At 63.2% G+C, this 56,873-nt stretch carries 51 protein-coding genes (2 of these 51 only partly in view); 26 read left to right on the forward strand and 25 right to left on the reverse strand.

Going from position 1 to position 56,873, the window contains the following annotated elements:
- From AB6809_RS12625 to AB6809_RS12640, 4 genes are all read right to left on the reverse strand, one after another.
- Nucleotides 1-1,338: the 5' portion of an arylsulfatase gene (locus AB6809_RS12625; RefSeq protein WP_371026769.1), read on the reverse strand. It extends 633 nt beyond the left edge of the window; only the first 1,338 of its 1,971 coding nucleotides appear in the window; the start codon lies at nucleotides 1,336-1,338; its stop codon lies off the left edge, out of view.
- Between the two features lie 132 nt (nucleotides 1,339-1,470).
- Nucleotides 1,471-1,902, reverse strand: a complete 432-nt coding sequence (locus AB6809_RS12630) for a hypothetical protein (protein WP_192699208.1) — start codon at nucleotides 1,900-1,902, stop codon at nucleotides 1,471-1,473.
- A gap of 276 nt (nucleotides 1,903-2,178) precedes the next feature.
- Nucleotides 2,179-3,306, reverse strand: a complete 1,128-nt coding sequence (locus AB6809_RS12635) for a porin (protein WP_192699209.1) — start codon at nucleotides 3,304-3,306, stop codon at nucleotides 2,179-2,181.
- Nucleotides 3,307-3,409: 103 nt separating this feature from the next.
- Nucleotides 3,410-4,081, reverse strand: a complete 672-nt coding sequence (locus AB6809_RS12640; RefSeq protein ID WP_192699210.1) for a response regulator — start codon at nucleotides 4,079-4,081, stop codon at nucleotides 3,410-3,412.
- 505 nt (nucleotides 4,082-4,586) lie between these two features.
- Between AB6809_RS12640 and AB6809_RS12645 the strand changes: the two genes are divergently transcribed.
- The 3 genes from AB6809_RS12645 (at nucleotide 4,587) to AB6809_RS12655 (ending at nucleotide 6,940) form a co-directional block, all read left to right on the forward strand.
- The gene (locus AB6809_RS12645; RefSeq protein WP_371026770.1) at nucleotides 4,587-5,618 is read left to right on the forward strand and encodes a fatty acid desaturase; all 1,032 of its coding nucleotides are present in this window, start codon (nucleotides 4,587-4,589) and stop codon (nucleotides 5,616-5,618) included.
- Nucleotides 5,619-5,697: 79 nt separating this feature from the next.
- Nucleotides 5,698-6,339 carry a TetR/AcrR family transcriptional regulator gene (locus AB6809_RS12650; RefSeq protein WP_371026771.1) on the forward strand — a complete coding sequence of 214 codons (642 nt, stop codon included), beginning with the start codon at nucleotides 5,698-5,700 and terminating at the stop codon, nucleotides 6,337-6,339.
- A gap of 205 nt (nucleotides 6,340-6,544) precedes the next feature.
- Entirely contained in the window at nucleotides 6,545-6,940 is a 396-nt protein-coding gene (locus AB6809_RS12655; protein ID WP_006046645.1) for a VOC family protein, read from the forward strand.
- 34 nt (nucleotides 6,941-6,974) lie between these two features.
- On the opposite strand, the gene AB6809_RS12660 is transcribed toward AB6809_RS12655, so the two are convergent.
- The gene (locus tag AB6809_RS12660; protein ID WP_371026772.1) at nucleotides 6,975-7,667 is read right to left on the reverse strand and encodes an SDR family NAD(P)-dependent oxidoreductase; all 693 of its coding nucleotides are present in this window, start codon (nucleotides 7,665-7,667) and stop codon (nucleotides 6,975-6,977) included.
- Between the two features lie 132 nt (nucleotides 7,668-7,799).
- On the opposite strand from AB6809_RS12660, the gene AB6809_RS12665 reads away from it, so the two are divergent.
- Nucleotides 7,800-8,729, forward strand: coding sequence for a LysR family transcriptional regulator (locus AB6809_RS12665; protein WP_371026773.1), 930 nt, complete (start codon nucleotides 7,800-7,802; stop codon nucleotides 8,727-8,729).
- A 48-nt stretch (nucleotides 8,730-8,777) separates the two neighbouring features.
- On the opposite strand, the gene AB6809_RS12670 is transcribed toward AB6809_RS12665, so the two are convergent.
- Nucleotides 8,778-9,956 (reverse strand): diguanylate cyclase domain-containing protein, encoded by a 1,179-nt coding sequence (locus AB6809_RS12670; RefSeq protein WP_371026774.1) that lies wholly within the window; start codon nucleotides 9,954-9,956, stop codon nucleotides 8,778-8,780.
- 329 nt (nucleotides 9,957-10,285) lie between these two features.
- Between AB6809_RS12670 and AB6809_RS12675 the strand changes: the two genes are divergently transcribed.
- Nucleotides 10,286-11,488 (forward strand): hypothetical protein, encoded by a 1,203-nt coding sequence (locus tag AB6809_RS12675; RefSeq protein WP_006046641.1) that lies wholly within the window; start codon nucleotides 10,286-10,288, stop codon nucleotides 11,486-11,488.
- 54 nt (nucleotides 11,489-11,542) lie between these two features.
- Here the strand turns inward: AB6809_RS12675 and AB6809_RS12680 are convergent, their stop codons facing one another.
- From AB6809_RS12680 to mhpT, 3 genes are read right to left on the reverse strand one after another with little or no spacing between them, the layout of a single operon-like run.
- On the reverse strand, nucleotides 11,543-13,249 hold the full coding sequence (locus AB6809_RS12680; protein ID WP_371026775.1) for a tannase/feruloyl esterase family alpha/beta hydrolase: 1,707 nt from the start codon (nucleotides 13,247-13,249) through the stop codon (nucleotides 11,543-11,545).
- A gap of 10 nt (nucleotides 13,250-13,259) precedes the next feature.
- Nucleotides 13,260-14,402, reverse strand: a complete 1,143-nt coding sequence (locus AB6809_RS12685; protein ID WP_029965926.1) for a porin — start codon at nucleotides 14,400-14,402, stop codon at nucleotides 13,260-13,262.
- A 57-nt stretch (nucleotides 14,403-14,459) separates the two neighbouring features.
- A complete protein-coding gene (gene mhpT / locus AB6809_RS12690) occupies nucleotides 14,460-15,701 on the reverse strand; it encodes a 3-(3-hydroxy-phenyl)propionate transporter MhpT (protein WP_006046638.1) in 1,242 nt (413 codons plus the stop codon).
- A gap of 443 nt (nucleotides 15,702-16,144) precedes the next feature.
- On the opposite strand from mhpT, the gene AB6809_RS12695 reads away from it, so the two are divergent.
- The 3 genes from AB6809_RS12695 (at nucleotide 16,145) to AB6809_RS12705 (ending at nucleotide 20,495) form a co-directional block, all read left to right on the forward strand.
- A complete protein-coding gene (locus AB6809_RS12695; protein ID WP_006046637.1) occupies nucleotides 16,145-16,981 on the forward strand; it encodes a p-hydroxycinnamoyl CoA hydratase/lyase in 837 nt (278 codons plus the stop codon).
- A 95-nt stretch (nucleotides 16,982-17,076) separates the two neighbouring features.
- Nucleotides 17,077-18,528: an aldehyde dehydrogenase gene (locus tag AB6809_RS12700; RefSeq protein WP_371026835.1), complete on the forward strand. Its 1,452-nt coding sequence runs from the start codon at nucleotides 17,077-17,079 to the stop codon at nucleotides 18,526-18,528.
- Between the two features lie 77 nt (nucleotides 18,529-18,605).
- A complete protein-coding gene (locus AB6809_RS12705) occupies nucleotides 18,606-20,495 on the forward strand; it encodes a feruloyl-CoA synthase (protein ID WP_371026776.1) in 1,890 nt (629 codons plus the stop codon).
- Nucleotides 20,496-20,570: 75 nt separating this feature from the next.
- Here the strand turns inward: AB6809_RS12705 and AB6809_RS12710 are convergent, their stop codons facing one another.
- A complete protein-coding gene (locus tag AB6809_RS12710) occupies nucleotides 20,571-21,260 on the reverse strand; it encodes a hydrolase (RefSeq protein ID WP_371026777.1) in 690 nt (229 codons plus the stop codon).
- Nucleotides 21,261-21,694: 434 nt separating this feature from the next.
- Between AB6809_RS12710 and AB6809_RS12715 the strand changes: the two genes are divergently transcribed.
- The 4 genes from AB6809_RS12715 to AB6809_RS12730 all read left to right on the forward strand — a co-directional run bounded on the left by AB6809_RS12715 (nucleotide 21,695) and on the right by AB6809_RS12730 (nucleotide 27,799).
- Complete coding sequence (locus AB6809_RS12715) at nucleotides 21,695-23,950, forward strand: ATP-binding protein (protein WP_371026778.1); 2,256 nt, start codon at nucleotides 21,695-21,697, stop codon at nucleotides 23,948-23,950.
- Between the two features lie 317 nt (nucleotides 23,951-24,267).
- The gene (locus AB6809_RS12720; RefSeq protein ID WP_371026779.1) at nucleotides 24,268-25,284 is read left to right on the forward strand and encodes an ATP-grasp fold amidoligase family protein; all 1,017 of its coding nucleotides are present in this window, start codon (nucleotides 24,268-24,270) and stop codon (nucleotides 25,282-25,284) included.
- Nucleotides 25,285-25,519: 235 nt separating this feature from the next.
- Nucleotides 25,520-26,521, forward strand: coding sequence for a glycosyltransferase family A protein (locus AB6809_RS12725; protein ID WP_006046631.1), 1,002 nt, complete (start codon nucleotides 25,520-25,522; stop codon nucleotides 26,519-26,521).
- A 54-nt stretch (nucleotides 26,522-26,575) separates the two neighbouring features.
- Entirely contained in the window at nucleotides 26,576-27,799 is a 1,224-nt protein-coding gene (locus AB6809_RS12730) for an acyltransferase family protein (RefSeq protein WP_114158024.1), read from the forward strand.
- 18 nt (nucleotides 27,800-27,817) lie between these two features.
- On the opposite strand, the gene AB6809_RS12735 is transcribed toward AB6809_RS12730, so the two are convergent.
- On the reverse strand, nucleotides 27,818-28,669 hold the full coding sequence (locus tag AB6809_RS12735; protein WP_107707483.1) for an alpha/beta fold hydrolase: 852 nt from the start codon (nucleotides 28,667-28,669) through the stop codon (nucleotides 27,818-27,820).
- Nucleotides 28,670-28,793: 124 nt separating this feature from the next.
- Between AB6809_RS12735 and AB6809_RS12740 the strand changes: the two genes are divergently transcribed.
- Entirely contained in the window at nucleotides 28,794-29,615 is an 822-nt protein-coding gene (locus AB6809_RS12740; RefSeq protein ID WP_307260939.1) for a LysR substrate-binding domain-containing protein, read from the forward strand.
- A gap of 68 nt (nucleotides 29,616-29,683) precedes the next feature.
- Entirely contained in the window at nucleotides 29,684-30,604 is a 921-nt protein-coding gene (locus AB6809_RS12745; RefSeq protein WP_371026780.1) for a DUF4922 domain-containing protein, read from the forward strand.
- Nucleotides 30,605-30,643: 39 nt separating this feature from the next.
- On the opposite strand, the gene AB6809_RS12750 is transcribed toward AB6809_RS12745, so the two are convergent.
- Both AB6809_RS12750 and AB6809_RS12755 read right to left on the reverse strand, forming a co-directional pair.
- Nucleotides 30,644-31,885: an NAD(P)/FAD-dependent oxidoreductase gene (locus AB6809_RS12750; RefSeq protein ID WP_371026781.1), complete on the reverse strand. Its 1,242-nt coding sequence runs from the start codon at nucleotides 31,883-31,885 to the stop codon at nucleotides 30,644-30,646.
- Nucleotides 31,886-31,913: 28 nt separating this feature from the next.
- Entirely contained in the window at nucleotides 31,914-32,714 is an 801-nt protein-coding gene (locus tag AB6809_RS12755) for an ABC transporter substrate-binding protein (protein ID WP_006046625.1), read from the reverse strand.
- 238 nt (nucleotides 32,715-32,952) lie between these two features.
- Between AB6809_RS12755 and AB6809_RS12760 the strand changes: the two genes are divergently transcribed.
- Together AB6809_RS12760 and AB6809_RS12765 are read left to right on the forward strand one after the other, a co-directional pair.
- On the forward strand, nucleotides 32,953-33,921 hold the full coding sequence (locus AB6809_RS12760; protein WP_107707486.1) for an ornithine cyclodeaminase family protein: 969 nt from the start codon (nucleotides 32,953-32,955) through the stop codon (nucleotides 33,919-33,921).
- A 106-nt stretch (nucleotides 33,922-34,027) separates the two neighbouring features.
- A complete protein-coding gene (locus tag AB6809_RS12765; RefSeq protein WP_006046623.1) occupies nucleotides 34,028-34,672 on the forward strand; it encodes a transcriptional regulator in 645 nt (214 codons plus the stop codon).
- Between the two features lie 18 nt (nucleotides 34,673-34,690).
- Here the strand turns inward: AB6809_RS12765 and AB6809_RS12770 are convergent, their stop codons facing one another.
- The 11 genes from AB6809_RS12770 to AB6809_RS12820 all read right to left on the reverse strand — a co-directional run bounded on the left by AB6809_RS12770 (nucleotide 34,691) and on the right by AB6809_RS12820 (nucleotide 45,342).
- Nucleotides 34,691-35,686 (reverse strand): MxaL protein, encoded by a 996-nt coding sequence (locus AB6809_RS12770; RefSeq protein WP_371026782.1) that lies wholly within the window; start codon nucleotides 35,684-35,686, stop codon nucleotides 34,691-34,693.
- A gap of 44 nt (nucleotides 35,687-35,730) precedes the next feature.
- Nucleotides 35,731-36,306, reverse strand: coding sequence for a tetratricopeptide repeat protein (locus tag AB6809_RS12775; protein WP_371026783.1), 576 nt, complete (start codon nucleotides 36,304-36,306; stop codon nucleotides 35,731-35,733).
- On the reverse strand, nucleotides 36,303-37,292 hold the full coding sequence (locus AB6809_RS12780; protein WP_029965954.1) for a VWA domain-containing protein: 990 nt from the start codon (nucleotides 37,290-37,292) through the stop codon (nucleotides 36,303-36,305). The genes AB6809_RS12775 and AB6809_RS12780 overlap by 4 nt, the downstream gene beginning before the upstream one ends.
- Nucleotides 37,289-38,224: a calcium incorporation protein MxaA gene (locus tag AB6809_RS12785; protein WP_371026784.1), complete on the reverse strand. Its 936-nt coding sequence runs from the start codon at nucleotides 38,222-38,224 to the stop codon at nucleotides 37,289-37,291. Before AB6809_RS12785 ends, AB6809_RS12780 begins: the two co-directional genes overlap by 4 nt.
- Nucleotides 38,221-39,090: a DUF58 domain-containing protein gene (locus AB6809_RS12790; protein ID WP_044020005.1), complete on the reverse strand. Its 870-nt coding sequence runs from the start codon at nucleotides 39,088-39,090 to the stop codon at nucleotides 38,221-38,223. The genes AB6809_RS12785 and AB6809_RS12790 overlap by 4 nt, the downstream gene beginning before the upstream one ends.
- A gap of 3 nt (nucleotides 39,091-39,093) precedes the next feature.
- A complete protein-coding gene (locus AB6809_RS12795) occupies nucleotides 39,094-40,113 on the reverse strand; it encodes a MoxR family ATPase (RefSeq protein WP_107707491.1) in 1,020 nt (339 codons plus the stop codon).
- A 53-nt stretch (nucleotides 40,114-40,166) separates the two neighbouring features.
- A complete protein-coding gene (locus AB6809_RS12800; RefSeq protein WP_029965957.1) occupies nucleotides 40,167-41,153 on the reverse strand; it encodes a LysR family transcriptional regulator in 987 nt (328 codons plus the stop codon).
- A 12-nt stretch (nucleotides 41,154-41,165) separates the two neighbouring features.
- Entirely contained in the window at nucleotides 41,166-41,933 is a 768-nt protein-coding gene (locus tag AB6809_RS12805) for a hypothetical protein (RefSeq protein WP_051153870.1), read from the reverse strand.
- Between the two features lie 122 nt (nucleotides 41,934-42,055).
- Nucleotides 42,056-42,967, reverse strand: a complete 912-nt coding sequence (locus AB6809_RS12810) for a substrate-binding domain-containing protein (protein ID WP_006046614.1) — start codon at nucleotides 42,965-42,967, stop codon at nucleotides 42,056-42,058.
- A 28-nt stretch (nucleotides 42,968-42,995) separates the two neighbouring features.
- On the reverse strand, nucleotides 42,996-43,415 hold the full coding sequence (locus AB6809_RS12815) for a c-type cytochrome (protein WP_006046613.1): 420 nt from the start codon (nucleotides 43,413-43,415) through the stop codon (nucleotides 42,996-42,998).
- Between the two features lie 106 nt (nucleotides 43,416-43,521).
- Entirely contained in the window at nucleotides 43,522-45,342 is a 1,821-nt protein-coding gene (locus AB6809_RS12820; RefSeq protein ID WP_006046612.1) for a methanol/ethanol family PQQ-dependent dehydrogenase, read from the reverse strand.
- Nucleotides 45,343-45,866: 524 nt separating this feature from the next.
- Here AB6809_RS12820 and AB6809_RS12825 point away from each other — a divergent pair.
- The 9 genes from AB6809_RS12825 to AB6809_RS12865 all read left to right on the forward strand — a co-directional run bounded on the left by AB6809_RS12825 (nucleotide 45,867) and on the right by AB6809_RS12865 (nucleotide 54,319).
- Nucleotides 45,867-46,283, forward strand: a complete 417-nt coding sequence (locus AB6809_RS12825) for a 4a-hydroxytetrahydrobiopterin dehydratase (protein ID WP_006046611.1) — start codon at nucleotides 45,867-45,869, stop codon at nucleotides 46,281-46,283.
- A 192-nt stretch (nucleotides 46,284-46,475) separates the two neighbouring features.
- A complete protein-coding gene (locus AB6809_RS12830) occupies nucleotides 46,476-47,504 on the forward strand; it encodes a beta-ribofuranosylaminobenzene 5'-phosphate synthase family protein (RefSeq protein ID WP_053859322.1) in 1,029 nt (342 codons plus the stop codon).
- A 285-nt stretch (nucleotides 47,505-47,789) separates the two neighbouring features.
- Nucleotides 47,790-48,731 carry an NAD(P)-dependent methylenetetrahydromethanopterin dehydrogenase gene (locus AB6809_RS12835; protein WP_006046609.1) on the forward strand — a complete coding sequence of 314 codons (942 nt, stop codon included), beginning with the start codon at nucleotides 47,790-47,792 and terminating at the stop codon, nucleotides 48,729-48,731.
- Nucleotides 48,732-48,830: 99 nt separating this feature from the next.
- Entirely contained in the window at nucleotides 48,831-50,060 is a 1,230-nt protein-coding gene (locus tag AB6809_RS12840) for an ATP-grasp domain-containing protein (RefSeq protein WP_371026785.1), read from the forward strand.
- The gene (mch, locus tag AB6809_RS12845; protein ID WP_371026786.1) at nucleotides 50,023-51,060 is read left to right on the forward strand and encodes a methenyltetrahydromethanopterin cyclohydrolase; all 1,038 of its coding nucleotides are present in this window, start codon (nucleotides 50,023-50,025) and stop codon (nucleotides 51,058-51,060) included. Before AB6809_RS12840 ends, mch begins: the two co-directional genes overlap by 38 nt.
- Complete coding sequence (locus AB6809_RS12850; protein WP_371026787.1) at nucleotides 51,057-52,133, forward strand: RimK family alpha-L-glutamate ligase; 1,077 nt, start codon at nucleotides 51,057-51,059, stop codon at nucleotides 52,131-52,133. The genes mch and AB6809_RS12850 overlap by 4 nt, the downstream gene beginning before the upstream one ends.
- Nucleotides 52,117-53,160 (forward strand): triphosphoribosyl-dephospho-CoA synthase, encoded by a 1,044-nt coding sequence (locus tag AB6809_RS12855; protein WP_371026788.1) that lies wholly within the window; start codon nucleotides 52,117-52,119, stop codon nucleotides 53,158-53,160. Before AB6809_RS12850 ends, AB6809_RS12855 begins: the two co-directional genes overlap by 17 nt.
- A gap of 146 nt (nucleotides 53,161-53,306) precedes the next feature.
- Complete coding sequence (gene fae, locus AB6809_RS12860; RefSeq protein ID WP_006046604.1) at nucleotides 53,307-53,816, forward strand: formaldehyde-activating enzyme; 510 nt, start codon at nucleotides 53,307-53,309, stop codon at nucleotides 53,814-53,816.
- A gap of 95 nt (nucleotides 53,817-53,911) precedes the next feature.
- Nucleotides 53,912-54,319: a hypothetical protein gene (locus AB6809_RS12865; protein ID WP_006046603.1), complete on the forward strand. Its 408-nt coding sequence runs from the start codon at nucleotides 53,912-53,914 to the stop codon at nucleotides 54,317-54,319.
- Between the two features lie 88 nt (nucleotides 54,320-54,407).
- Here the strand turns inward: AB6809_RS12865 and AB6809_RS12870 are convergent, their stop codons facing one another.
- Nucleotides 54,408-54,968, reverse strand: a complete 561-nt coding sequence (locus AB6809_RS12870) for a dihydroneopterin aldolase (RefSeq protein ID WP_053859326.1) — start codon at nucleotides 54,966-54,968, stop codon at nucleotides 54,408-54,410.
- A gap of 412 nt (nucleotides 54,969-55,380) precedes the next feature.
- On the opposite strand from AB6809_RS12870, the gene AB6809_RS12875 reads away from it, so the two are divergent.
- Nucleotides 55,381-56,873, forward strand: partial view of a sigma-54-dependent Fis family transcriptional regulator gene (locus AB6809_RS12875; protein WP_371026789.1) — the 5' portion only. 646 nt of this gene lie beyond the right edge of the window; only the first 1,493 of its 2,139 coding nucleotides appear in the window; it begins with the start codon at nucleotides 55,381-55,383; its stop codon lies beyond the right edge, outside the window.

Below are 56,873 nucleotides of genomic sequence, written 5' to 3' on the forward strand. Positions count from 1 at the left end.
GTCGGTGCCGAGCGTCGAATAGACGGGCTCCGCGGCATTCGCCGTATCGGTCGCGCGCGGGTCCGCGCCGGAGTCGATCGGCCAGCCTTCGGCGCCGTTATCCGACTGGAACATGATGAACGTGTTGTCGTATTCGCCGATGTCTTTCAAATGCTGGATCAACAGACCGATGTTGTGGTCGAGGTTCTCGACCATGCCGGCATAGATCTCCATGTAGCGCGCCTGCGCTTTCTTTTCATCCGCGGAAAGGCTTGCCCATGACTTGTTCACAAAGCCCGGACCATAGTCGGAATACCCTTGCGCTGCACTATGAACGGCGCTCACGTATTTCGCGTTGGTGGTGCCGTTATTCGCGCTGGCCGGCGTCGCCGTCAGCGTTTCTGCGGCGCCCGCGTAGGGATTAAAGTCGGCGGGAATAATGCCGAGTGCTTTTTGCCGAGCGATGCGCGCCGCGCGAATGACGTCGTAGCCGGCATCGTACTTACCGGCATAGTTGTGCAGGTACGGTTCCGGCACCTGCAAAGGCCAATGCGGCGACGTGTACGCGGCATAAGCAAAAAACGGCTTGCCGTCTTTTCTATTTGAATCGATGTAGGAAATAAGCCTTTGCGTATAGAAGTCCGTCGAATAGAACACGGCCGGATTGCCGCCCGCGCCGCCGGGCTGACCCGGCTGTCCGGGCTGCACGTACTGCCCGTCTTCCGTATAGTTCTTCGAGCCCGCGGGCTCGTGCGCGAAGTGATTGGTCGCCGCGCCGCCGAGCAGCGCATAGCTATGCTCGAAGCCCCATTGGTCGGGCGTCTGTCCGCTGCCCGTTGCACTGCCGGCAATGCCCGAGCCGATATGCCACTTGCCCGCCATGTACGTGTGATAGCCCGCGTCCTTCAGCAGTTGCGCGACCGATAACGCGCGGTCGTTCAGATAGCCTTCGTAGCCTGGCAGACCTTTGCGTTCATCGGTCGGCACGCCCATGGTGCCTTCGCCGACCAGATGGTGATCGGTGCCTGAAATAAGCATCGCACGCGTGATCGCGCAAACGGTGCCCGTATGATGGTTCGTGAGAATGCGTCCGGATTGCACGAGCGCATCGAGATTCAGCGTATTGATTTCGCCGCCGAACGCGTGAATATCCGAGTAGCCCAGGTCGTCAGCCATGATGTACAGGATGTTCGGGCGCTTCGCGGCGACAGGCGCGGAGACCGGCGGCGGGGGAGACACACCGTCCGAACACGCAGAGAGCGCGATGACGCTGGCAATGACACCGGCAATGGCCGCACCGACTGCCCGCAGCCTGGGAACGGTTGGGAACGTGGATCGCTGCGACCTGGAACTCTGCATTGTTATATGACCGTGGTTGTCCGAGCCCGAAATGGTAGCAACCGGCCATTTGCCGCCCAACCAAGGTTTACTGAAAAGCAAGCGAGTTTCCGTGCTAAGGGATTGCCGCGTGTTTCGCGGCCTGGCGCGCGATCAATGATAGGTCGTCGTGGACGACTGCAGTTTCGTCAACACGCCGCGCTGAAAACGGAACCAGCCTTGCGAGCCTTGCATCACGACCTCGTCGCCTTGCCAGAACACGCGCTTGACCGTCATGCGTACACCGACGCGCTGCACCTGCGGCGGACGACGCCGGAAGTCGTACAGCACCGGGCCGGAGTCGGTTTGCACAAGCATGCGCGTGAGCGTGTCGTTTGCGCTGCTTACGTCGTCGAAATGCGCGAGAGTATTTGCGGCAAAGCGATCGAGAACTTCTCTATCAAGCAGTACGGTGAAATCGCGGCCGTCGTGCGCGAATTGCAGTTTTCCAGCGGGTGTATCGAGCGGGCCTGGGTCGTTGCTTTGTGCATGAGCAGCGGTGGCGAGAGAGACGGCCGCTAATGCGGCGACGAACAGTCGTTTCATGTTGTCTTTTAGTTAGGCAAGATGTGCGGACGGTGGAGTGTGAGTCGCGATTTGTTTATTCGCTTACCACCGCCATCATACCTTTCTGAAAGACCACGCCTGTTTACGCGATCGATGCGTGTCGACGTTTCTTCATCTCTTCATGCGAAGGGCAAAGGAAGCGGCGAACGGACTTATCCGCCGCTTCGTGCTTCCTGCTTCGTGCTTCCTGCTTCGTGCTTCCTGCTTCGTGCTTCGTGCTTCCTGCTTCGTGCTTCCTGCTTCCTGCTTCGTGCATCAAAAGCGAGTGCGGACACCTGTCGTCAATTCAAGCTGATTCGACGCACCGAACGTGCTGCCGACCGTATAGCCGCCATGCAGCTTCATGTAGTCGCCGGCAAGGTACACCTCGGTACGCTTGGACAGGTGATAGAACCCGGACCAGTAGAGCGTCTCCTTGTAGCCGTTGTGCAGACCGGAAGTCGGATCGAACGCGCCAATGTTCGCGTTCGGAATATTGCCGTCGGCGTTATACGCTGCATTCTTCACGCGCATCTGCTGATAGCCGAGTTCGTAATCGAACGGGCCTTTCGGCGCCAGCTTGAGCGATACGGTCCACGCGTTGTCCTGACGCTGACCGAGCGCGCCCTGGTTGCCCAGGTAGCGGAAATAGCCGGCGTTGGCGCGCAGAATTCCAAATGTATAGTTACCACCAACAGAATACGACTGGTTCGTGATGCCGGCGCGATTCACATGGCTATAGAACGCGGACACGTTGAATGGTCCGCCGTTGTAACCCAGTGCCGCCTGATAATTGGAGTTCGAGCCGAAACTCGTCGAATTGCCGAACGCGTAGCCGGCGCTCGCGAAGATGCCGTTATTGAAGAGTTTTTTCCACGCAACGCCGTTGTTATAGCGCGTACCCGTCGCGCTGCCCGCATAAAAGATCATCTGCTTGAAGTTGTTGGCATTCGTCCAGCCGCCCTCCTCGGTAGTCAGGCGCGCACTGCCGTAAGGGTCGCCATAAATGGCGGCTGCATCGCGAGCAATGGTGTTCTGAAAACCCGCCGTGATCTTGCCGAAGCTATCGTTCTCGATACCGACCCACGCGTCGCGGTCGAAGATCTGACCCGGATCTTCCATCTCGCCGTTAGCTACCACGTATTCGCTTTCGAGCCGGAAGATGATCTTGGAACCGCCGCCAATATCTTCCGCGCCCTTCAAGCCCCAACGGCTGCCGCTGAACCACGGCTCGCCATCGATACCCATGCCGATGACGTGCGCGCCGTTCGCATTGGCATGCGACTGATAGGTCGGCACGCTCAGGTCCATCAATCCATAAAGCTGCACGCTGGACTGAGCGTGAGCGCCGGTTGCCCCGCAAGCACCGGCTGCGACCGCGAGAGTCAGGTATCGTTTCTTCAAGTTCGTCTCCTCAAGTTGCTGCGTTGAAAATCTGATTGTTCTGGTCGTGATTTGGATAACTAAGCAGATTCGCCGATGCTTCGGGTTACGGCGCTTGCGACTATTAGAAATGCTTCGCGCGGAGAATGTAGCCGAGGCCTCGCAGCGTCATGATTTGCGCGCTCGACCTGGCGAGATGCTTGCGCAAACGGTGAATGTAGATGTCGATGGCGTCCGCGCTTGGCTCATCGTCCAGGCTGAAAACGCTTTCCATCAGCACGGACTTCGACACTGTCTTGCCTTGCCTCAGCATCAATGTTTCGAGGACGGTATGCTCGCGGCGCCGCAGCGCGAGGCGCTCGTCGTTGTGAAAGAACTCCCTTGTATCGGAGATGTATTGCAAGTCGCCACAGGTGAGGCACGACGACATGCCACCCGATTGCCGGCGAATCAGCGCCTTGATACGCGCGACGAGCTCGCGCACATCGAATGGCTTGACCACGTAGTCGTCGGCGCCTGCGTTGAAGCAATCCACTTTGTCGTCGGTCGAACCATGCGCGGTCAGCATGATGACCGGCACCGTGTCGCCGCGGCGGCGCAATCTTGCGAGCACTTCTTTGCCGTCCATTCGCGGCAGCCGAAGATCGAGCACGACGACGTCGTAGTGTTGCGTCGTCAGCATGGTGTCCGCGCACTCGCCGTTAGGAACGCAATCCACCGCGAAATTAGCGAGGCGCAGAAGATTGACGGTCCAGTGTGCAAGCTCGCTGTTGTCTTCAACCAGTAGTAGCTTCATCGGACCTTCCATTGATTAGTCGACCAGAAGGCGCTCGCCATGCCACGTGAGTTTCTTTCAGAAAGTCGCGCTCCCGCGTCACGCAGACAGCATGCTGTAAGCGGACGACTGCTTGCATCCTGTGGTGCCGGTTCTCAACGTAGCCTCGTCGTACTGCTTCGCTCCGCCTCGTTGCGATCACGCCGCGATTATGGGAGGACAAATCCTTCTCTCCGCTTTCATGGCGACCCGTTTTCCTTAGGGGAAATCCATGATGCATAGTGAAGCAATTGCACAATTCACGGTTGCGCGGCGACTTTTTTGAACCGTTGGGCCGGTCGTCGAACGACGTTTCTTAAGATTCCTTAAGGGTGAAGTCGCGGGTAGAAAGACGCGGCGTGAGTCGTTAATCGGCAGAACGGTTCTTTCGCAGCCGTAGCGCAATGCAATCCCGAACAAATTGGTTCCGGCGTCGTCTATTGGCCTTTAGCATCGGGTCTAAACTTGCATCCGATCGATTCAGCCGATGGCGATTTACCTCGACGACACCCAGCGCAACGCAATCGCCAGGCTCTCAACGAGCCGCGCCTGGCGCACACAATGGCCGACATGGGCGCTGATCGTCGCGATCTACGGCGGATGGTTCGGCATCGCGACCCACGCTCGCGTGCTCGGCTTGCCGCTCACCACCGCGCTGCTTGCTCTCGTGAGCGCGTGGTATATGTCGTTGCAACATGAATTGCTCCACGGCCACCCCACGCGCTCGGCACGGCTGAATGCACTGCTTGGCTTCGCGCCGCTGGCGGTATGGTTTCCGTACCGCGTCTATCGCGACTCGCATCTTCAGCATCACGACGATCCACAACTGACGAAGCCAGGGCACGACCCGGAAAGCTATTTCGTCGACGGTGAAGTGTGGGAACGCGCCGGCTGGGCAATGCGCGCGCTTCTCACGTGCCGCAACACGCTGGCCGGTCGCCTGCTGTTGGGACCGGCTTTCGCCATTGCCGCAACCGGCGTTGATGCGCTGCGCAAAATCAAACGCGGCGATTGGCGCGATGTGCCCGCGTGGCTTGCGCACTTCGCCGCGCTCGCCGCGCTAACCGCGTGGCTGCAATACGTTTGCTCGATTCCGGCGTGGGTGTTCATTCTCGGCGTCGGCTATGGGGCACTGTCGCTTGGCTCGCTTCGCTCGTTCCGCGAGCATCGCGCGGCACACGAGAGCGCACACCGCACGGTTATCAATGAAGCAGGCCTGTTCTGGCGGCTGCTTTATCTGAACAACAATTTCCATCTCGTCCACCATGACTTGCCGCACGTTCCGTGGTTCGCGCTGAGGGCGGTCTATGAGGCGTCCCGCGAGCAGTACATCGAGCGGTCGGGAGGATTTCTGGTCGCGGGTTATGGCGAATGGGTAAGGCGCTACGCGTTCGTCCCGGCTGAGAACCCGGTGCATGACCGGCCGCGCGGGTTTGCGCCTGCATTCAAGGAACCTGCGATGTATGCAGGGAAGGCGCTGCTCATCGCTGCATCGCGCGATGAATCCGATAACCGTTAGCTGCCGGAACCGAAAATAGTCCCGCTTTTCGTGGCGCGGTAGAATCCGAGCTAACGCTCGCTTCCTGCCATGCCGCACCATGAAAACGACCAGACGTCCCTCGTTAAAACCGCGCAAGCTTCCCCAGCAATCGCGCGCGCAACAAACCGTGGCGACGATACTCGAAGCCGCGGCGCTCGTTCTCGAAACCAAAGGCTCAGACGGCCTCAACACCAATCTGGTCGCGCAGCGCGCCGGTGTCAGCGTGGGCACGCTGTATCAGTACTTCCCGAACAAGGACGCGCTCATTGTCGCGCTGAGCAAACGCGAGCTCGCCGTGTTCCTTGCGGAAGCCGAAGGCGCGTTGCACGAGCCCACGGGCCAGAGCGCATTGAAGCACCTGATTACCGTCTCGGTACGCCAGCAACTGCGTCGTCCGGCGCTTGCACGCGTGCTCGATTTCGAGGAAGACCGCCCCGCCATTGCCAAAGAACTGGCCAGGTCCAAAGCAGCATTTCGCGCGGTCATCGAGCAGATTCTGGCGCGCGACGACATCCCGCCGCAGCCCGACATGCAGATTGCCACGGATGATCTCGTCGCCATCGTTCGCGCGATCGTGGACGGCGCCGGAGAGCGCGGCGAAACGGACCGCGCAGCGCTGGAAAGGCGCGTTGGGCGCGCGTTATGGGGCTACCTGGGCATCGTGGATAACCCTCTTCCGAAGCCGCGGAGCCGCAAATAGAGCGTGGACAAAATACGAGTACTCGCTCAGCTTGCCATCCCCTCTTCGCGCGAAAGCCTTTGCCCGCGGCGGACTAAGCGCTGCTAACACCCGCTCTCGAATGCGAGTTTCAAAACTGAGCGCTTGCTCGCAAAATAGGTTCTGTGAAGCGCGGCAACGTTCGCGCGCTTCACCGCACCCATTAACGTTTTCTGCGAGTTCGACTATGAATCTTCACAAAGAAGCCAAGCTGAACCACCTGAGCTTTCCCACTAACGACGTCGCCGAAACGGCCGCCTTCTTCGAAAAGTACCTGGGCTGCGAGGTCGCCGCTGCCGGCGAGCATCGCCTGCTCAAGCGCGACGGCTTCGACATCGTGCTCGAGCACGTCAGCGAAGAGACGCCTGTCTGGCCCAAAAACTTCCACTTCGGTCTCGAAGTCGCCACCCTGAAGGATCTTCACACGCTTCACGACGAGTTCCTGAAGGGCGGCGTTCAGATGGAAACAGGCGTCTTCAACAACACACGCGGGTCGCGGTTCTTCTGCCGCGCACCCGGCGGCGTGCTCATCGAGATCAATACTCGCGAGGACATGCAGGAGCAATGGCGCAAGCTGTTCTAGCGTGAATGCGAAGACACGCGCAATCGTCTGGCTTTCACCACGGCACCACTCGCCCGAGATAATCGAGGTAATGCAAACCCGCGCGGCCCTCGTAAGCCTCCATCGTATTGAGCAGATTCGGAATGCTCTCTTCGATACTCAGGCGCGCTTCAGGGCCGCCCATGTCCGTGCGTACCCAACCCGGCGCCATCAGCAGCAGGGTTCGCGGATCATTGGCATGGCGCGCTGCAAAGCTACGCATGAACATGTTCAGCGCGGCCTTGCTGCCGCGGTAAACCTCGTAGTTGCCGTTCACGTTGTTGGTTACGCTGCCCTGGCCCGAAGACATCACACCGATGGTGCCGCCCGGTTCAACCCGATCGTGCAAGCGCTCGATCACCCGCATCGGACTGAGCGAGTTGGTCACCATCACGCGCACGAATTCCTCGGTCGATACGTCCGCGATCGTTTCGCGATCGTCGTTCTTGACGCCGGCATTCACGAAGAGCATATCGAGTCGACGGCCTGCAAGGCGCGCGCGCAAATCCGCAATCTGCTCAGGCACGGTTATATCGAGCGTTTCGATTTCGAGTGCGCCTTGAAGATCGCGAAGCTTCTGCATTGACTGCGCGCGGCCGGTGGCAATCACGCGCCAGCCGCGTTTCAAATATTCGGCGGTCATCGCGAGGCCGAGACCGCGCGATGCACCGATAAGAAGAACCGTCTTTTGCCGATTGATGGTTTCCACAATCATCTCCTCGTCGTTAAGCAATTCGATCGGGAAAATATAATCGCTCGTGACGACTGCCGGAAGGCGCGACAGATGCATTCATAACCTGCGGCAAACGCCTCGTCCCGCACGCAAATGTTACGATCGGACATGCCCGAAATCGACCTCAATCTATTGATTGCGCTTGAAACGCTGCTCGACGATGGAAGCGTGGCCGGCGCTGCCCGCCGCCTGGGCCTGAGTGCCTCGGCAATGAGTCGAACGCTTGCGCGGCTTCGTGCCACGACTGGCGATCCGCTGTTGGTGCGCGCGGGGCGCGAGATGGTGTTGACGCCGTATGCCGAGGCGATTCGCGAACGCACGCGAAGTGCTCTTTATGAAGCACGCGCCGTTCTTCGTCCGTCGCATACTGAACCCGACTTGTCGACGTTGCGGCAGACCTTCACCATTCGCGCCAACGACGGTTTCGTCGAAGCCTTCGGCTCGCCGCTCATCGCCGCGGCAACAAAAATTGCGCCGCACGTCCGCTTGCGTTTTGCATCGAAGCCGGAGAAGAACGCGAACCCGCTGCGAGACGGTTCCGCTGACCTCGAAATCGGCGTGCTCGGCAAGATGGGTCCGGAAGTGCGCTTACAGGCGCTATTCCGCGATCGTTTCATGGGCGTAGTCAGGAAAGGCCATCCGCTCGAACGGGACGGCGAGATTACCGCTGAACGGTATGTCGCGTTCGGCCACGTCGTGGCGTCGCGACGCGCAAACGCAAGCGGTCCTGTCGACGACGCGTTGGCGCTCCTCGGCCTCGAACGCACCATTGTCGCGGTGGTGCCGGGCTTTCCCGCCGCGCTCGCCGTGGCGCGCACGTCCGATCTCGTCGCGCTCGTACCGGCTTCATTCGTCGGCGCTCACACGGCATGCCGCGAAGGCGCTGCAAGCGCCGACATCCACGCGTTCGAACTTCCGGTCGCGACGCAGCAGATCACCGTCTCGCAGATGTGGCATCCGCGTGTCGAAGTGGACCCGGTTCATCGTTGGCTGAGGCAACTGGTGTTGTCGGTATGTCGCCAACAGGTGCCGTTGTAAAGCGGCCGATTGCGGGTCGACGGCGCCCGGAACACCACACGCAACACGTCATCTTGCAACCGTAAGATGCACCACCTTCCCCGCCTCTTCCACCCGATTCCCACCCAGCGACTTCGCGCGATAAAGCGCCCCGTCCGCAGCGGACAGCAGTTCGGCAAGCGGCTGACCCGCGTGCGTCGAATGCGCGAGGCCGATGCTGACCGTCGCCCGGACTTCCGCGCCGTTCACGCGATGCGAGACCGTCTGCGCGAAGCACTCGACAATCGCCTCGCCCACCGCTTTCCCGCGCGCTTCGTCATGGCCTGGCAACAGCGCGGCGAACTCTTCTCCGCCGATGCGCGCCAACACGGCATCGTGGCCCACCACGCGGCGGGCCACTTCAGCAAACGACCGAAGCACTTCGTCGCCGGCATGGTGACCGTAGCGGTCGTTGAGCTTCTTGAAGTGATCGAGGTCGAGCGCAAGCAGCGACAAGGGCCGGTTCTTGCTGCCCTCGCCGAGAACGCGTTCGCCTTCCTCGAAGAACCATCTGCGATTGCCAAGACGCGTCAGAAAATCGGTTTGCGATTCCTGCAGGAGCCGGCCATGCGTTTCCTCGCGGATGAGCTTGAGTAGAGTCATCGGCAGAACGACCGAATAGAGCACGCCTTCATACATGGTTATCGCGCTCGCGATCAGCAACAGGTCATTGCCGTACCGCGCGACGAGCCACGGCAGGGCGAGCGCCCGCATCGCATAAGTGAGCGCGTGAATGCCCGTCACGGCGACGGCGATATAGCGCGATTGCAGCGCTTTGAAGTCGTCGCTTCGGAGTAGTTCGCGCGACGTCATGCCGCTCGCGAGCGCGATCGGGATCGCGCTAACGTAGGCCCAGACCGTGCTCTCCCAATGCGCGCCGCTCGCCATCCAGACGAGCGCCATCACGACGACCAGTCCGAAAGACGCGGCTCGATATTGCCGTCCGTTCAGCAACGCGACACCGTGCAGCACCAGCAAATAGCCCGTCAAAATGACCAGATTGCTCAGCGCGGAACCCCACGGGCCGGGCACGTCGCGACGAAACACGGCCGCCGCGCAACCGATTGCGAGCGTCGCATAGGCGGCTGCCAGTACTCTCAACTCCGTGCTGCGCTTCGGATGACTGCGGTGCTCCCAGAGCGTCATTCCGGAACTGGCGAAAAGCGTTCCGATGATCAGGAGATAGAGGGTAAGAAGATCGACATGCATCGCTGACGGAAGGGTTCAACGCCAGCAGATTGCGGCGGCTGCGGCATTTTACCGTGCCGCCGCATTCCCCGATGCAGGTGAGCTAAATGACGCCCGGTTTCTCCCGACACGCCAAAATGCGACATAAAAAGTCGCAAAACGTTGTTATTCAATCCGTTTATTCCGCAAATGCATCTGCTAACCTCAAACTGCCGATTTGTATGAGCGGGCGCCTGTGCGCCAGCTTCGCCATTCCGTTGCAGCCGGTCTGCGCAGCGAGGGGCATGCCGCGCAGTTAACGCGGCGTCTGCTTCCACGTATTCAATTTCAACCAAGGCATGGAGCACGCAATGTTGGAACGGCTGTATTCACGATCCGCCCTGATTGGCGCCTTACTGATTCTTGCCGGCTGCGGCGGTGGAGGCGGCGGCGGAGCCTCGAACCCAGGAGCCAACGGTGCGGGCGCCGCGGCACCCGCGCCCGCTGCATCGGGCACGAACGCGACGACACCCACGCTGGCCGCCGCGACGCCCGTGATCGACGGCACCACGCTTGGCGACGCGAACTGGCCGACAGGCTCCACGTCTTCGGGCGGAACCGGGCAGCCGGTTAGCGGGCTTAACTGCGCGGTGCGCAGCACGGCTTACACGTACACGCATCTGTCCATCTATCAGAATGGCCGCCTGCTCGCGGTGCCTGCCAACATCGGCACGGTCGGTCCGACGATGGCCGCGCAAACGGGTTGCGCGTATCCGCTGCATACCGTCGATGCAAGCGGCAAGATCCATATGGATACGACGACCGGCGCGTCGTACACGCTCGGTCAGTTCTTTGCGATCTGGGGCGAAACGCTGGGCGCATCGAGCGTCGCCGGGCTGAGCGGATCGCCGGTTACGATCTATGTGAACGACGGCGGCACGCTGTCGAAATACACGGGCGATCCTGCGAGCCTCGTGCTTCCGCCACATGGCGAAGTCACCGTGATGGTCGGCACGCCGCTGACGCAGATTCCCACTTACACATGGACCGATCCGCCGCCGTTCGATCCGAAGCCGATCACGTTGGCCTACGGCGGTGTGGTCGGCACGACGTTCTGGCCGAACGGCAATACGTCGACGGGCGGCACCGGCGCAGCGGTCGACGGATTGATCTGTGCCGCGGGCATGGCCGAGCTGTATCACGTGCACGCGCATCTCGCGATCATCAAGGACGGTCAATGGCTCGCGCTGCCGGCCAACGTGGGCATTCTTTCGCAGTGCAACTACGAGATGCATACGCACGACCAGACCGGCATCATCCATATCGAAACGCCGACGCTTAAGACCTTCACGCTCGGTCAGTTCTTCGACATCTGGGGGCAGCCGCTTTCCAGCACGAATGTCGCGGGCATCACGGGGGACGTGGTGGCGTATATCAACGACAACGGCGATTCGCGCCGCTATATGGGCGACCTGCGCAACATCGAATTGACTTCGCTGCGCGACGTCACGCTGCAGATCGGCACGCCGCCGATAAGCACACTCGCGACTTATTCGTGGTACGAGCCGCAGTGATGTGACGGTATTTCTGTGTGAACGCGGCGCCGACGCCGGCGCCGCGTTCACACATCAACTACACGAAAAGCTGGCTGCTGAATTCACATCCCCGCTCTTGTAGCGCGCGACCTTCGGATAAGGACACAGCGGCCGCGTGCGGCCCGCGCCCCAATTCGCAGGCACTTCGCTGTTCGGCAACGCGTTGCTCGCATCGCGCGCGGTCGCGATCACGCTATCGGGCGCCTTGCCCTGCTCTACCCACGCGATCATCGGCGTCAGCATGTCGAACTGGTCGGCGGCGGGACCACCCGAACAATGGTTCATTCCGGCGACGGTATAAAGCCGCGCGAAACTGCTCGCATCGCCGCCATTGGCCGCCATCAAGCGTTGATACCAGTCGGTCGTATCGTTCGATGAGAACACGGGGTCGCTCGTGCCGTGATACACCATCAGCTTCGCGCCGCGTCGCTTGAGTGCACCGAGGTTCGTTTCATCCGGCGGCGTCATGAACGACCACGACGATTCCGAGTAAGCGCCGCTCGTCGCGAAGATTTTCGGTGCGTCGGTATCCATGCTGAAGTTCAGCGCATAAGCCGACAACTGCGCGAGCAACGACGCGCTTTGCGGCGGCGTCGTAAATGTGAACGCAGCCGCGGCGGGATCGAGCGTGATCGAATTGGTCTGCTTCCACTGCGCCCAGCCTGCGCCGCTCACGCCGACATCGTACGGAAAGCTCGCGTAAAGCGCCGTGCCCGCGCTGTTGCGCGCGCCGGAGAACACATTGCCGATTGCATCCTTCTGCGCGGTGGTCAGGCATGTGCCGTCGCGCACGTCGCCCGAGCAGGTCGGCACGTCCGCAGCGAGGCTGAAGTTCGCCTGGCATGCCTTAATATCCTGCACCATGCCGTCCGCGGCGCCATCGAGCGCATCGCACTTCGCGATGATTCGCGAGGCCACCAGTTGCCGTTCCGCAGCGGTAAAGCCGGTCTTGATGTCGGGCAGGCCATTCGCGGTCGTTGCGGTCGCAACCTTGGCGAGTTGCTGCGCGCCCCACATTTCGCCGATAGCCGCCTTCGGCAAATGAAAGCCCGGATCGCCGGAAATGATGCCGTCGTATTCCGCCGACGACCTCGCCGCCGCCACCATCGCGTGACGCCCGCCGTTCGAGCAGCCTTCGAAATAGCTGCGATCCGGCGCCTTGCCGTACGCGGTGCGAATCGCCTGCTTGGCCATCGGCGTGAGCGTGGCGACCGCGTTATAACCGTAGTCGATGCGCGCTTGCGGATCGAGGCCGAACAGCGGATTCTGCGACGACGAGTGGCCGGCGTCCGAGCTGATCACGGCGAATCCCATGTTCAGCGCGTCGTTGAGCGGACCGCCTCCGCCGATCTCGCCCGTCGCCGTCACGATGTTGCCGTCGAGCCCGCCGTTGGCCTGATAGAAGAAGCGCCCATTCCATGCAACGGGCAGACGCATTTCGAAGCCGATCGCATACGTTTTTCCGTCGACGGCACTCACGCGCTGATTCATCTGCCCTTGCACGAGGCAATGTTCGGCAATCGGTTTGCCCGCCACCTTCAGTGTTCCAGCGGGTACGTCCTGCACGGAACTGAAGGTGGTGTTCGCGAACGACAACTTGCTGGCCAACGCCGCGCAATTGCCGACGAGCGCCGCGGGTGTCGCCGCGCTCAGACGCGGCAACGTCGACGTGTCGTCCGTCGAGCCGCCGCATGCACTCAACGCGGCGGAAACACATACCGCAATCACAGACTTTCTCATTCGATGTCTCCTAGAATGCGTGCTTGATGCCGAGCATCACGCCGGTTTGTCCGATGCCCGCCGCGGGCGTGGTGCCGCCACCGCCGCCGCTTACCGAATAGCGCGCCTTCGCGCTATTCGCGAGATACGCCGCTTGCGCGTACACCGACGAGCGCTTGCTCAGCAGATACGTGGTGCGCAACGTGCCCATCGTCGCGCGCGAATCGTGCGCACTGTTGATGATGCGGAACACTTCTCCATCGACGACAAACGCGGGCGTCACGAAGTACGACGCGCCCACGAAGAAAAGATCGGAGCGCACGTTCGGCACCGCCGGCGAATCCGTTACCACGCGACGGCCCAGCCAGCCCGCGCCGACTTTCGCGCCTGCGTATTGCGCGTAGGCGCTGACATGCGTGCGCGCGTCCTTGTCCGCGCCGTTGGAGAGCACTGTGGGCGGCACGCCGTCGAAGAAATTCGCCTGTCCACTCGCACCGCCGCGCTGCTCCTCATACGATGCCGCGACGCCGAAGTACTGCGCGTCGTACTTGAGCATCACCGACCAGTCGCGACATTCCGTTGGGTGCCCGGCGACCGAGCCCGCGCATGTGCCCTGCCCCGGCGAATTGCCGGTGCCCGCCGAATCGCGGCCGAACGAGTAGCCCGCGCCGAGCGTAAAGCCCTTGTACGTGCCCATGTAAGTGACCGAATTGTCGGCGCGCGCATTCGGCACATAAGCGTCGAGCGAACCCATGCCGTAGATGTCCGGTCCGATAATGTCCGCGCCTTGCAGCGCGAGATACGTCATCGTGTATTGCCGGCCGAATGCAAGCGTTCCATAAGGCGCCTTGAGGCCGACGAAAGCCTGTCGTCCGAACAACCGGCCGCCCTGTCCCGAACTGCCGTCGCGAACGTTGAAGCCGCTTTCGAGTGTAAACACGGCGCTATAGCCGCCGCCCAGATCTTCGACGCCGCGCAGGCCCCAGCGTGACGGCAGCTCGCCCGTCACGGCAGGCATGCGAAACACGTGACCGCCCGCGGCGTTCGCATGCGATACGTATTCGATGCCCGTATCGACGATGCCGTAGAACGTGACGCTCGACTGCGCGAACGCCGTCGTGCTGAGCGCACAAAGCGCGCTCGATACCAGAAGCCGGGTCGTGGTTGTTTGCATCGCGATTGTCTCCAAACGTAGTGTTGTTATTTCAATGTCGATACTCAGGATGGCTTATCAGTCCGCCGCACGCGGCCGGCGAATCAGCAACAACGCCGCTGCCGCCGCAATCAACGTGACGGGAATGCTTGCACCGATGACCGTCGACGAACTGCGGCCCATCGCAAGCAGTTGGCCTGCGGCGAGCGGCCCGACGACCGAACCCACGCGGCCCACGGCCACCGCTGCGCCGACGCCGGTGCCGCGCATTGCCGTCGGATAGAACGCGGCGGAAAGCGCATACAGCACCGATTGCCCGCCAATCACGAACATCCCCGCGCAGAACGCGGACACGGTCAGCGCCGCAAAGCTGGGCGCGATCGACAACGCCGCGAGCGACGCGATGATGCCGACGTACATACCGGACACAACAACGCCGCCGCGCAGACGATCCATCAACATGCCGATGAAGAGCGCGCCGAGTCCGCCGCCGATGTTGAAAAAGATCTGCACGTAGCCCACTTCGGCGCGAGCGAGTCCGCGCGCCGCCATCAGCGAGGGCAGCCAGTTGAGCAGGAAGTACAGGACAATTAGCGTGCAGAAGTAGCTGACCCAGATTTGCAGCGTGGAAAGCCCGCGGTTCGCGCCGAACAGCACTTCGCCGATAGGCGCCGGTTTTGCGTTCATGCCGTGCGACGCGCGCTGGAATGCGCTCGATTCGGGCAGGCAGGCCAGCAGCAGCGGCACCAGAATCAATGGCCCCGCGCCGCCGACATAGAAGATATGACGCCACTCCGTATCGCCGATACTCACGATGCCGACGATCGAAGCGATCACTCCGCCAAACGGAATGCCGCAATACATCACGCTGACCGCCGTGTTGCGCGACTTCGGCGACACCGCTTCCGACGACAACGCGATCAGGTTCGGCAGCGCGCCGCCAAGACCGATGCCCGTCAACACGCGCACGAACACCAGCATGCCGAAGCTGCTGACGAGCGCCGTCGCGATCGACAACAAGCCGAACAGACACGCGCATAGAATCAGGATGCGTTTGCGGCCGATACGGTCCGCGAGCCGTCCGCCGAGCATCGCGCCAGGCAACAGTCCGAAGGTGCCGGCACTGAACGCGAGCCCCATTTGCGCGACGCTCAGGCCGAATTCGCGCGCCATGCGCGGCGCCGCGACGCCCACCGATTGGAGGTCGAGTCCTTCGAGCAGGGCAACCGCAAAACAAAGGCTCAATGTCACGACGGCGCCGGTTCGCGCGGCGGGCTGCGTGATGCCGTCTGCCGGCAAGGCTGTTCGGGTGGATTTCATGTCTGTCTCCTTTCGACCGGAGCCGACGCGCGAGCGTCTTACCGCGGTCTCATGCAAGTTGATTGCTGCTTGTTATGTCGATGTCCGCCGATCTTCAACGTCGTATGTATCAGGCCACCTGAGATTCAGAGCGAAGAAAAGCGCGTTCGGGAGAACGCGCAGAAGTTCGCTGCGATCGAGCATATTAAATATCAGGCACCCTGACAAAACAAGAACCGCGTCTTTGGTGAATACCCCAGGTATCGAGCGCAATGACGAAACGCAACGGCAGCGCCAAGGGTTTTCCCCGATCACATAGCGATTGTGTCGCAGGCCGCTTGATACTAGACTTGTATCAGGTTACCTGATACGAAACGCCGCTTCGGACGCAAGCGGAAACGCTATCGGGTACTCGCACATCACGACACACATTGATACGCGCAAAAAGCGCTGGAGCTACGAACATGGCAAGTTATGAGGGTCGCTGGAAAACGGTCGACGTAAAGGTCCAGGAAGGCATTGCATGGGTGATGTTCAATCGTCCCGAGAAGCGCAATGCAATGAGCCCCACGCTCAACAGCGAAATGGTGCAGGTTCTGGAAACGCTGGAACTGGACGCCGATGCAAAAGTACTCGTGCTGACCGGCGCGGGCGATGCATGGACGGCCGGCATGGACCTGAAGGAGTACTTCCGCGAAGTCGACGCGGGCCCGGAAATCCTTCAGGAAAAGATTCGTCGCGACGCCTGTCAATGGCAATGGAAACTCTTGCGCATGTACTCGAAGCCGACCATCGCGATGGTCAACGGCTGGTGTTTCGGCGGCGGCTTCTCGCCGCTCGTCGCGTGCGATCTCGCGATCGCAGCCGATGAAGCGGTGTTCGGCCTCTCCGAAATCAACTGGGGCATTCCGCCGGGCAATCTGGTGAGCAAGGCGATGGCGGATACGGTCGGACATCGGCAGGCGCTCTACTACATCATGACCGGCGATACGTTTGACGGAGCGCAAGCCGCGGCAATGGGCCTCGTCAACAAGAGCGTGCCGCGCGAGCAGTTGCGCGCGGAGACGGTCGCGTTGGCGGGCAAGCTGCTCGAAAAGAACCCGGTCGTTCTGCGCGCCGCGAAGCATGGCTTCAAGCGTTCGCGCGAACTGACCTGGGAGCAGAATGAAGACTATCTGTACGCGAAGCTCGACCAGGCGCAATTGCGCGATCCGGAAAAAGGCCGCGAGGAAGGACTGCGGCAGTTCCTCGATCAGAAGTCGATCAAGCCGGGGCTTCAGGCATACAAGCGCAGCGAATGAAACGTGAATGAAGCGTGAATGAAGCTAGTCTGCGTGCCGGCGCTTTCGACGCGCACGGCACGCAAAGCAGGAACAACATGAAGGAGACAGCCATCGTGAACGAAGTAAGCATGTTGATCGGCGGCAAGGACTATCCGGCGTCGAACGGCGCGACGTTCGAGCGCATTAACCCCGTCACCGGCGAGGTGGCTTCGCGTGCGCCGGCCGCGACGCTCGCCGATGCGGACGCCGCAGTTGACGCCGCCGCGGCCGCGTTTCCCGCGTGGTCCGCATTGCGGCCCACCGAGCGCCGCGCGCGTCTGCTAAAAGCCGCTGACATCATGGACGCGCGAGCCGGCGCATTCATCGAATGCGGCATGGCGGAAACGGGCGCGATGGCGAACTGGTACGGCTTCAATGTGCATCTCGCGGCCAACATGCTGCGCGAAGCGGCCGCCATGACCACGCAAATCGACGGCAGCGTGATTCCCACCGACACGCCCGACAACATCGCGTTGGCCGTTCGCCAGCCGTGCGGCGTGGTGCTCGGCATCGCGCCGTGGAATGCGCCGGTGATTCTCGGCACGCGCGCGCTCGCCATGCCGCTCGCGTGCGGCAATACGGTCGTGCTGAAGGCGTCGGAAGCCTGCCCGGCCGTGCACAGAATGATCGGCAGCGTGCTGCATGAAGCGGGCCTTGGAGACGGCGTCGTCAATGTCGTGACGAACGCGCCGGAAGATGCAGCCGCCATCGTCGAACGTCTGATTGCGCATCCTGCCGTGCGGCGCGTGAACTTTACCGGCTCGACTCACGTGGGCCGCATCATCGCGATGCATGCCGCCAAGCATTTGAAGCCCGCGTTGCTCGAACTCGGCGGCAAAGCGCCCGTGCTCGTGCTGGACGATGCGGATCTCGACGCGGCCGTGGATGCGATCGCATTCGGCGCGTTCTTCAATCAGGGGCAAATCTGCATGTCGACCGAACGCGTGATCGCGCATCGCAGCGTGGCGGATGCGCTCGTCGGCAAGCTGGCCGAAAAGACCCGCCAACTCGTTGCGGATGCACCGACCGCTCACGGCGCAGTGCTCGGCGCGATGGTCAGCGCTCAGGCTGCGCAACGCGCAACGGCATTGGTCGACGATGCGCGCGAGCATGGCGCGACGATACTCGGCGGCGGCGCATTGAGCGGCGCGATCATGCAACCCACCATCGTCGATCGCGTGAGCCCGGCCATGAAGCTATACGCCGAGGAATCGTTCGCGCCGGTCGTGACGGTGCTGCGCGTGGACAGCGACGACGAAGCCGTGCAACGGGCGAACGACAGCGAGTTCGGTTTGTCGGCGGCCGTTTTCAGCCGCGATATTGCGCGTGCAATGAGCGTCGCCAAACGCGTCGAGTCGGGCATTTGCCACATCAACGGGCCGACTGTGCACGACGAAGCGCAGATGCCGTTCGGCGGCGTGAAGGGCAGCGGCTATGGATGTTTTGGCAGCAAGGCGTCGATTGCGGAGTTCACCGACCTGCGCTGGATTACGATTCAGACAGGCCCGCGCCACTATCCGATCTGACACGCACGCCGTGTATCGGCATCATTCGAATCCGCGTTCTTCGCAACAGACGAAAGACGGCAGGAAGGAGACAATCAGTGAATTTGCAGCCGACGCAATCCAGTGTCGACAATGAAACCTCCGTGCGTTATCGCGACGTGCGGATCGGATCGGCGCCCGCACGCGTTCGCCGGGAGGCAGACGTCTGGTACATGGAGTCGACCGCGCAACCCGGCGCGTACCCGAAGCGTCTGACCGACCGGCTCGCGAGCGGCGCGCAACAGCATCCCGATCGCTGGCTCGTCGCGCGCCGCGGCGCGGACGGCGCATGGCGCGGCATCAGCTATGCGCAGATGCTCGAGCACGCGCGCGCAATCGGCCAGGCGCTGCTCGATCGCAAGCTGTCGGCTGAGCGGCCCGTCGCGATTCTCTCGGGCAACGATCTCGAACACATGATGATCGCGCTCGGCGCAATGTGGGCCGGCGTGCCGTACGCCCCTATTTCGCCGGCCTATTCGCTCGTTTCCAGCGATTACGGCAAGCTGCGCCACGCGCTCGAACTGCTCACGCCCGGCCTCGTGTTCGCGACGGACGCCACTGCGTTTGCCGCCGCGATCGACACAACCTTGCCCGCCGATGTCGAAGTCGTTGCGGCCACCGGTTCGTGCGGGCGCGCGATAACGAATCTCTCCACGCTGCTCGACACTGCGCCCACAACGGTCGATGCCGCGCATGAAGCCATCGCCGCGGACAGCATCGCCAAGTTTCTCTTCACGTCCGGCTCGACGATGTTGCCGAAGGCGGTGCCGACCACGCATCGCATGCTGTGCAGCAATCAGCAGATGCTGCTCGAAACATTTCCGCAATTCGCCGACGAGCCGCCCGTGCTGGTCGACTGGCTGCCGTGGAATCACACCTTCGGCGGCAGTCATAACGCGGGCATCGCGCTCTATAACGGCGGCACGCTTTATATCGACGACGGCAAACCCGTCGGCAAGAAATTCGACGAGACGCTGCGCAATCTTCGTGAGATTGCGCCGACAATCTACTTCAATGTGCCGAAAGGCTGGGAGGAATTGACGAGCGCGCTCGAAAACGACGCAACACTGCGCGAGACGTTTTTCTCACGCGTGAAGGTGTATTTCTTCGCGGGAGCCGGACTTTCGCAGGCAGCGTGGGATCGTTTGCAGCAGGTCACGGAGCGCCATTGCGGCGAGCGCATTCGCATCATGGCGGGCCTCGGCATGACGGAAACGTCGCCGTCGTGCCTCTTCACCACGCTCCCTGCGATGTGCGCGGGCTATGTCGGCGTGCCCGCGCCCGGTTGCGAAGTGAAACTCGTGCCCGTGGCGGGCAAGCTCGAAGCGCGCTTTCGCGGACCGCATGTGATGCGCGGCTATTGGCGCATGGACAGCGCGGCCACTGCGAAATCGTTCGACGAAGAAGGCTATTACTGCAGCGGCGACGCGCTCAAATTCGTGGACCCGCAGCAGCCGGAACTGGGTCTGATGTTCGATGGCCGCATCGCCGAAGACTTCAAGCTGAGCTCGGGCACGTTCGTTAGCGTGGGGCCGATGCGGGCGCGCGTTATCTCAGCCGGCGCTCCGTATGTGCAAGACGTGGTCGTGACAGGACTCAATTGCGACGATGTCGGCATGCTGGTGTTCCCGCGACTCGACGATTGCCGGCGGCTCGCGCAACTGCCTGAATCGGCGAGTGCATCCGAGATCGTGAATGCGCCTGCCGTGCGGCAGTTCTTCACGGAACTGCTAGAGCGGCTCAATCGCGAATCGACGGGCGGCGCAACCACGATCGCGCGATTGCGTCTGCTCCACGTCGCGCCATCGCTCGATCTCGGCGAAATCACCGACAAAGGCTCGATCAACCAGCGCGCAGTGCTCACGCATCGCGCCGAGCTCGTGCAGGCGTTGCATGATTCCGTTCGGCGCGATCCGGACGCGATATACGCGCCGCACGTCTGGGTGTAAAACCAAATGACGCGGCGCGCGGGCTACGAGGCCGTAAGAGCCCCGAGGGCCGCGAATCGCGGCCCATTCGCTTACTTACTTGCGTGCCGGCACGGGCGCGAGCACCTCATGCGTTCCGGCCGCGCGCTGCGCCGCCTTGTGGACCATCGTGTACGCGTAGTCGACGCCCATACCGTACGCGCCCGAGTGCTCCTTGACGATGCCCATGACCGCGTCGTACGTCTCTTTGTGCGCCCAGTCGCGCTGCCATTCGAGCAGCACCTGTTGCCACGTCACCGGCACCACGCCGGCCTGAATCATGCGCTGCATCGAATATTCGTGCGCTTCTTTCGACGTGCCACCCGATGCGTCCGCAACCATATAGATCTCGTAGTCGCCTTCGTCCATCGCGCACAGCGAGAAGGTGTTGTTGCAGACTTCCGTCCACAGGCCCGCGACCACGACTTTCTTGCGGCCATTTGCGGCGAGCGAGTCACGCACTTTCCGGTCGTCCCACGAATTCATCGACGTGCGCTCAAGCACCTTGTGGCCCGGGAATACATCCAGCAACTCGGGGTACGTATAGCCCGAAAAGCTCTCCGATTCCACCGTCGTGATGGTGGTCGGAATATTGAACACGCGCGCGGCCTTCGCGAGGCCCACTACGTTGTTCTTCAGCACCTGACGGTCGATCGACTGGACGCCGAAAGCCATCTGCGGCTGCTGGTCGATGAAGATGATCTGCGAGTTCGCAGGCGTGAGGACTTGGAGTTTCGGATTAGCCATGGTTTTGTAGATCCTGAAGGTCGAAAAGGGGTCTGCTGACAGGTCGACTGACGGGTTGACTGTCAGCGGGAACGCGCGCCGCACTTGCTTCTGCTGCGAGGAACTGCAATGCAGTCTATCGGCGGCCCTCTGCGGAGTCCTTGTCCAGGTCCTTAATCGTTCTTAAAAATAACAAAGCGAAAGCTGGCGACATTAAAAGCCGACGAAAGCCCCGCCCAACAAGCCTGAAGCGCTTGCGGCCGCGCAGGCACAGGCCTTGCTGCCAATGCAGGTTGGGTCGGCGGCCGTTCCGTTAGAGACGCCGACCGTTTTGCGCTGCATCTGCCGAGCGCGCTTCTTCAGGAAAGCGCCATCGCCCTTTGCAACGCATGTTCCGCATTACAACCGGCGGGTAAATTCTTCGAAAGGAGAAGCTCTCGTCATGGCAGTCAAAGATGCTCACTAGCACCAACCCGTCTCACGAGGACACGCACGACACCGGCCATTTCGTCCAATTCTACGAATCCGACGCGAGCTTGACCGAAGACGTGGGCGTCTTTCTGCTGCGAGCACTCGACGCAGGCGGCAGCGCGATCGTCATCGCCACGGCCGATCACGTCGCGTCGCTCACTTCATGGCTCGATGCGCGCCTGACTGCGCCCGCGCAATCCGCCTCGCATGACGCGCTTATCCTGCTCGATGCCCAGGCTACGCTCGATCGCTTCATGGTCGACGGCTGGCCCGACGAGGCGCGCTTTATTTCGACGGTCGGCGCTGTCGTCGCCAAAGCGGCTCAGCGCGGACAGCCACTGCATGCGTTCGGAGAGATGGTCGCGGTTCTCTGCGAGCAAGGACTCGGCGATGCCGCGTTGCGTCTTGAGGAGCTCTGGAACCGCCTCGCCGCGCATCACAGCTTCTCGCTTTTTTGCGCCTATCCTGAGCACCTCTTTCCTGGTGCCGAGCAGACGCAACTGTTTCGCCACATTTGCCACGCACACCATCATGTTCTGGCCGGCAGCCCGTTGCGCGATGCCGGCAGCAAGGAACTGCATCTGCGACTCGCACTAGCCGAGCAGCGCGCAAGATCGCTCGAAGATGAAATGAACCGCAGAAGGACCGCCGAGCATCAGCGCGACGCCGTGTTGATGAACTCTCCGGTCGCGTCGGCGCTTCTTCTTGGCGACAAGCACACGTTCCAACTCGCTAACCCGCGCTATCTCGACATGGTGAAGCGCGAGGATCTGCTCGGCCGCGCGTATCTCGACGCGTTTCCGGACGAGCGCGGCGGACCGATTGCCGCCGCGCTCAAGCACGTTTACGAACATGGCTTGCCGATCGTGCACGAGGAGTATCGAACCGGCAATATCGGCGATATCGGCAGCATCGGCAATTCGCTTTCGACACGCGTTTACACGCTGCATTTCGAACCGTTGCGTGCATCGTCGGGGAAGATCGAGGGCGTCATTCTCAGTGCGGTGGAAGTCACCGGCTACGTGCGTGCCCGCGAAACGCTCGAAAAATCGCGTGCGGACCGCGAGCTTCTGCTTGCGGAATTACGCAAGGCGAATGGCGCAAAAGACGAGTTTCTTGCGATGCTCGGACACGAACTGCGCAATCCGCTCGCGCCCATCGTCAGCGCGCTCGAATTGATGGAGCGGCGCGGCACTGATTCGGCCGCACGCGAGAGGGCCGTTATTCAGCGTCATGTCGATCATCTCGTGCGCCTCGTCGACGATCTGCTCGACGTTTCGCGCATCATCCGCGGCAATGTCGAGCTGGACAAGCGCCACGTCGACGTGCACGAGGTCATCACGAAGGCCGTGGAGATGACGAGCGTACTCGTGCAGCAACGCGCTCATCGTTTGAAGATCGAAGTCGATGAGGCGCTCGAATGTGTCGCTGATCCAATGCGGCTCGCGCAGGTCATCGCCAATCTGCTCATCAACGCCGCGAAATACACGCAAGCGGGCGGCGAGATCACGGTCAGCGCAATGGCCGCCGACGCTGACCATATCCGCATCCGCGTGTGCGATAACGGCATGGGCATTGCGCCAGACGTGTTGCCTCACGTCTTCGATACGTTCTATCAAGGCACGCAGACAATCGACCGCGCCGAAGGCGGGCTCGGTATCGGGCTCGCTCTCGTCAAGAACTTCGTCAAGCTGCATGGCGGACACGTGGAAGCAGCGAGCGGCGGCCCCGGTTGCGGCAGCGAGTTTACGATCGTGCTGCCGCGCGCGTCGTCGGAGACAACGACCGGCAATGCGAGCGAAGCCATCCGTGTCGCGGAGCCTGCGCCAGTCGTCGTGCCTCGTGATGAGCCAGACAGCAGCACCCGGCAACGGCGCATATTGCTAGTGGACGATAACGTCGATGCCGCGGACGCGCTCGCGGAACTGCTCCGAAGCTATGGTCATTCGGTAAAGACTGTCTACGACCCAACGGCGGCGCTTGCCGAGGCGAATACTTTCAGGCCCACTGTATCCGTGCTCGACATCGGGTTGCCGGTCATGGACGGCTATGAACTCGCCCGGCAGTTGCGACTGCGTTCGGGCAACCGACCGTGCGTGCTGGTCGCGTTGACGGGCTACGGTCAAAAGGCAGACCGCGACCGCAGCCATGCGGCGGGTTTCGATCATCACTTCGTTAAACCGCTGAAGCCCGCGGATTTACTGGAAGTAATCGACAACGCATCAGACGCGTCGCTCTAAAGTCGATAGGCTTACGGCCTCCCTGCATTACGGCCGGCGAATTGAAAATCATTCGCCAATTAGCAGCTTTGCGCTGTTCGCTTCGGCCACTTTCTTTCGATTGCCAGACACCGTTATGCCTGGTGATTGGCCGTTGGCCGCGGCTGGCCTATCCACCTCCCACAAAAACGGCCGCTTTCACTGGATTAGGCCAAAACACCTTCGTTTAGCGACGCCTTCAATTGCGCAGGGTTCCGTGCGTTAACCTCGCATCGTGATACATCGGGAAGCCTGGCCGGGCTCCGATTGTCGCGCGAACTACTTACGGGATTCGAAAAATGACGACGACCAACTCAGTACAATTTCCGGGTGAAGCCGGTACTTCCGTACCGCAACAACCAGCCAGGTTAGCGGAAAGCACGGCTCCAGTGCGGCGGCAATCGACGCTGCGCAAGCTCAAGGAAGCAGCCAAGTCGCTACTGCCGACGCCGGTGTTTCTAAGCCTGCTGCATCACAAGGAAATAGGTCGTTATCCGAATCTGCTTCGCCCCACTACTTTCAACGAAAAGATCCTGCAAAAAAGCCTGCGGCCCGACCCGTGGTTCGCGGAGTTGACCGACAAGCTCACGGTTCGCGAGTATGTCGCGAGAAAGCTCGGAGAAGAACATGTGATACCGCTACTCGCGGCGCCCGATATCTTCACGAGAGAAGTATTCGATGCGTTGCCGAACTCGTTCGTGATGAAGGCGAATCACGGCAGCACCTATGTCGAAGTAGTGAGAGACAAATCGACACGCTCTTTTGAACAACTGAGCCAGCTTGCAAATCACTGGCTGACGCTCGACTTCTACAAGATCGCGCGCGAAAAACACTATCGCGAGATCAAGCCGCGCATCTTCTTCGAACGACTGTTGCTCGACAATAGCGGGCAGATACCGGCGGATTACAAGCTGCACTGCTTCGGCGGGCGAAGCGGAAAGCCGCTCATTTATATTCTCGTGATCTCCGACAGGTTCGGCGCCGACACGCGCGGCGACATCTACGACACCGACTGGAATCATCTCGACATGGCCATTGGCGCGTATAAGCCGAGCCCGAAGCCCGCGCCTCGTCCCGAGAACCTGGATGCGATTCTCGCCGCTGCAACCACGCTATGCGGCGATTTCGACTATGTTCGCGTGGATCTGTACGCGCCGGATAACCAGATCTACTTCGGTGAGCTGACCTTCACGCCGGGGGCCGGCGTGCTGCCCTTCACGCCCGACCGGATCGACTACGAGTGGGGTCAACTCGTGCCTGACGCATTCCTGTCGACCAGGCCGCCTTTACCGATGCATTCGGTCAGCGCTGCGTAACGCTTGCCGATTTTTTTCGGCAAATTTGTCGCTCGTCTGCGTGGCGTCTGGGCGCTTGTTCCCTGCTTTACCGAAGCCAAATCGAGTCGCTGCCCGCTGTGTTATCGACCGCACATATCGCATTACCGTTTGTTGGCGGCGCAACCAACGGAAAGGTAAATTGATTTGTGCTAGTTCGGCAAATGTCCCATGCGACCCGATGTGCGGTTGCGGTTCACGACAGTGGTGAATAAATATGCAAAACGTGACGATCGTCATCTGTAATTACAACTATGGCCGCTTTCTCGCCAAGGCAATCGACTCAGCGCTCGCCCAGGATTATCCCGCGACGCAGGTGCTCGTGATCGACGACGGATCGACAGACGGCTCTCGCGACATCATTGAAAGCTACGGCTCGCGCGTTAAAGTGTTCTACAAGCAGAATGGCGGCCAGGTCTCCGTCTATAACGACGCGGTCAATATCATCGACACCGAATTCGTCATGCTGCTCGATTCCGACGATCTACTCTATGCGCACGCGGTGTCGAACGTAATGCGAGTGTTTGAAACGGGCAACTTCGTCAAGGTTCAATTCCGGCTCGACGTTATCGATCCGACCGGCAAACCTTCCGGTACTTACGTGCCGCATTCGGCGGCCCCGAGCGACTGCGGCAGCCTGCTGCGTCAGGGCTGGCTGTATCCGTCGCCGCCGGCATCGGGCAACGCGTACCGGACAAGCGCACTAAGGAAGATATTCCCCGTGCCGGAAGCCAACGTGAATCGTTACGGCGCGGACTTCTATGCGATTTACGGTGTCGCGCTGGTCGGAGCCGTCGCGACGATTTCCGAATCGCTCGGCGCATACCGCGTGCATCGCACGGAAAACTGCGGGATCGATTTCGCGAACTCGGAAAGCAACGACAAGGCACCCAAGGCGTTGACCAAACGCTGGGCGATTCTGCGGCAGATGGCGCGCGCGCGTTTGGGCATTGAACTCCCTCTTTGCTTCTATGACTTCTCGCTCGAAAAGTCGTACTTCTGTTCCGCCGTTTATCAGGCGCCGTTCGCGAAGCGCTGGCGATGGGTGAGCCGCCAGTCGCATAGTTACTTCCGCTCGATCCTCGGCAATCCATTCTGGAGCTACAAGAAAAAGATCGGCACGCTGGCGCTCTCAAGCCTTTGCCTTCTACCCTTTTCCGCACTCTCCGATTTTGCCGTTCGCTATATTGCCAACCCTCTTGCCCGGCGTCGCCTTTAGTCATCCAAAACGAATTCCGATTGAGATCGCAACCCATCTCGCATGGACCTGATGATGAACAAGTTCGTTGGCCTCGACGTGCTGCGCTTCGCACTCGCCGTTTATCTGATGGTCTTTCACTCGATACATCAGTACCCGCAGTACGTGACGTTGCCGTTGATCGAACTGGCCAATCTCGGCGGATTCGCCACCAGTTCGTTCTTCATTCTGTCGGGCTTTATTCTGGCCCACGTCTACTTCGGACGCACGACTGAACTGCGCGGCGGCACACGCGAATTCTTCGTGAAGCGCCTGTCCAATCTTTACCCGGTGCATCTCATCGCGCTTGTGCTGGTGCTTCTCGTCTCAGTGGCAGGCACGCGTGGGTTTCAGCAGTTCGCAATCATGTCGCTCGACGATGCAGAGCATTTCGTTACGCTGAGCCCTGCGGAAACTGCCGTCCATTACGTGCTGAACCTCTTGCTGCTACAGGTGTGGTATCCGCTGTATGGGTCGGTGAATCCGCCGTCGTGGTCACTGGCGACATTGTTCTTCTTCTATCTCGCCTTTCCATTCTTTGCGCCGCGCCTTCTCAAGGCCCGGAACAAGTACCGGCTCTTGGTCGTGCTGTGGGTTCTTTATCTGATTCCACCTGTCGCCGCCACGCTCATGCACTGGTACGGTCCAGCCGCGGTCGGCTTCGTCACGCGCAATCCGGTGCTGCGGCTGCCTGAATTTCTCGCGGGTATCGTGGCGTATGGACTGTTTCGCGAGGGGCAACTCAATGCACTATACGAAAGCCGGGCGAAGGTCGTCGCAGCATTGCTCTTCTTTGCAGGCTCGTTCGCGATTGCCGCGTGGCTCGAGTCGCACGGGCCGCTTAATACGCGCTATGTCGTTCACAACGGCGCATTGATGCCGGCCGAAGTGGTGCTCGTCATCGTCTTCGCGGGACTCGCGGTGCCCGCGCGATTCGCGGCACTCTCGACTCGTCTCGGCAACTCGGCGCTGTCCATCTTTGCGATTCACGTCCCGATCTTTCTGGTTCTCATGAAAGTATTGAAGCTGCTTTCGATCGGAAAGTCGCCGCTATGGTGCGCTGCGCATTTCTCCGAATGCGTCGCGGCGTCGAAAGAAGTCATACCGAGCATGGCGACGTATCCGCTGTATCTGATTGGGACGGTCATCGCGGCTGTGTACTTTCAGGAGCGGCTGGTCGCGCCGTTAAGAGACTGGATTCGCAGCCGATTCCTCACGACGCGGCCGCGCGCGCCGGCAGCCGGCGCCAGAAGTCTTTGAGAGAACTTTCGCCGCCGCTCAGAAGCTCGCAAACGAATGCACGAGCCGATTAAAGGCGCCCGCGTTCGACACATTCATGCCGTGTGACGCGCCCGCGATTGTCTGCTTGTCCGCGTAATCGATCCACTCCGCGAGCTTCTCGACGTTGTTGCGGAACATACGCGGGCTCCGTTGGCCCTCGATCAACAGCGTTCTGCATTGGATGCTACGCGCGGCCTCACGCGAATACGCGGGCAACGGATCGCGAAACTGCTTCGGCAAGGTCGCTGCGTTATCGGCGGCCATCGTGCGAAACGCAATCGAACTCTTGCGCCACGAGCCCGGCGCACTAACGGAGTCGACGAAAAGCTCGAGCCCCGCTTCGATCTCGCCGCCTTCGATCAACTCCGCCACGCGCGCGCGCAGCGCATTCGTCGCGGCCGGCAGCGCGGCCTCGGCCATGCCGTCCATCTGCAACGGACCGCCCGGATCGGCGAGCGTAAGCGTCTTGACAAGCCGCGGATACTCGCGCGCCATGTGAAAGGCGACACAGCCGCCGCGCGAATGCCCGACCAGATGCACGGGCGCGATGTCGAGCGCCTCGATGAATTCCGCGAGTTCGGCGACATGCGTCTGCCAGCCGAATTCGCCCTGAATGCACGCCTCGCTCGCCGGCCAATAGTGGCTCAGGCTCACGGAGATGCAGCGAAAATGCTCCGACAACGCCGCCGTCTGCGCGCTCCAGTAGCGGTAGTCGCACAGCGAGCCGTGCACGAAGACGAGCGGCTCACCCTGTCCGCACTCGACGTACGGCACGCAAATGCCCGACGCAATCGTCGCAAACGACAGCTCGGGCGCGGCTAGCAGGGAGAAATCGGTTCGGGCGTTCATACACTGGCTCCTTTGCCAGCACTATGCCGCACGTCAACATTTAGGAAAATCGCGTAATATTGATGGAATCCATCTACTTTTCTGATACCGCGCCTTGAAAGCTCTTGATCTCGACGTCATGACGATGATCGTCGCCGTGGCGGACGCCGGCAATATCAGCCGCGCGGCCGAAGTCGTGCACCGCTCGCAGTCGGCGGTAAGCATGCAGATCAAAACGCTCGAAACCGCGCTCGGCAAGCCGCTTTTCGTGCGCAAGCCGAGAAGCGTCGTGCCCACGCAAGACGGCGAAGTGCTGCTCGCCTACGCGCGCCGCATGCTGGCGTTGCGCGACGAAGCATGGGCCGCCGTGGTCCGTCCGGACGTGACCGGCCGCGTGAGCATCGGCGTGCCGGACGACTACGCGTCGTCGTTGCTGCCGCCCATCCTCAAGAAATTTTCCGCGACCTATCCGAAGGTTGAGATTCGGGTGGTCGGCCTGCCGAGCGTCGCACTCGCGCCGATGGTGAAGGACGGTTCGGTCGATCTCGTCTGCGCGACGCGCGTGAAGGGTTTGGCAGGCGAGTTTCTGCGACTCGAGCCGATGGTGTGGGCCGCGTCGCCGAGCGCGCACGACATCTGGCGTGAAAGGCCCTTGCCGATCGCGGTGTTCTTGCCTGGCAGCGTCGCGCGCGAAAATGCGATCCGCAGCCTCGAACAGGCGCGAATCAGCTATCGCACGTCGTATGAAAGCCCGAGCCTGATGGGACTCGTGTCGATGGCCGAAGCCGGTCTCGCCGTCGTTCCGCTCGCGCAATGCGCCGTTCCCACGCACTTCGCGCTGCTCGGCCAGGCGCAGGGCTTGCCCGAAATCGCGGCGCTCGAAGTGGTGCTCGCGCGCAGCACGGCATCGAAGCGCCCGCCCTGCGATTTTCTCGCGGAGAAGATCATTGCGGAGTTGAGGCGCTAGGTCGTCGTTCGCGCGACGAGTGTATAAAGTAAGCTACATGTCGCGCAAAACCGAAGCCGCTCATTGCCATGAACACGCCTCCTCGCGAATCATCCGGCACCTTGTGGTCCGCCATCGTGCGCCAAACCGCGCATGCACTGGCTTGCGGCGCGTTGCGTCGCATACAGACGCGCCTCGTGACGATTGAAGACGGCGGCGTGCGGTTCCTGATCCGGCAAGTGTCGAGCCTCGAACGCAAGGAGCAGCACGCGCAACAACGCAAGACGGAATCGCCAAGCAATCGCGCAGCCAATCCTTTTCTGCCCTGCGAGCCCGATCTCTTGGTCGCCGATTTATCGGACACGCATATCGTCCTGCTCAACAAGTTCAACGTCATCGACCACCATCTGCTGATCGTGACGCGCCGCTTCGAGTTGCAGGAAAACCTGCTGAATCCAGCGGATTTCCGCGCGTTATTCGATTGCATCACGCAGTTCGAGAGCCTCGGTTTTTACAATGGCGGCCCGGCTGCCGGCGCGAGTCAGCCGCACAAGCACTTGCAGATCGTGCCGCTGCCACTCGACGAAAGCGCGCCTCATCTGCCGATCGAGCCGTTGCTCGCGGCTGCGCGCAACGACGGCACGGTCTGCACCGTGCCCGGCCTCGGCTTTGTGCATGCGTTCGCCGCGCTTGATGAGAAGCTCGCGGATAGGCCGCAGGAACTGGCCCGCATTGCGTTCGATACGTATCTGCGTTTGCTCGACGCGAGCGGTTTGCACTCTGTGGATGTGGACGGCGAACCGCGGCAGTCGGCGCCCTACAACCTGCTCGTCACCACGCGATGGATGATGCTCGTGCCGCGCTCTGTCCAAAGCACTGAGGGCATCGCAGTCAACGCATTGGGGTTTGCCGGTTCTCTTTTTGTGAGGAACGATGCGCAGATGCAAACGATCACGCGGCTCGGTCCAATGAATGTGCTGCAACGCGTTGCGGGAACGATTGCAGCCTAGAGGGTTGTACGCAAGCGGACGCAACTGAACGCGAAACGTCTACCCGAACCGCTCGACCCGAAACGGACGCGCGTCCACAAAAGGCTCTACGCCCGTCATCATTTCGGCGAGAAGCCGCCCGGTCACCGGACCGAGCGTCAATCCATGATGGTTGTGGCCGAAACAAAACCATAGACCTGTATGACGCGGCGCCGGTCCGATGATAGGCCGCATGTCGGGCGTGCACGGACGCAAGCCGAGCCACGGGTTCGCATCGAGCCGCTCGCCGAGTCCAAACACGGACTTCGCCGAGCGCTCCGCGCGTTCGAGCTGAATGCCGGTCGGCTTCGCGTCGCGCCGCGCGATCTCGACGCCTGTGGTGAGCCGCAGGCGCCCTTGCATTGGCGCGACCACGTAGCCTTGTTCGGAATCGACGTAAGGCATGGACAGCATCGGCTTCGTCGGCCGATAGTGCATGTGATAGCCGCGTTTTGCGCGCAGCGGAATGCGATAGCCGAGCGGTTCGAACACCTGGTCGGACCACGGACCGAGCGCCACCACCACCTCTTTGGCACTGATGCTGCCCGCCGATGTCCGCACGGTCCACGCGCCCGCTTGTGCTTGCAAGGTCGTCGCATCGCCGGTCAACAACGTGCCGCCGTCCTGTTCGAAGAGACGCGCGTAACCCTTCGTCAGCGCCCCCGGATTCACGATGCTTTTCGGGTCCTGCCAGTGCAGCGCGCCGCAGAATCCATCCGCGAGACCGGGCTCGTGCGTCGCCAATACCGTTGCATCGAGCGCGACCACGCGCAGTCCATGCGTTCGCGCGGTGGCCTCGGCGGCCGCCGCATTGCGCGCGAATTCCGCGGGCGTGCGAAACGCCTCCATCCAGCCTTTGCTGATCGCGAGATCCGCGAGACCGGCGCGGTCGATCAACAGATCGTGCTCCGCGACGCTTTGACGAATCAGCGGCAGCATGTCACGCGCGGCGCTCATCAGCCGCTCGGGCGACGACTCCCACCAGAAGCGCGCGAGCCAGCCCGCGAACGACGGCAACGCGCGATAGTCCCAGTAAAGATCCGTCGACTGGTTGCGCGCATAGCGCAGCAGCGTGCCGAGATTGCGCGGAAACGCGTAAGGCACGACCGACGACGACTCGATCAGCCCCGCGTTGCCGAAACTGGTTTCCTCGCCGGGCGCCCGCCGGTCGACGAGCGCCACACGCCGGCCCCGGCTCTGCAAATGCAGCGCAGCCGACACGCCGACGATTCCTGCGCCCAGCACGATCACATCGAAATCCATAAGCTCGCTCTGCTGGCTCCGCAACACATTACTTCGCGATGATGTCGCGATTGAAGTACTTCTGCGAAAGCGCGCTGAGCGTGCCGTCTTTCTTCAGCGCCTCGAGCGCCGCGTCGACCTTCTTCGCGAGCGCCTTGTCGCCCTTGCGCAAGCCGAAGCCGGTTCCTTCGCCGAGCGTGGCCGGATCGCTGAGCGGCTGACCGGCAATCGCATAGTCGTGGCCGGCCGGCTTCTTCAGGAAGCCGTCTTCCACCGTTTGCGTCTCCTGCACCGCGGCGTCGAGCCGGCCCGCGACGAGGTCGGTGTACACCTGGTCCTGATCCGCGTACGAGACGACCGAGACGCCCGCGTTCGCCCAATGCGCCTTCAGAAAATCTTCCTGCGACGAACCTTGCAGCACACCGACCCGCTTGCCCTGCATGCTCTTCACATCCGGCATCAGGCCCGAGCCGCGCTTCGCGACCATCACGATCGGCACGATATAGATGGGCCGCGTGAAGTCGATGGTCTGCTTGCGCTTGGCGGTGATGTTCATCGCCGAATTGATGACGTCGAACTTGCGCGCCTGCAACGCGGGAATCAGGCCGTCGAACGCGTTTTCGACCCACTCGCATTTCACGGCCATCTTCGCGCACACCGCGTTGCCGACGTCCACGTCGAAGCCCTGCAATTGACCCGTGGCGGTCTTGCTTTCGAACGGCGGATAGGCGGCTTCAATGCCGAAGCGCAACGTGTTCTGGGTTTCCGCGCTGGCCGTGCCGACGGAACCGACAGCACCGGCCACAACAGCAGCGGCGACGAAAAGAGAGAGTTGGAGTTTGCGGAGCATGGTGGTTCCCTGTCTGTTGGGGATCGCGAATCAGCGGCACGAATGGGCGTCGCCTGTCTGCCTGGAGAGGCCGCGCGAATGTCGGTGAAAATCCGCGTCCGCGCCCTCTCTGGAACAACAGTCTATTCTGGACTCGGGCAAAAGCAAGCGATTTTTAAAATAAAAGTCCAGTCTGGACTTTTTGACTTTAGAATGGCCGTGACGCCGGATACCGGCAAACGTTGCGGAGAGCAGGCACATGAGCACGACACATACGGACAAAGCGATTCCTCTGATCGTCGACGAAGAAACGGTTCGCAAAGCGCTACCGCATCTCGACGTGCGCGGAGCCTTGACGCGGATGTTTCGTGCGCTCGCGAACGACGCGGCCGTGCAGCCGCCGCAAACGCTCACGCTCTTTCCGCGCGGCGCGGGCGACTTCATCACGTACCTCGGCGCGATGTCGGACGCTCAGGTGTTCGGCGCGAAGCTGTCGCCCTACATCGTGACCGGTTCGAAGCCGGTGATCACCGCGTGGACCGCATTGATGTCGATGCAAACCGGCCAGCCGCTCATGTGGTGCGATGCGGGGCTGCTGACCATCGAGCGAACGGCCGGCACCACCGCGCTCGCCGTCGAGCATATGGCGCCACTCGACGCGCGCACGCTGGCGGTCGTCGGCGCAGGCGCGGTGGCGCAGGCTCATCTTCGCCATCTCGCGGCGCTGAGGCCGTGGACTGCCATTCGCGTCTTCTCGCGCGATCTAAAGGATGACGAAATAACGCAGAAGAAAATCACGGCGCTCGATGAGCGCATCGACATCTGCACGCGCATTGAAGATTGCGTGGCAGACGCCGACGTCGTCGCGCTGTGCACGTCGTCCGGTACGCCCGTGCTGGCGGACGGGATGCTCGGCAAGCCCGCGCTCATCACATCGATCAGCACGAACGCGGCAAACGCTCACGAGATCCCGCCCGCGTGGATTCCCGCAATGGACGTGTACTGCGACTACAGACAAACCACTCCGGCAAGCGCGGGCGAAATGAAACTGGCCATTGAGCAGCACGGCTGGCAAGCACGCAACGTGGCGGGCGATCTGCCCGAACTCGTCGCCGGTATCGCGGCGCGGCCGTCCTATGAGAAGCACGCGTTTTTCCGCTCGATTGGGCTTGGACTCGAAGACGTGGCAATCGCATCCGAACTCTTCAGGCATCTGACCGCGCAATAGCGTCGATGCAGCGATGCCGCCTAAGCGGCCGCACGCGTCGCTCATGGCAAAATGACGCGCGAGCCGACGCGTTGTAGCCTCTGCGAAACCGGAACCCACCTGCCCTATGCGAAAGACCAAGACAACGGCCACGCGCCGCCTGCTTCTGGATCGATACAGCCGTGTCGCGGACGGCATCGCGCTGCTTTTTTTCCCCTACGTCGAGATCGTCATTCACGACCTGCACAGCCAGACGGTCGCGTACATCGCGAACAATCTGTCCAAGCGCGAGATCGGCGACGAGTCCGCGCTGGAGGAAATCGATCACACGGTCGAGTCCGGCACGATCGGGCCTTATGAAAAGATCAACTGGGACGGCAGGCGCATGCGCTGTGTGAGCACCGTGCTATTCGACGACGCGGACGTGGCGGTCGGCGTGATGTGCGTGAACTACAACATCGCCGTGTTCGAGGACGTCAAGCATGTGATCGACCGCGTGATTTCAGGTGCGGGCGTCGTGAAGCAACCCGAGGAACTCTTCAAGGACGACTGGCAGGAGCGCATCAACACGTTTCTTCACGCGTGGCTTCAGGAGCGTCAACTCGCGCTGAATTCGCTGACGCGCGACCATCGCCGCGAACTGGTGGAAGCGTTGTGGGCCGAAGGCGCGTTCAAAGGCAAGAGCGCGGCGAACTATGTGGCGAGCGTGCTGGGAATGGGCCGCGCCACCGTCTATCAACATATCCGCGATCTGCGCGGAGCAGCCGCGTAAGTGGGCGTATGCAGCGCGCTATTCGACCAGATCGCGGTTGTGCGCGGCGGCGTAGTGAGCGCTGTCGGCAGGCGATGAGCTAATCGCGCGAGCGCGCCGCGCCGGGCCAAAGATTCGCGCAACAGGCGTCGTACCAAACCGCATCGTCTCTAGAGAAACAGCAGTCCCCGGCAGAAAGCGCCAGACGAGCAGCAGCAGCGCGAGCACCGCGGGACACCAGCGCAAATCGGTCGGCACCGTTTCGCGGTGAGCGAGCCGCGTATCGAGCATCGCGTCGCGCAACGACTCCGCGTCCATCAAACGCCGATAACCGAAGCCGACCTGCCCGGCCACCGCGCTCAAATAATGCCCTTGCAACGCGGACCGTTCCTCGTGACTGGCCGCATGAGCCGCTGACGCATGCATCTGCGGAACCTGCACGACCTCATCCGCCTGCCAGTAGCCGATGCGATTGCCGTGCGCGTCGCTGCGCGGAATCGGCGCCGGCTGATCGCCGCCCACGCCGATCAGCCAGCCCTTCACGTGCGCGGGATTGATGTCCTGCTTGAGTGCATCGGAGGGCAGCAGCGGCGGCGCTTCCTGGCCATCGGTGACGAAGACGACTGCCGTGCTGTCGCCAATCTCCTGCGCCACGCGAACCGCCGAATAAACGCCGCCCTCGGCGATGCGGCTGTAGTTCGTCCAGCGCATGTGCCCGTCGATCCGATCGAGCGACGCCAGCAGCGCATCATAGTTGCCGCACACTTCGACGGGCGGCAGCAGCAGAAAACTGCGCTGCCCGGTGAACGCGCTCCAGCCGATTTTCGAACCGCACGGCAATTGCCCGAGCGCCTCGCGCATCGCCGCACGCGCGAACACGAGCCGGCTCACCGGCGCACCGTCGAGCATCGCATCTTCTACGTTCATGCTCTGCGTAATATCGAATGTGACGATGTAGCTCGACGTATCCCGCGGCAACGCGACCGGCGGCATCGCAAGCGCGAGAATCAGCAGCACGAGCGCGGCTGCCGTCATCCAGTGACGTCCAGTAAAAAAGCCTCGCATGGATGCGCGCAGGCTCACGGCAAGTCCCTGCTTTCGGGGTCGCGCACCTTGATGTCGTGCTGCTCCTTGACGTCAGGCGCACTTGACGCGGAACGCGTCTCGGGCGCGAGCCACAACGCACGTTCGAGGTTGTAGCGCGCGTCCCAATCGTCGGGTGCAATGCGCAGCAGACTCCGATAGCGGGCTTTCGCTTCCTCGACCATCGCAAGCGATTCGACCGCGCCCGCAGGGCTATGTCCGATGCCCTGGCGCAGATACAGATTGCCGAGATCGAACAGCGCAGCGCGTCCAGTGTCGCTCTCGGGCTGCTCGCGAATCAGCGACTCGAAGAGAGGACCCGCCGTGTCGTAAGCGCCCTCTTTCGACAGCGCGATCGCACGCGCGAGTCTGACTTGCGGCGCGTCGTCCATGCTGCCGGCGTTGCGCGGCGCCTGCTTCGCGGCTGCCTTGCCGGCGGTAGCGGTAGCGCTGGCGGCCACGACCTGATTCACCTCCTCCGCGTGACGCAACCGCAGCCCGTCATAAGCGGCCACCGCCGCACAACACAGCGCGACCGCCCCGAAGATGATATGCACCGACGCGCGCTTCATGCCCACACCCGAACCTGAAAGAACCGCAATGCGATGAGCAGCACGCAACTCGCAAGCGCTGCCGCGAAGCAATACGAACTCAGATCCTCGCGCGGCAAACGCTCGACGAACGTCGTCTGCGCATTCTGCTGCCGGTTGATTTCGGCCATCGCGTCCCTCATTGCTTTTGCATTACCCGTCTGGAACAAACGATAAGGTGTCTTCAGCGAAAGAAAATAGCGGTGCAATTCCGCTTCCGCCGACGACTCGCTCGCCGGCACCTTCGCATTCAGGTCGGGACTGTAAATGCTGCTTCGCAAGTAGATGAAGTAGAGCGCGATGTCATTGCGCAGCAGGCCGTCTTCAATCAGTTGACGCACACGCGCATTGAGCTTCGCGCCGCCGTCCGACACGAGCACGATTGCGCGGCGGCTCGACGAATGCTGCTGATTGAATTCGCCGATCGCAGTCAGCAGCCCGAGATCGAGTTGCGTGTCGGGCATGCCACGGCCCACGCTCGTACCGGCGATGGCGGCGTCGATCGCGCGATGGTCGTACGTGAACGGCATCGCCAGCAACGGGCTCGTGCCGAACATCATGAACGCGAGCCGGTCGTTCGGCCGCTGCGCGACGAACTCCGTCAACGAAGCGCGCGCCACCTTGTTCTTCGATTCGCCCGCGCTGACCTCAACGCCCTTGCTGTTGATCGGCTCGTCCATGCTGGCGCTGCGGTCCATCAGAATCAGAATCTGCGCGCCGCTGCCCGTGCGCAATACCTCGCGATGCGAGCGCCCAGGACCGGCCAGACCGACGACGATCGCGAGCATCGCCAGCACGGCGCTGCCCTGCGCGACGGCGCCGATCCAGCGTCCCGCGCGATCGTCCGGCAGCCACGCGATCCACGAAAACGCGAGCGTGTCGGCGCGGCGCGGCAGCAGCGGCAGCAATGCGAGCGGCAGCAGCGCGAGCAGCCAGGGATGAGCGAAGTCGAGCGCCATATTGTTCATCGCTGATGACGCTGTTCCGCGCGATACAGCGCCTCGCACAGCGTCTTGAGCGGATAGGCCTCGGCGGTCGACGCGCGCACGAAAAAGCGTTCCGCCGATTGCCGGTAGAACTGCTCCAGTTGCGCGCGCAACGGTTGCAAATACGGCGCCCGCGCGAACAGCGCCGGCAGCGAACCGCCATGCACGACATGACCCGCCGTTTCGTTCAACGCGCGATGCAGGCAAAGCCACGCATCCGTGGAGGCATCCATGCGCGGCTCGGGGTCGCGCTGCGCGCGTTGCATGCGCCGCATTTGCCGCCACGCGCGCGCGAACGGCAGCCGCGCCGACTCGCGCGCATTGCGCCACCACCACCAGCCGGCCCACGAGAACAAGGTCAGCAACGACAAGCCCGCAGCGATGCCGGCCTGCCGGCGCAGCGGCGCAGTGGACAGCGGCAAAGCCTGGCGGTCGGGCCGCAGCGCTTGCAGATCGCCGGCATTGAACGGATTCGCAGGCGTCGCGGGATCGATACTGATCGGCCACTCGGCGACGCGCAGCGTCGCGCCCGACGACGACGGCAGCGTCAACGCGGGCAACGCAATCTGCGTGAGCGCGGTCGGCACGTTGACGAGCTGATAGTCGATCGCCATCCAGCGGCGGCCCTCGTCGTCGGTCTCGGTGCGAACGCGCCGGCGCTCGAGCCACGTATCGGTGCGGCCGAGCGAAGGCGGCGTCACCGAGCCAATCTCGCGGTCGCCGTCTTGCAGCAGTATGCGTTGCGTGAGGACATCGCCGAGCAGATAGCCGAATGCGCGCGGCTCCTGCACGGTCGGCTGGAATACGGCGCCGCTCGCGGCTGCTGCGTTCGTGGACGGCAATAGCGAAGGCAGCAGCACGATAGCGACGATCGTCGCGGCCCGTATGCGGCGTAGCGTTCCCCCGAATCTCATGCAACGGCCTCCAGAAAGTAGCGCGACATGGCCTCCGGATCGAAAGCGCTTTCGATAAAAAACGGCTGGATCGCGCGCTTGCCGAACATCTGCGAGAGTTCGCCGCGGCGTGTTGCAACGCCTTCGCGCCAACGCTCCCGCACGCCGGCGCTCAGCCACAGCGTGCGCCGCGCGCCGGACTCGGCATCGCTGACCGCGAGCAGCGGACCGCCCGCGGGCGGCACGGTCTCCGCTGCGTCCCATATGACGATTGGCACGACGTACGAATGCACCAGCAAGTCGAGCGCGGCGGGTAAGGCCGCGAGCGGCCAGTGGAAATCGGAGACGATAAAGACCAGCGCCTGACGGCCCGCCAGCGTCGACGCGACGCGCCGCAGTGCGTCCGCACTTTCGCCGACGTCATTCGACGCCGCGCTCTCACTCCCGCGCAGCATCGTCGCGAGCAGATTGCCGATGCCGCGGCCCGAGCGCGCCGGCATGAAAAGATCGTCGCGTGAAGCATGATCGAAGGCGAGCATGCCCAACGGATCGCCCACACGAAACGCGCTATAACCCAATGCCTCGACGAAATCCGCGGCCACCTCCAGTTTCGTTTGACGGCTGCCGAAGCGCATCGACGCGGACACATCGACAAGCACCTGCACCGGCACCGCCGCGCGCTGCAAATGCACCCGCACGAGCCATTCGGAGCGCGCCGCGCGCACGCTCGCCCGCAGATCGAGACGGCGCGGATCGGGATAGTCGAAGAGGCGCCCGTGCATCGCGAATTCCTGGCCAGCGCCGAAGCTCGATCCACGATGCGAGCCGGGCCGAACGCCCGATGAGCGCATCGGCAAACGGTAGTGGAATTCCGCTATCTCGTTCATCGCTCAAGGCACCGCCAGTCTGCCGACGATCTGCGTCATCAACGCCTCCGAGAGTTCCTGGCGGCGCAATTCGTAGATCGGCGTGAAGAACACGCGGTGGCCCAGCGCGGGCAGCAGCACCGCGTGAATGTCCTCGGGAATCAGATGCGTGCGGCCCGCGAGCCACGCGACCACACGCGCCGCGCGCAACAACGCGCTCATGCCGCGCGGACTCGCGCCCGCCAGGATGAGCCGCTCCATGTCCACGCCGCCGAGCGCGATGCCGAAGCGCTGCGGCGTTTCGGTAGCCTGCCAGATGTCCAGCACGTAGCGCTCTATCGTCTCGCTCGATTGCACGCTGTGCTGGATCGCCGCGCCGATCTGATTCAACTGCTCCCACGGCACGATGGCCGGAGAAAGGCGCGCGAGCAGCCGGTCGACGTCGTGATAGTCGGCATCGAACACGAGCGCGCGGCGCACCTCGGTGTCGTCGGGCGTCGGCATGCCGAGTTCGAAGAGAAAACGGTCGCGCGCCGCCGACGCCAGTTCGAACGTCTCTTCCTTCTCGACCTTGTTGCGATCCGCGAACACCGTCATGTGCGGAAAACGATATTCGCGGTCGAACGCCCACACCGAACGCTCGGCCATCGCACGTAACAGCAGCGACTGCACCTGCGGACGCGCGCGATTGATCTCGTTGAAGAAGAACGTGGTGAGCCGCTCGCCGTGCCGCAGAAGCGGACCGGGATCGATACGCGGCCTGCCTTCGGCATCGACATAGGTGTGATAGACGAGATCGCCCGGCATCAGATCGATCGTGCCTTCGACGCGCTCGAACTCGCCGCCCACCACGCGCGCAAACGCGCGCAACACGGTCGTCTTGCCGACGCCGACGCCGCCTTCGAGCAGCACATGGCCGCGCGCAAACAGCGCCACGGTGATGAGCCGGATCACCTGTGACTGGCCGATCACCGCGCCCGCGACTTCTTCCTCGATATGCAGCGCATGCAGACGCCAATCCTGAAGCTGTTCGCTGGAACCCATCGGTGCAATCTCCTATGGCGGGCACACATCGCGCCGCCGGCAAGAAAAACGCTTCACGCGGATGCGTCGTCGACTGCCTTTAACAGAACCTTCGATCTTCCCGGCGACGGCACGAACCCCGCATACTCGCGCTCCAGATAAGCTGCGGCCTCCTCGAGCAGGAACTGCCGGAAGATCATGCAGGTCGGCGAAAGCTGCTTGGCGCGCAAATGCACGATCTGCCACGTCCGCTCGATCGGCGTGCCGTTCACATCGAGCAGGGCGAGTTCGCCGGTACGCAGTTCAAGCAGCAGCGTGTGCAGCGAAATGAGGCTCACGCCCATGCCAGCGATCACCGCCTGCTTGATCGTTTCGTTACTGCCCAGCGTGACGACTTTCGCGGGCGTGAACAGATGCTGGCGGAACATTTCCTCCGCGGCCATGCGCGTGCCCGAACCAGGCTCGCGCACCAGAAACGTGTCGCCGCGCAGCTCCTGCAAGTCGAATCGTTGCGCGCCCACGAGCGGATGATCGACCGGCGCGATCACCACTTGCGGATGCCATGCGAGCGGCTCGGTCGTCGTGTCCAACTCCGGAGGCGGCCGGCCCATGATCGCGAGATCGATCGCGTTGTCCTGCAACAGACGCAATAGCGCGTCGCGATTGCCGACCGAAAAGTGAACGTCGACTTTCGGGTAGATGCGCGAATACATCGCGAGCAGCTTGGGCGCGAAATACGTCGCGGAACTGACGATGCCCACCGCGATCGAGCCGCTGTCGGCCTGCTTGAGCGAGGTCATCGCATCTTCGGCGTCCTTGATCTCGCCGAGAATGCGGCTCGCGTGATGGCTGAACTTCTCGCCGGCCTCGGTCAATGCGAGCTTGCGCGCAATCCGTTCGAACAGACGCAGGCCCACGGCTTCCTCGAGTTGATGAATCTGCATCGACACGGCCGGCTGCGTCAGATGCAATTCCTCGGCCGCGCGCGCGAAGCTCGTATAGCGGCTCGCCACGACGAAAATCTGCAACTGACGCAGCGTGAGCGAGCGGATGAAATTCAAGGCCATGCGCCGCTACCGGCTCGCGCGCGGCGCGTTCGACGGCGTGACGGGCTCGTTCGGCGAACGCGGCGCGTTGTTCGGCGCGCCAGGCGCATTTGGTGCATTCCCCGGCGGCGTCAGCTTGCGCAACACAGCCTGAAAACTGAGCGCGCGGCTTTGCAGCGGATGCGCGAAATCGTTGTTGGCGCCCGGCACTTCCGTGCGAATCATCGCGACCTGGCCCGGCACCGTACTCGCGATCAGAAACGTATAGCGCTTGCCGGTGTATTGCGGAAAACGCGCGGCGTTGGGATCGTCGAGATACGGCTGCACGACGATCTGCTGCGCCTTCACCGCCTTGCCGCCGATCTGGCTCGTCACCGTTTCGATCTTCGGCCCGGCGGCGAGCGCGAGCCGCAGGCGCTGCTGGAAATAGCGGCGCTTTCCGCCCGTCAACTGCTCCATCTCGGCGATGTCGCGCTCGAGAAAATAGATGATGACGGGATTGCACTGCAAGCCGCCGTTCGGCAACGGAACCGCGCCGCGTTTATCGGACACCTGGGCGTCGCCCTTCGCGTTGTCGGCGCTCGTCACGAGCACCTTGACAGTGTCGCTGCCGTGCGCGGACGCGTCGGAGCTGAGCAACGCGTAATCGAGTTCGGTTTGCTGCTCGACGCCGTGCAGATGATCGGTCGTGAAGATGAGCCGCTCGGCGGGCGAAATATCGCTCGCGCCCGGCGCGGATGCGGGTGCAGGCGTGGCCGCTTGCGCGTTGGCTACAACGACGCCCATCGCACCCATTGCGCCCGTCACGCATGCGATGCTCGCGGCGCACGCCGCGAGCACGCGCCGCCTGCCGTTGCCGATACCGCCGCTCACGCCGTCGTCAGGAATACCGCCGGGAAACCCACCACACTCCGCCGTCATGGCGACGCGTCCGCGGGTTTGCCCGCCGGTGCGTCGACCGGTTTCAGCAGCGGCACTTCATAGCTCGTGAGAATGCTGTCGATCTTGTCGTGATTCGCGCCGATCCATTGATCGACCTTGTCCTTCCACGCTTTCTCGCCGTAGCGCACGCCCATCGAAATCGTATAGTCGAAGCGGATGCCCGGCGTGGCCGGGAACGGCACGAGCTTCACCGAATCGCCCGAGCGCTTCGCGAAGTAACCGGCAATCGGCCCCCACAGAAACACCACGTCGACATTGCCCGCCTGCAGATCGCGTTCGATCATCTGGCCGGGATATTCCTGCGGATCGCCGCTTTGCACCTGATACGACACCGCCTGATCGATCAGGTTATGACCGAGCAGCCAGTCGACGGCAGGCGTCTGCGTGAAGATGCCGAAACGCAGTTTATGAAGCTGGTCGGGCGGCAGCTTGAGCAGATCGTCGGGCGTATTGATGCCGGCCAGTTCGGGCCGCTTCTTGAACACCATTGCATACGTCGAGCGCAGATAGGGCTGCGTCGTCGATGTCATGTCGTAGCCTTTCGGCACGCCGATGATCAGATCGCATTTGTACGCGCCGGTATCGGCCACCTTCTCGCGCAACGTATGACGCACGAAGCCCATGCGCTGCGGAAAATACGTGTATTCGAGCTTGTAGCCGAAGTCGCTCGCCATCTGGCTCGCGATGCGGTTCTCGTAACCTTCGCCCTTGTTGTTCGACAGGGGCATGTTGTTCGGGTCCGCGCAGACGCGCAGCACGCCGTCGGCGCCGTCGTTGTTGGGCAGCGCCTCGCCCTGGGCGCGCACTGCGCCGCTTGCGAGCGCCGCATAGCAAAGCGCGCCTGCCACGAGCGCCGCATGCACGTGCATTGAATGACGATGACGCATCGATCACCTCCTGAAGTAAAGCCGCGCGCTATTTTGCGTCGATGGCCTGCAGATCGCCGGGCTTGATCTGCCCGTCCGAACGCCCTTTCAGATAGGCGTAAAGGTTCTCCCAGTTCTTTTGCATCATCTGGCTGGAACTGAAGTCGGGCATGCCTTTCTCGACCCGCCCGCCAAACACGGTGCGATGAAACTCGTTCTTGTCGAGCGTCTTGAACGCCTCGACGAGCGACGGCCCCACCATGCCCTGCTGCTGCGCGCCGTGGCAGCGTTCACAGGCAAGCGCGCGCCAGGTCTTCCATCCTTGCAACGTGTTGCTGTCCACCTTGCTGCCGTCGACCACCTTGTACGCCACCTGGGCAATCGCGGGATTGGTCTGAGCGTACGCGACAGGCAGCACGACGAAAAGGACCGGCAACGCCGCTCCCAACAAGATTGATCGGCCTTTCATATGCAGATGTCTCCTCGATCCTCTGGAAAGGGCCGCGCCGGCTGCTTCGTGCAGCGACGCGGACCCATGACTCAATTGAACCAACTGTTATTGAACCAGCCGTTGATTAACCGCCGGCACCGCCCGGAATGGCGAACACGAACAGCGTGCCGCCGAGCGCCGTGTACTTCGCGAGTTCGCGATAGCCGCCCACTGCGCCCAGACCTTCCGTCGACTTCTCGAGTCCTGCCGCCATGCCGATGCCGGCCCAGCCGCCGATGCCCGAGTACACGCCCACGTATTGCTTGCCCTGATACTGATACGTGAACACGTTGCCGATGATTCCCGACGGCGTCTTGAAGCGCCACAGTTCCTTGCCGTCCTTGATGCGGACTGCCTTCAGGTAGCCTTCGAGCGTGCCGTAGAACGCGATGCCGCCAGCGGTGGCGAGCGCGCCCGACCACACCGAGAACTTCTCCGGCTTGGACCAGACGATCTTGCCCTTCGCCGCATCCCACGCGATGAAGTTGCCCATCGCGTTGTTCTCGTTCGGACCCGGATACATCGACAGCGTCGCGCCCACATACGGCTGACCCGACACGTAATCGACATCGAACGGTTCGTAGTCCATGCAAACGTGATTCGTCGGCACGAGGAAGAGGCTCGAGTTCGGGTCGAACGCCGCGGGCTGCTGGTCCTTCGAGCCGAGCGCCGCCGGACAGATGCCCTTCACGTTGTGATCCGAACCGGCTGCCTGCGTCGAATACGCCGCGTTGCGAATCGGCTTGCCGCTCTTCAGGTCCACGCTGTCCGCCCAGTTCACGGCCGGATCGTACTTCTGCGCGACGAGCAGTTGGCCGCTCTCGCGGTTCAACGTGTAGCCGAAGCCGTTGCGGTCGAAGTGAACGATGGCGGGCACCTTCTTGCCGTCGATGGTCAGATCCGACAGGATCATTTCATTGACGCCGTCATAGTCCCACTCGTCGTGAGGCGTCATCTGATAGACCCACTTCGCCATGCCGGTATTCAGATCGCGGGCCATGATCGACATCGACCACTTGTTGTCGCCGGGACGCTGCGTCGGGTTCCATGTGCCCGGATTGCCGGTGCCGTAGTAGACAAGGTTGAGCTTCGGGTCCCACGCATACCAGCCCCACGTGGTGCCGCCGCCCAGCTTCCACTGATCGCCCTTCCATGACTTCAGCGACGAGTCTGCGCCAACCGGCACCATCTTGCCGTCGGTGTAGGTCATCGTCTTGTCGGGGTCCATCAGCATGTCCTTGTCCGGGCCCGTGCTAAATGCGGTCCAGACCGGCTTGCCCGTCTTGATGTCGTAGGCGATCAGGCGTCCGCGAACGCCGAACTCGCCGCCCGAGATGCCCGTCAGCACCTTGTCGCCGAATACGTGCGGCGCATTGGTGTTGGTTTCGCCGGCTTTCGGATTGCCGTTCTGCGCGCTCCACACGACGTCGCCGGTTTTCGCGTTCAACGCGACGAGCTTGGTGTCGGCCTGTTGCAGGAAGATCTTGCCGTCGCCATAAGCGAGCCCGCGATTAACCGTGTCGCAGCACATCACGGACACAACCGAGTCGTCCTGTTTCGGCTGGTACTGCCAGATGAAAGTCTGATCCTTGAGGTTGATCGCAATCACCTTGTTAGGGAACGGCGAGTGGATATACATGGTGTCGCCGATCACGAGCGGCGCGCCTTCATGGCCGCGCAGCACGCCGGTCGACATGGTCCATGCGACCTGAAGTTTGCCGACGTTGCTTTCGTTGATCTGCTTGAGTGGGCTGTAGCGGTGGTTGGCATAATCGCCTGCCTGAGCCGCCCAGTTAGACGGACTTTTCATGAGCCCGTCGAGCTGCGAATCGGCCTGTGCAACGATAGAGCTCAAGGCTGCCGACGCGAGGATCGCGAGCCCAAGAACCGTGGTGCGTAAGTTCATGTCTCCTCCAGAATGGTCTTGCTGTTCAACTCACGAATGACCCACGCTACCTCGCAGCACCGGGCGCGCCACCACGGAGCAGGGTAACGATCAACGCCATTCCCGATCGTTGTCGGGTTTTGCGGCGCATGTCGGCCAACGCATATTCCATGCCGATGCGGCAGCGGCGCACAGTGCAGGCGCTGTTACAAGGCGAGCGTCAAACGCCGTGCGGTCACATCGCATCAAGCCGCGCGCGGCGCGTCGGGCGTCGTCGGCCTTGGCATGTGACACGTGGATGAAACACCAATGACGGGCGACGCACGGCAACTGTGTCACGCCGTGACACCACCGATGCGCGGCATGTGGGACATACTGTGTCATGGCCCGATACGAAGCGTGTCCGTCGCGAGGCAGGCTGCATGCGAAGCGGTTCGCGCGATGCGTCGGGCCATCCGCCAGTCGCATGGCGCATCAATTGCAGCGCAACATGAGGCCGAGCGATCGATTCAACATTGCGATCCAACATTTGCGGAGCAGCGATCATGGCAAGCACAGAAAAGGTCTATTCCGACGACGAGATCCAGCAACGTCTCGTCGGTCCGCTACAGCACTGGTATGTCGAGGACGGCTGGTTGCGGCGCAAATACCGCACCGAAGGCTGGAAGGGAACGCTGATGGTGGTAAACGCGGTGGGTCATCTCGCGGAGGCCGCCTGGCATCACCCGGATCTGACGGTCTCCTATGCATTCGTGATCGTGAAGCTCAAGACGCATTCGGCGAAGGGCATCACCGACAAGGACTTCGCGCTCGCCGGCAAGATCGAGTCGTTCATCCAGTGGCAGCCGGCCACCGAGGGCGGGCCACTGGAAGGCACGCCCACCGACGACCAGCGCTTCCGCTATATCAAGTACGACGCGCCGAAGCCATCGCAGGCGCCGGAAACATCGGAAGGCGGTTGACGCGACGCATCGCGCGGCAGCCTGGTACGCCTTTCGCTTGACGTCCTGCGCCGAGCGTCGCGCGATGGCGCTCGTGGCCGCGCTCATGGCCACGCTCGTGGCCACAGTCACAGTCACGGCCACACCAATGGCCGCGTGACGATTCCTCCCGCTCGAGCGCCATCGGGTCACGCATGAACAAGGACACTCGCGATGCAGCTTCACGTTCGCCGCCTTTCGCCTGACGCCACCGTGACGGTCGACGCCCCCGCGCGGCTGCATCTGGGCTTTCTCGATCCGAACGCGTCGCTTGGGCGCGCGTTCGGCAGCGTCGGACTGATGATCGATGGCGGCGGCACTCGCATCGAAGCGCGCTTCGCCGAGCGCGACAGCATTAGCGGCGCACTATCGGACGCGGAGCGCGAGCGCATCGCCATCTGTCTCGAACGGCTGCATGCCGCGTTCGACCCGACGCCGGTCGCGATCCAGGTCACGCAGATGCCGCGCGCGCACACCGGGCTCGGCTCGGGCACGCAACTCGCGCTTGCGGTCGGCATGGCGTTCGTGCGGCTGCTCGGCCATCTGGCGACGACGTCCGAACTGGCGAGCCTGCTCGGCCGTGGCGCGCGTTCGGGAATCGGCGTGCTCGGCTTCGATTCCGGCGGCCTGCTGGTCGACGGCGGGCCGTCCGGCGATTTGCGGCCGGGCGTGCCGCCGCTACTTGCACGTCAGCCGTTTCCCGAGAACTGGCGCGTGCTGCTCGTCAGCGACACCGCGCGAGAAGGTCTGCACGGCCCCGAAGAACGGCGCGGCCTCGCGGCGCTCGCGCCGTTTCCGCAGCGGCTCGCCGCGCATCTGTGCCACCTCGTGCTGATGAAAATCCTGCCGGGCGCCGCCGAACGCAACATCGTGCCGTTCGCGCACGGCCTGACGGAGATGCAGCAGACCATCGGCGAATATTTCGCGCCCGTGCAGGGCGGCGTGTTCACGAGCCCCGGCGTCGAGCGCGCGCTGCGCGCGGTGGCCGCGCAACGCACCGCGGGCATCGGCCAGAGTTCATGGGGTCCGACGGGTTTCGCGATCGTCGGCAGCGCGCGCGACGCCGAAGCCGCGCTCGCCACCGCGCGCGAAGCGACGCGCGGCATGCCGCAGATCGAATGCACGATCGTCGGCGGACGCAATCGCGGCGCCACCGTGCGCTCGAGCGAGGCGCGGCAGCATCACCGCATCGGCGCAGCATGAAGTGCTTTTACTCCGCGCCGCGATTCGTGCACCGGGCGGTTCACGAACGGTCCGCGCATGCCGGCGATGCCGCAGCACCGCGCGCGACGCGACGCACGTCACGAACTCCCGGACGTCATGAACGCCATCAACGTCACCAGCGCGACGCGCGCCACGACATGCGACTCGCGCAAACAGCATGGCGTACCAGCCCGCGCCTTTTGCGTCATCTCGACGGGAGCGCGGCTTCTCTCGGCCCTTCCCTTGCGCAATCCACGACATCGCCATTGAAACGAGCCCCCTGCCATGTCCGACACCACTGAAAAACCCGCCGAACGGCCGTACATCCTGCACATGCTGACGGCCACCCCGCAGATGAGCCCCTTCGACGTGAACATGGCCGCCGATGCCGGCTACCAGATCATCGTGCCGTACTGCAACGTCGACGCGGGGATGGTGGCGAACCTTACGCAGGACGCGATCTTTTCGCGCGGGCCGAAAGGCGTGGCGCGCACCGGCATCTTCATCGGCGGACGCGACGTGATGCTCGCCGCCGACATGCTCGACAGCGCGCGCCGGGCAATGGTGCCGCCGTTCGAGGTGTCGGTATTCGCCGACCCGAGCGGCGCGTACACGACCGCCGCCGCGCTCGTCGCGCTCGCCGAGCGGCATCTCGCGAAGGCGTACGGCATGGAACTGGGCGGCAAGCGCGTGCTGATTCTCGGCGGCACCGGCGCGGTCGGGCGCGTGGCGGCGGCGATGGCGGCGTCGCTGGGCGCCGACGTTTGCATCGCCAGCCACACCGACGCGGCGCGCGCCACGCGGGTGAGCGACGAGCTCAATCAGCGCTTCCAGATCGTGACGAAAGGCGTGGGCACGGCGACGTCCGACGAACTGCGCGCCGCACTCGGCGAGGCCGAGATCGTGCTCGCGACCGCCGTCGCCGGCGTGCAGGTGGTGAGCCGCGACGACCTCGCCCACGCGCGTCACCTGCTGATCGCCGCCGATGTCAACGCCGTGCCGCCCGAAGGCATTGCCGGCGTGAACGTGATGAACGACGGCAAGCCGATCGACGGCGTGCCGACTGCGGGCGGCGCGATCGGCATCGGCGCGCTCGCGATCGGCAACGTCAAGTATCAGGTCGAGCACCGGCTCTTCACGCGGATGCGCACGGGCGGCAAGCCCGTGTATTTGAGTTTTCCGCAGGCGTTCGACGAGGCCCGCGCCGTCGCGGCCGGACTCGGTTGAGCGGCGCGCCGTGCGACAGGATCTTGGCATGTCACGCCTGACGGACCACGACAACGACCACAACCACAACCGCGGCGTCGCGCCGTTGCGGGAGCGGCCATGACGGCGCGTACGTCTTCGGCGCGTGCGCCGTTTGTCGCGGTGGCTGGGCTGTCTGCGCGCATGCTCGCGCAGTCCGCGGCGCGCGCGGGCCTGCGCGTCGTCGCGCTCGACCTGTTCGGCGACCGCGACACGCGCGAGGCGTCGGATCTGTGGTTCGACATCGGCGGCGGCCCGTTGTCGATCGACGTCGCGCGGCTCACGGACGCGCTCGCCCGCAGCGCGCGCTTGCCGGGCCTGATCGGCTGGATCGACGGAAGCGGACTCGAGCCGTTCATCGCGCAGTTGTGCAGCACGCCGGGTCTGCCGCGCTTCATCGGCAATTCCGTCGACGCCAGCGCTCAGGTGCGCGATCCGCGGCGCTTTTTTGCGCTGCTCGACGAGCTGGAGATTCCGCATCCGCAGGTTGCGTTCACGCGACCTCGGGAGGCGCACGGCTGGTTGATGAAACGCGCGGATGGCTGCGGCGGGACGCATGTGGAGCCGCTTGCGGCGGTTGCGGCGCGCGACCCGCTCGCCCACGACACTCCGCCGCAAGCCTACTTCCAGCGCCAAAGCCGTGGCCGCCCGATGTCGGCGCTCTTCGTCGCCGCGCGCGGCAGCGCTCGCGTGATCGGCTTCGCGCAACAACTCACGTGCAGGATGGGCACGCTGCCCTTCGTGCATGCCGGCTCCATCGGTCCGATCGGCTTGCCGCCGGCCGTCGAAATGCGGGTGCGCGCGGCGATCGCCGCACTGTGCGCCCGAGTCGGACTCGTCGGCATCAACAGTTGCGACTTTTTGCTCGACGGCGAGTCGTTCGAAGTGCTCGAGATCAACACGCGTCCGTCGTCGACGATGACGCTCTACGAAACCGCGTCGCCCGAAGCGTGGCCGCGCGGCCTGCTCACCTGTCATATCGACGCGTGCCGGCTCGGCCGCCTGCCCGCCGAGCCCGCGCGCGCGGCCTGCTGCGCCGGCCAGCAGGTGCTGTTCGCGCCGCATCCGTTCACGGCGTCCGAGGCATTCAGCGACGCCTGCCTGCGCGATCCGCGCTGCCGCGACGTGCCGATGCCCGGCACGCGGCTCGAAGCCGGCCAGCCGGTCTGCACGCTGCTCGTGCGCGCAGCGTCCGTGGACGTGGTTCGGCACGCGCTCGACGCGCAGCACACGCTGGTTCTTGAACGAATCGAAACCTGCCATGAGCCCTTCCATGAGCCCGACCGTGCCATCCTCCACTGCCACACCTGACGATAACCGTCCACCGCTGGCAGCCGCGCTCAGCGTCAACGCCCTCAGCGAACGCCTCGTCGCGCGTCTCGTCGACGATGCGCCGCGCTTCGGCGCCGCCGTCAGCCGCACCGAGAACGGCACGGTGCTCGTCGACGCGGGCGTGGCCGCGCCGGGCAGCGTCGCGGCGGGCGTGCTGATCGCGCGCATCTGCATGGGCGGCCTCGGCCATGTGACCGTGCGCGAGAGCCTGGACGCAAGGCCGCTGTGGCCGAGCACGATCGAAGTGCGCACCTCGTGGCCCGTGCTCGCCTGCCTCGGCAGCCAATACGCGGGATGGAGCCTCGCCGCCACCAAGGAGCAGACCGGCGGCAAGAAGTTCTTCTCGCTCGGCTCCGGCCCGGCGCGCGCGCTTGCCGTCAAGGAACCGCTCTTCGCGGAACTCGGCTATCGCGACCATCACGACCGGGGCGCGCTGGTGCTGGAAGTGGACCGTCTGCCGCCGCAGGTGATTATCGACAAGGTGCTCGCCGACTGCGGTCTCGCGCCCGAGCGGCTCACGCTTGTCACCACGCCGACACACTCTGTCGCGGGAACGGTGCAGGTGGTGGCGCGCGTCGTCGAAGTTGCGCTGCACAAGACGCACGTGCTCGGCGTCGCGCTCGACGAAGTGGTCGAAGCCGGCGGCTCCGCGCCGTTGCCGCCGCCCGCGCCCGACGGCGTTCAGGCGATGGGCCGCACCAACGACGCAATCCTCTACGGCGGCCGCGTGCATCTCACGGTCAGGCAGGATGCGGTGGCAAAACGGCTCGCCGCCGAGTTGCCCGCGTCGAACTCGCGCGATCACGGCCGCCCGTTCGCGGACATCTTCACGTCGTTTAACTACGACTTCTATCAGATCGATCCCGCGCTCTTTGCCCCCGCCGAGGTGTGGGTCAGCAGCCTGGAAAGCGGCGCGACGTATCACGGCGGCAGCGTCGACGCGGATCTGCTGCATGCTCAATGGAGCGGCAAGCCATGAGCTTGCCCTTGCCGCTCGCATGCCCCAAAGCGGACGAAAAGGCCGAAAAGGACGACGGCGGCACGAACACGTCAGCCGCGCCGGCCCCGCTGCGCATCGCGATCATGACCGACGAAACCGGCTGGCACACCGGACGCCTGAAAAAAGCGTTTCGCGCGCGCGGCGCCGAGGCGCGCTGCGTCGATCTCGCCGACTGCCGGATCGATACGACATGGCAACCGCACGGGCTCGTGCTGCCCGGCTTCGGCCATACGCTGCCCGATGCGGTGTTCGTGCGCGGCATCGCCGGCGGCACGTTCGAGCAGGTCACGCTGCGGCTCGGCATCCTGCACGCGCTGCGCGAATCGGGCGTGCCGGTCTATAACGACGCGCGCGCGATCGAACGCAGCGTCGACAAGTCGATGACGAGCTTCCTGCTGCATCGCCACGGCGTGCCGACGCCCGCGACGTGGGCGGGCGAATCGGCGGCGTTCGCGCAGCGCGTGCTGATGCGCGAGGCCGCGGCGGGCCGCCAGGTCGTGCTTAAGCCGCTATTCGGCTCGCAGGGTCATGGGCTCAAGCGGCTGGGCGCGCGCCGCGCGGCGTCTGCGCTGCTTGCGCCGCTGCCTTCGCTGAAACCTTATAGCCAGGTCGCGTATCTGCAGCGTTATATCGACGGCGGCCGCGCCGGCTTCGACTGGCGCGTGCTGGTGATCGGCGCGCGCGCGGTGGCGGCGATGCGCCGCACCGGCGGAAAGGGATGGATTCATAACTTCGCGCAGGGCGCGACGTGCGAGCCCGCCGAGCTTGACGCGCCGCTCGCGCAAACCGCCGTGCGCGCCGCCGAGGCGCTCGGGCTCGACTATGCGGGCGTCGATCTGATTCCCGATCCGCACGACGCCGCCCGGCCGCTCGTGCTCGAAGTGAACGGCGTGGCGGCGTGGCGCGGCCTGCAATCGGTGACGCCGATCGATATTGCGGCGTTGCTCGTCGACGATCTGCTGTTTCGCAAGCTGCCGGCGCAGCGCAGCACGTCCGCGCTTGCCGAAACCGGCGACGCGGCCGTGGTGGCGCTGCATGGGCGTCATGGTTGAGCCGGAATCCGGTCGCGCCGACGAGCCAGGCGGCTCGACGGGCCGCTTGTTGAATCCGGACGCTCATCGCGATGCCGACACCACGGCGCATGAGCGCATGCGCGCTGCCTTCTTGACCGCCTGCCGCCTCGACGTCGACACGCCGAAGCCCGGCAACGTCAGCGTGGACAGCGAAGGACACGGCATGAGCGCCGCGCAGTTCCTCGCGAGCGCCGACGCCGCCGCCGACGCGCTGCTCGCGCGCGGTGCGCCAATCGGCCAGCGCCTGCTCGACGCGGTGACGCGCACGCGCGCGGCCGTCGGCTGCAATACGAATCTCGGCATCCTGCTGCTGGTGGCGCCGCTCGCGGCGGCGCTCGAACAGACTGCGCATCCGCTGTCGGCGCCCGCATGGCAAGCCGCGACCGAACGCGTGCTCGCGCGGCTCGACGTTGACGACGCGCGCCTCGCGTACCGTGCGATCGCGCTGGCAAATCCCGGCGGTCTCGGCGACGCGCCTGAGCAATCGGTGCACGACGCGCCGACGGTCGGCCTGCGCGACGCGATGGCGCTCGCCGCCGCGCGCGACAGCATCGCGCGTCAGTATGCGGAAGGCTTTCGCGACATCTTCGAAACGGGGCTTGGCGCTTTGCGGGAAGTTTGTGGCGAGCAAGCGCTGAACGCGACGCGTGAGGTCACGCTCGCCGCCACCCTAAACCTATTCCTCACCTTCCTCAGCACGTTGCCCGACTCGCACATTGTGCGTAAGCACGGCGCGGCCGTGGCGCAGAGTGTCACGCTTGCGGCACGCGAACGGCACGCGCAATGGCGAAGCACGCTCGCGCAAGCCCGCCTCGGCGCGACCGGCCCATCGCTCGAAACACTCGAAGCGTCCGCTGCATTCGACCCACTTCGCGCATGGGACGCCGAACTCAAAGCCGCCGCCATCAACCCCGGCACGAGCGCGGACCTGACCGTGGCGACGCTGTTCGTCGCCCTTTGTCTCGACGACGAAAACAACACGAGCCGCACTCACAGCGCACCATAAGCGCCAACCCGCCACGCACTGGCACGGAACCTGTTAGTGAATGCCATCGTGCATCAACCGCCGCCGGGCGTTCGCGGACCAGGAACGTCGCGGGCGGCGTGTCAGTCAGTCGGCAAGTCCCCCATTCCACTCATCGGAGGAACAGCATGGCCAAGATCAATCGCGTCCTGATAGGAGAGTCGCTCGTCGGCGACGGCAACGAGGTCGCACACATCGACTTGCTGATGGGACCGCGAGGTTCCGCTGCGGAAACCGCATTCTGCAATGCGCTCACCAACAATAAGGATGGCTTCACATCGCTGCTCGCGGTCGTCGCGCCGAATCTGCTAGCCAAGCCAAACACGATCCTCTTCAACAAGGTGACGATCAAGGGCGCGAAGCAGGCCGTGCAGATGTTCGGGCCAGCGCAGCATGCGGTGGCGCTCGCCGTCGCGGACAGCGTCGAGGACGGCACGATCCCGGCCGACGAAGCCGACGACCTGTTCCTGTGCGTCGGCGTGTTCATTCACTGGCAGGCGGAGGACGACAAGAAAATTCAGGAGTACAACTATAAGGCCACGCGCGAGGCGATCCAGCGCGCGGTGAGAGGCGAACCGACTGCTGCCGAAGTGGTACAGAAGAAGAGCAGCGTCGCCCATCCGTTTGCACCCAACTGATCGATGGCTCGGGGTCCGCGCGCGCGCCGCCGCACAGCGCTGCCGCGCGGACCTTCGCAGTGCGCCACGGTGCAATTGCTTTGAAGAGGCATGAGATGACCCTACGATGTCGCGCGCTGGCGGCGTGTGCCTGCATCGCGCTCGCCGCACCGCTCGCCTGGGCGGACGGCGACGCACCCAAAGCGGCTGGCCCGGCGGGAGGCTACAACTACCCGACGACAGGCCGCGTCGAATACGTGCTCGCGTGCATGGACGACAACGGACACGATTTCGCCAACGTCTACAAATGCTCGTGCGTGATCGACAGAATGGCGACCGCGCTGCCCTACGACGAGTTCGTCGATCAATCCACGTTTTCCCGGTATGCGTCGCTGGGCGGCGAAGGCGGCGCGGAGTTTCGCGTCGACCACGCGAAGGCGCAGACGAAGAAATTCCGCGCGCTGCAGGCCGACGCTTATCGTAGCTGCGGGCTCGGCACCGACAAGACGGCGGCTTCGAAGTAGAAGAATCGCGGGCACGCGGCCCGCACTATGTTCGCCACAGCGTGCGCTACCGAACCGGCCATGCCATTGCATGCGGTTCGGCCGCGCGTCAATTCGGAATCAGCCCCGCGCCTAGCGACGCATAATCCGCGAGACCGCCTTGCGCAGCCGCCGGCTTCGGCATGTCGCTGCGCTGCCGTTCGATCTGCACGCCGACCGCCGCGACATCGTCGAATTTGGCCGGCTTGGCAAGCGCCACGCGTACCCAGTGCGCGCCGAAATCGTTGATGAGCAGGCGCGCCACCGCTTCGGCCAGCGCCTCCAGCAGACGCACGCCGTGCGATTCCAGCAGCGCATGCAACGCCGCGCGCACCGCCGCATAGTTGATGGTGTCCTCGATACGATCGGTCGCGCACGCGCGCAGCGCCGGTACGCCGATCGCCAGATTCATGCGCACGGGTTGCGGCACGTGCAGCTCGCTGCTGTCGATTCCTATAATGGTCTGACCGATAAAGTTTTCGATGAACACGACGTCCATGCGGCCCGCCGGCGGCGCTTCGGAAGGCGCGCCCCACGGCGCGCTCGCGCGCGGCGCGGCGGTGTCGGCAGTCGAAGCGGCCGAGGCGGCGATTGGGAAGCTCGCGAGGCGAGCGATGTCGATACGGTCCATGGTGTACTCCGCCGCCTAGCGGCAACAAGTTAAATGACGCAACCCGGGTAAACGCAAGTAGTACAGGATGAGCCGCGCGCGCAGCACGGTGCGGCGTGCATTGATTAAAAGCAAAAAGCGGGCGCAGCCTGTACTATTGATGCGACTTCGTATTGAACACGAACGACATCGGGCGTAGAGTTTTAAGCCAACGCCTGACAACGGTCGCAGGCAGCACCAGTAGCAGCATCCATAGCAGCACCCGTAACAGGCGAATTACTCACTGCGCATACGGACCCAGAAGCCGCGGCGCGAGGGGATGACATTATCGATAAAGCGGTACACGTAGACGCGCAACGCGAAGTCCGGGCGAGCAGCAATACGCAGGGCAACGCAGGGCGCGCATGAATGTGCCGCAACGGAGACGAACCCCATGTCGTTGCTCGCTGACAGCTCCATGCACGTCCGTGAAATTCTCAACGTCGTCAATCATCAGTTGGCGACGCGGCCGACGAGCGAGCCCGTCGCTCAATCGTGGGCGCGCTGCGTCAATGAATTCCAGCTCGATCCTTCCCGTTTCGTCACGCCGCCCATCCTGACGGAGTACGAACTAAGCTCGCGCCGCGAGGCGATGGGCGATCTGATCGCGTGTTCGAAGCTGGAAATGACCACGCTCTATCAGCAGTTGGCCGACCCCGAACTCGCGGTGGTGCTGGTCGACGCGGGCGGCGTGATCGTGCATCAGGTTTCGTCGGTGCCGTTTGCCGAGGCCGTCGCTTCCGACGGCTTTCGCGTCGGCGCGCTGTGGAGCGAGCGCGAAGCGGGCACCAACGGAATGGGCACGTGTCTCGCCGAGCGCGACTGCATCGCGGTCTGCCAGCACGAACATTTCTATCCGCGCTATACGTCGCTCACCTGCTCCGCCGCGCCGATCTTCGACGACAGCGGCGAGATCGCCGGCGTGCTCGACGTGACGAGCCGCTCCAAACTGTTGCAGCAACACTCGCTGGTGCTCGTCGGCATGTCGCGGCAGATGATCGAAAACCGTCTGATCGACGCGCGCTACCGGCACGCGAACATGATCCACTTTCATAGCCGGCCGGAATTCGTCGGCACGCTGCACGGCGGCAAGCTCGCGGTCGCGGACGACAGCACCGTGCTCGCCGCAAACCGCAGCGCGCTTTTCCAGCTCGGCTTCCGCTCGCTCGGCGAATTGCGCGGACGGCGTATCGAGGAGGCGTTCAATGCATCGCTCGAGGACATGATCGCGCGCAGCATTCGCGGCTCGTTCCATCCGGTCACCGTGTACAGCGCGAACGCGACCAACCGCTTCTTCCTGATCGCACAGGCCGCGCAAAACGCCTCGGGCCGCGGCGCGCGCGTCGCGGTGGCGGGACCGGCATCTGCATCGACATCGGCATCGGCGCCGCGCGCGAGCGCATCGGACAAGCGGCCGCCGCCCGCACGGCTCGACGAAATCGCGCACCTGGAATTCGGCGACCCGCGCATGGCCTCGCAGATTCAGCTCGGCGCGCGTGTCGTGCAACGCAAGATTCCGATCATCCTCAGAGGGCAAACGGGAACCGGCAAGGAAGTTTTCGCGCAGGCGCTGCACAGCATCAGCCCGCATTCGTCGGGGCCGTTCGTGCCGGTGAATTGCGCGTCGCTGCCGGAGAACCTGATCGAAAGCGAACTGTTCGGCTATCGGGCCGGCGCGTTCACCGGCGCTCAACGCGAAGGACGGCGCGGCAAGATCGTGCAGGCCAATGGCGGCACACTCTTTCTGGACGAGATCGGCGACATGCCGCTTGCGTTGCAGGCGCGGCTTCTGCGCGTGATCGAAGAACACGAGGTCACGCCGCTCGGCGCCGAGACCACCGTGAAGGTCAATTTCCAGTTGATCAGCGCGAGTCACCGCAATCTGCT

It is taken from the genome of Paraburkholderia sp. RCC_158, from assembly GCF_041355255.1.
GTDB lineage: Bacteria > Pseudomonadota > Gammaproteobacteria > Burkholderiales > Burkholderiaceae > Paraburkholderia > Paraburkholderia graminis.

What these genes read in the sequence shown, in the direction of transcription:
- AB6809_RS12695 (WP_006046637.1), top strand. Translation starts at nt 16,145, where the DNA reads ATGGCAAGTTATGAGGGTCGCTGGAAAACGGTCGACGTAAAGGTCCAG.
- AB6809_RS12725 (WP_006046631.1), top strand. Translation starts at nt 25,520, where the DNA reads ATGCAAAACGTGACGATCGTCATCTGTAATTACAACTATGGCCGCTTT.
- AB6809_RS12760 (WP_107707486.1), top strand. Translation starts at nt 32,953, where the DNA reads ATGAGCACGACACATACGGACAAAGCGATTCCTCTGATCGTCGACGAA.
- AB6809_RS12710 (WP_371026777.1), bottom strand. Translation starts at nt 21,260, where the DNA reads ATGGCTAATCCGAAACTCCAAGTCCTCACGCCTGCGAACTCGCAGATC.
- AB6809_RS12750 (WP_371026781.1), bottom strand. Translation starts at nt 31,885, where the DNA reads ATGGATTTCGATGTGATCGTGCTGGGCGCAGGAATCGTCGGCGTGTCG.
- AB6809_RS12720 (WP_371026779.1), top strand. Translation starts at nt 24,268, where the DNA reads ATGACGACGACCAACTCAGTACAATTTCCGGGTGAAGCCGGTACTTCC.
- AB6809_RS12645 (WP_371026770.1), top strand. Translation starts at nt 4,587, where the DNA reads ATGGCGATTTACCTCGACGACACCCAGCGCAACGCAATCGCCAGGCTC.
- AB6809_RS12755 (WP_006046625.1), bottom strand. Translation starts at nt 32,714, where the DNA reads ATGCTCCGCAAACTCCAACTCTCTCTTTTCGTCGCCGCTGCTGTTGTG.
- AB6809_RS12730 (WP_114158024.1), top strand. Translation starts at nt 26,576, where the DNA reads ATGAACAAGTTCGTTGGCCTCGACGTGCTGCGCTTCGCACTCGCCGTT.
- AB6809_RS12785 (WP_371026784.1), bottom strand. Translation starts at nt 38,224, where the DNA reads ATGAGATTCGGGGGAACGCTACGCCGCATACGGGCCGCGACGATCGTC.
- AB6809_RS12805 (WP_051153870.1), bottom strand. Translation starts at nt 41,933, where the DNA reads ATGGGTGCGATGGGCGTCGTTGTAGCCAACGCGCAAGCGGCCACGCCT.
- AB6809_RS12775 (WP_371026783.1), bottom strand. Translation starts at nt 36,306, where the DNA reads ATGAAGCGCGCGTCGGTGCATATCATCTTCGGGGCGGTCGCGCTGTGT.
- AB6809_RS12850 (WP_371026787.1), top strand. Translation starts at nt 51,057, where the DNA reads ATGAGCTTGCCCTTGCCGCTCGCATGCCCCAAAGCGGACGAAAAGGCC.
- AB6809_RS12790 (WP_044020005.1), bottom strand. Translation starts at nt 39,090, where the DNA reads ATGAACGAGATAGCGGAATTCCACTACCGTTTGCCGATGCGCTCATCG.
- mch (WP_371026786.1), top strand. Translation starts at nt 50,023, where the DNA reads ATGAGCCCGACCGTGCCATCCTCCACTGCCACACCTGACGATAACCGT.
- AB6809_RS12840 (WP_371026785.1), top strand. Translation starts at nt 48,831, where the DNA reads ATGACGGCGCGTACGTCTTCGGCGCGTGCGCCGTTTGTCGCGGTGGCT.
- mhpT (WP_006046638.1), bottom strand. Translation starts at nt 15,701, where the DNA reads ATGAAATCCACCCGAACAGCCTTGCCGGCAGACGGCATCACGCAGCCC.
- AB6809_RS12670 (WP_371026774.1), bottom strand. Translation starts at nt 9,956, where the DNA reads ATGCATGTCGATCTTCTTACCCTCTATCTCCTGATCATCGGAACGCTT.
- AB6809_RS12675 (WP_006046641.1), top strand. Translation starts at nt 10,286, where the DNA reads ATGTTGGAACGGCTGTATTCACGATCCGCCCTGATTGGCGCCTTACTG.
- AB6809_RS12865 (WP_006046603.1), top strand. Translation starts at nt 53,912, where the DNA reads ATGACCCTACGATGTCGCGCGCTGGCGGCGTGTGCCTGCATCGCGCTC.
- AB6809_RS12810 (WP_006046614.1), bottom strand. Translation starts at nt 42,967, where the DNA reads ATGCGTCATCGTCATTCAATGCACGTGCATGCGGCGCTCGTGGCAGGC.
- fae (WP_006046604.1), top strand. Translation starts at nt 53,307, where the DNA reads ATGGCCAAGATCAATCGCGTCCTGATAGGAGAGTCGCTCGTCGGCGAC.
- AB6809_RS12830 (WP_053859322.1), top strand. Translation starts at nt 46,476, where the DNA reads ATGCAGCTTCACGTTCGCCGCCTTTCGCCTGACGCCACCGTGACGGTC.
- AB6809_RS12655 (WP_006046645.1), top strand. Translation starts at nt 6,545, where the DNA reads ATGAATCTTCACAAAGAAGCCAAGCTGAACCACCTGAGCTTTCCCACT.
- AB6809_RS12835 (WP_006046609.1), top strand. Translation starts at nt 47,790, where the DNA reads ATGTCCGACACCACTGAAAAACCCGCCGAACGGCCGTACATCCTGCAC.
- AB6809_RS12765 (WP_006046623.1), top strand. Translation starts at nt 34,028, where the DNA reads ATGCGAAAGACCAAGACAACGGCCACGCGCCGCCTGCTTCTGGATCGA.
- AB6809_RS12855 (WP_371026788.1), top strand. Translation starts at nt 52,117, where the DNA reads ATGGGCGTCATGGTTGAGCCGGAATCCGGTCGCGCCGACGAGCCAGGC.
- AB6809_RS12740 (WP_307260939.1), top strand. Translation starts at nt 28,794, where the DNA reads ATGATCGTCGCCGTGGCGGACGCCGGCAATATCAGCCGCGCGGCCGAA.
- AB6809_RS12665 (WP_371026773.1), top strand. Translation starts at nt 7,800, where the DNA reads ATGCCCGAAATCGACCTCAATCTATTGATTGCGCTTGAAACGCTGCTC.
- AB6809_RS12795 (WP_107707491.1), bottom strand. Translation starts at nt 40,113, where the DNA reads ATGGGTTCCAGCGAACAGCTTCAGGATTGGCGTCTGCATGCGCTGCAT.
- AB6809_RS12640 (WP_192699210.1), bottom strand. Translation starts at nt 4,081, where the DNA reads ATGAAGCTACTACTGGTTGAAGACAACAGCGAGCTTGCACACTGGACC.
- AB6809_RS12870 (WP_053859326.1), bottom strand. Translation starts at nt 54,968, where the DNA reads ATGGACCGTATCGACATCGCTCGCCTCGCGAGCTTCCCAATCGCCGCC.
- AB6809_RS12680 (WP_371026775.1), bottom strand. Translation starts at nt 13,249, where the DNA reads ATGAGAAAGTCTGTGATTGCGGTATGTGTTTCCGCCGCGTTGAGTGCA.
- AB6809_RS12770 (WP_371026782.1), bottom strand. Translation starts at nt 35,686, where the DNA reads ATGACGGCAGCCGCGCTCGTGCTGCTGATTCTCGCGCTTGCGATGCCG.
- AB6809_RS12815 (WP_006046613.1), bottom strand. Translation starts at nt 43,415, where the DNA reads ATGAAAGGCCGATCAATCTTGTTGGGAGCGGCGTTGCCGGTCCTTTTC.
- AB6809_RS12650 (WP_371026771.1), top strand. Translation starts at nt 5,698, where the DNA reads ATGAAAACGACCAGACGTCCCTCGTTAAAACCGCGCAAGCTTCCCCAG.
- AB6809_RS12820 (WP_006046612.1), bottom strand. Translation starts at nt 45,342, where the DNA reads ATGAACTTACGCACCACGGTTCTTGGGCTCGCGATCCTCGCGTCGGCA.
- AB6809_RS12685 (WP_029965926.1), bottom strand. Translation starts at nt 14,402, where the DNA reads ATGCAAACAACCACGACCCGGCTTCTGGTATCGAGCGCGCTTTGTGCG.
- AB6809_RS12825 (WP_006046611.1), top strand. Translation starts at nt 45,867, where the DNA reads ATGGCAAGCACAGAAAAGGTCTATTCCGACGACGAGATCCAGCAACGT.
- AB6809_RS12745 (WP_371026780.1), top strand. Translation starts at nt 29,684, where the DNA reads ATGAACACGCCTCCTCGCGAATCATCCGGCACCTTGTGGTCCGCCATC.
- AB6809_RS12715 (WP_371026778.1), top strand. Translation starts at nt 21,695, where the DNA reads ATGCTCACTAGCACCAACCCGTCTCACGAGGACACGCACGACACCGGC.
- AB6809_RS12780 (WP_029965954.1), bottom strand. Translation starts at nt 37,292, where the DNA reads ATGAACAATATGGCGCTCGACTTCGCTCATCCCTGGCTGCTCGCGCTG.
- AB6809_RS12630 (WP_192699208.1), bottom strand. Translation starts at nt 1,902, where the DNA reads ATGAAACGACTGTTCGTCGCCGCATTAGCGGCCGTCTCTCTCGCCACC.
- AB6809_RS12735 (WP_107707483.1), bottom strand. Translation starts at nt 28,669, where the DNA reads ATGAACGCCCGAACCGATTTCTCCCTGCTAGCCGCGCCCGAGCTGTCG.